We start from the raw sequence: 57,671 nt of genomic DNA, 5'->3' as shown, positions 1-57,671 counted from the left end.
TCATTTACAGAAAATTGTTTTAGTAGCGTGCGATTTTGAAAAATTTCTTTGAAAAAACTCAGTAGGTCTTTAAACATTTTTTTTCCTCTCATCTAACTCTTGATTTATTACTTTTCTAGTTGATTAACGTTATTATTCTACAGAAAGATAAATATAAAAGCAAGGTCATTCACAGACAGCAACAAGGTTTCATCACTCAATAAGAAAGAAGAAATAGCATTTCTTCTAATTAAAATTTTTTTCTTGATATACAATACTTAAAAAGTAGATAGTTCGTGAAATATTTTTAATCAAATAGACTTAATTTGGCAATTCTATATCAAAATTAATAGTTTAAATTAGGTAAAACAAAAAAGCTTAGATATTTTGATATGTCTAAGCTTTTTTTAAGTTTTTGTTTTATTGATGTCTTTGTGAACGAGTCATTGGATTTATTTCTTCATCCGACTCAAAAAATCCATCTATTTGTTCATCAGTCTCCACAGTAACCCAAATTTTATTTTTTTGCCAAGCCAAACCTAGTAAACAAAAAGTAATCGGAATCCAATAAGCAGCCATCAACGTATCTTCCATCGTTGATTGAAGCAGTACTCCAAAGAAAGCAATCAAAAAACTCCATTGGGTTGGTTGGGTATCTGATCTTAAAATTAAGAGCCAAACGTTATATAAGATAAACAAACTCATGAAAGTTAATCCAATTAATCCAAATGCACCAATCGTCGCATTGTAACTATTATGATTACCTAGAATTTGTGTTCCTCTATGAAACGTAAACGGTGGCATACCTACCCAAAATTGTTCTTTTACTTTAAATAGCGTTTGATAAAAATGTTTCCAAATATCTTCACGACCAGTAAATAAATCAATCTCACTTGAGTTAGCTAAAATAAGTGACAATGGAAAAATTCCGATCAAAAAAATACTATAGCCAATTCCATAGACCCATTTCATTTTCTCTTTTAAGAAATTAGGCCATAAATCAAAAAAGACAAAAAAGACAACAGCAATGAAAGCCGCTTGCGATTGTACGACCCAAGTACAAGCTAGAGCGATTAAATAGGTAGGGTATTTCAAATATTTTGCCCAGGTCCCTTCTAGAGATTGGAGTAATGTAATTGCAATAAAACTAGAACACATTATACTACTTCCAATTGTATTGGTATTAATCCATATCTCTTGAAGCTTATTACTTTTATCCCAGATACTAATTCCTTCAGTAGTCGGTATTTCTGTAAAAATACGATAAGCAGTGATCAGTAAAATCAGTAGCATCAAGCCAGCAAATAAGATTCTAATTTCTTTTGTAAATTCAACTAATTTAAAATCTATTACGATAAAAATAATCAATGCTAATGTAATATCCTGTAAAAAACCAGCTTCTCTCAAGGCATCAAATTGATGATAAAAAATAATAGAAGCGATTGCTAAAGCAATCCAAATGATATCACCCATTTTTAAACGATAAACGTTTAATAGTAATACTATTGTGGCACCTATTGGCATATAGCGGTTCATGTTCGCATATAAATTGAACATTCCTTGGGTACCAATTCCCTTTGTCCATAAGAAAAAGCATATTAAAGTCATTGCTATTAAAATAAAGGCACTAATTAAATTTAAAACTGCCGAGGTGTCTTTTCTTATTCGTTCCATTTTTTTCCTCCGGACTTTTAATAAATATATCCATAATCATCAGGTGATTGTTGAGGAATTTCTTGATATTCATCTGTCCCTCCAACAGGATCAACTGTTGTCTGATCCTGTGTCTCATCAGAAGTAAAACTTAATTTATAAATGGACCATTTATCTTTATCTGGGCCATAAACACGGTCAAATTGAGCATAATTTAAAGCATTGTAATCTTCTAAAGGACGTTTACTGATTACATAATCGATTCCTAATTTCTTGCAATCGGTAAAATTAATATTAACCGTAAAGTTATCCGGTCGATCTAAATGAAATTTTGTTTTATCAGCTGTAACAAACGCACGGACATGTGCATAACGATTATACACATCTTCATGCTTATGTTTAGGATCAATTTTTTTCCATAATTTCATATCTGGGTAAAAACGGACTGAATTCACAGTCTTCACACCTAATGCAGGGGTAAAATTATATAAATCCGCTTCTGATAACCACAAGGCTTTTGGATCCTCTTTTTTTATCTTTACGATTTCTTCAGCTAATGTTTTTTTCTCAATTGCGCCGATTCCTTTAACTACTGGATTAACGGTTATTCCGGAAACTAAAACAACTACAAGCATTAGCCATAAGAACATTTTCTTCCGTTTGAAAAGTAAACAAAACATGATTAATCCAAAGACAACTAAAGTCATAATAATTTCAAAATAATTAAAATACATTCCCATAATAGATGATACAACTGAATAAGTTGCTATTCCCATGATAATCACTAAGAAAATTAACTTGATCCAATAAGGCATATGCCCATATTCCCAAAGAAAATTGATCATCCATAATGACAATAATACTGAAGCAAACCCTAATGTCACTAATCCACGAGTACTTGTTACATAAGTTAACAATAATACTTTAGCAACTCCATGACTGTATCCAAAGAATGTCCAACCAAAAATGAGGCAACAAAATAACCCTAAGATAGCTCCGATATATTTCTCTTCTTTACCCTGTTTAGAAAAAACAATGAACGGAGAAAGTAAAATGGTTAATGGGAAGAAGTTAAAATAAGAAGCTACTTCACTATTATTAGTTCCATGGAAATTGAAATTCTTAAATGGAATTTTCCAATTTGTTAAAAACAAGAAATAATCCGATAGTGGACGTCCTCCACCGCTCGCCTCACGATGTCCAGGATAAATTGTGTTCATAGTGGCTTCTATGGCATCTTTAGACGTATGATAAAAATACAAAAGGATAAAAGTAATAATCCCTAATCCGCCTATAATAATCGGTAGATCCCAAATATCTAAAATAATCTTTTTTCGATGGTGGATCAGCGTTCCGAACAACCAAAATAAAATAAGATAAGTCAATGGTACTTGATGAGCAGGGTAAAGAACTAAAACAAAACCAATCCCACTAATAACAATCATAAGCATCATTAAAACGCGCAGCAGGACTTTCTCATGTCTAGCAATATAATAGTGGCTAGCTACCATGATTGCTAAAGTAAAGAACATCAAATCTCCCACATGCTGCATAAACCACCATTGGATCGAAGGCGAGAATGTAATCCAAAAAGAACCTAGTAAAGATAGATATTTATTTCTTTTAGTCAAAATCATAACTAACTCAAAACTAAGTAACAGCATTCCAATAATTTTGAACGCCCAATAAAAAGATAGTCCCCTTGATTTTCCTAGAAAGAAAAAGCCCCAATTAAAGGGTTTACCAATCACGGTTAAATCTTTTACTGGTGAATTATACGCAATAATCATATTTTGGCCTTCTTTGCCATATTGCTGATTCACTACTGGATAATCGTGTTCTGCTTGGGAAAAATAAAAAGGCGTTTGGACCATCCATTCATCCGATCGGACCTCACGATTTTCTCCTAAAATAATGTCCGATGTTTTGTTATCGGATCGCTCAGAAACAATTTTATCCCACGATCCAATCGAACTACCATTCAAATTTAAGGCTACTGCTAATATAAGAAAAAATAACCCAATTAGGTATCTAAAGCGGAGCATTTGGTCAAGAAACCTTAAAAATGGATTCCTTTTTTCAGATGAAATTTTTCTATAGCGGTTAGTTGACCTAGTTTCCATTATTTCCTCCCGTGATTAAAAAATTAAAAGTCAATCTCCCATAGTTTATTTTTCCTGTCAAAAATTGTTTACAACTACGTAAAAATAATTGCTTACGGTAAGTTGAGAACAAATTAGAAGCATACTTAAGATAATAATTGTATTCAGCTTGTAAAATAGACTGATAGCGGCTTACTTTCATTTGCTCCTCATAATGCAATACCGATAATTCATGTTGCAGAATAGTTTTTAAGTTGTATAGTTGCCGCTGTTCTGCAAAAATTTTCCAGCTTAACCAATGATCGAGATAGTCTAACGGAAATTCTTCATTGTAACCGTTGATTTGAAGTAAAAAATCGATGCGAATGGCTGTACCTGAATTGATGACCATGATATCACTAGAGAATATTTGATCACTTTGGGGCAATTCTTTATGTAATGGACGCAACGTATCACTGCGAACTGGAGAGATTTGTTGCTGCTGATCCATGATCACTGGAGCAATCGCAACGACTTTCTCAGGCAATGTCCTTGCTTTTATAAGCATTTCTTTCAAGTAAGCGTTGGTTAATTGAGTATCTTGATCTAATGTCAGCAACCACTCAGTCTTCTGCCCTCGTTGCTTGATCGCATAATTATAAGCTTTAGCTAAACCAACATTTTCTTGACTATGTTGATAAACAAAACGTGCTTCTAAGCCACTTGGCTGTGTCGCTTGATCGCTATTATCAAAAATCAATACTTTTTGGATCTCAGGAAAAAAATCGGAAGTGAGCAATTTATTCAAACTATTGATCGTTGGCGAATCTGAGTAAGTCATGTTATACAAAACGACGATTAATTCGAACATCTTTCTCTCACTTCCTTTTTCTTATTGTTTCGCTTCTAATTCTAAGAAACTAGCTAATGCTTCTTGCCATGTTGGAATTTCAAAGCCTAATGCTTTGGCTTTACTTAAGTCCATGATCGAATATTGTGGACGTGTTGCTTTTTGTGGGTATTCCGCTGAAGTTACAGGTGCAACTTCTACATCTGTCTCTTTTAAGATTTCTTTCGCAAATTCATACCATGAACAGCTATTTTCATTTGATAGATGATAGACACCAAATGGTGCTTTCTCTGCAATTACGAAGGTCATAAATTCAGCCAATGTCCGAGTCCATGTTGGACGGCCGAATTGGTCGTTCACAACTGTTAAACGATCATGCGTCTTAGCTAAATTTTGCATGGTATAAATGAAGTTGTGTCCATAGATACCAAAAACCCAAGAAGTACGAATAATATAGTAGTCTTCCATTGTTTCTTGGACAGCTTGTTCACCTAAAAGTTTTGTCCGTCCATATTCACTTAATGGATTTGTCGTATCATCGATTTGGTACATACCATCTTGTTTTTTTCCATCAAAAACATAGTCGGTACTGATGTAGACTAAGGTTGAGCCTGCAGCTTTCGCAGCTTCTGCTACATTACGGGTGCCTTCGACATTGATTTTTTCATCCAATTCTTTGCCTTCTTCTTCAGCTTTATCGACTGCAGTATACGCGGCACAATGATAAATCAATTCTGGTTTCATCTCAGTAATAAATTTATATGTACCTTCTTTGTCCGTGATATCTAATTGATCAGCATCCGTTGACACGTACTCGATTTTTCTTTCATCAAGTAAATGGCGTAGCTCTGTTCCTAATTGTCCTTGTCCACCTGTAATTAAGATCATTTATCTCTACTCCTTACTTTTTATCAATCTATTATCTCTCAAAAAAAGGCAGGATGCACCTGCCTCATTTAGTTAATATTATTGGCCGTTTTTCGCATAATTGCTTTCAACTGCTTCTTTTTCAGCCCGCCACCAGTTTTCGTTTTCAGTATACCATTTGATGGTATCTTTCATCCCAGCACGGAAATTCGTAAATTCAGGTTTCCAACCTAATTCTTCACGTAATTTGGTTGAATCAATCGCGTAACGTAAATCATGACCTGCACGGTCTTTTACGTGATCATATGCGTCTTTAGGTTGACCCATTTCTTCTAAGATAATTTCCATCACTGTTTTATTATCTTCTTCACCATCCGCACCGATCAAATACGTTTCGCCAATTCTGCCTTTAGTCAAAATTGCCCAAACAGCAGAAGAATGGTCGTTTGTGTGGATCCAGTCACGAACATTTTTTCCATCGCCGTAAAGTTTTGGACGAATACCGCTTAAGACATTCGTGATTTGGCGTGGAATAAATTTTTCAATGTGTTGGTAAGGCCCATAATTATTTGAACAGTTTGAGATCGTCGCTTGTAAACCAAATGAACGAACCCAAGCTTTCACTAGTAAATCTGACCCAGCTTTTGTTGATGAGTAAGGGCTTGAAGGGTTATACGGTGTTTCAGCAGTGAATTTTTCTCCTTCACCTTCACCATGCCCTGGTAAATCTTCTCTTAACGGAAGATCGCCATACACTTCATCTGTTGAAACATGATGATAGCGAACATTATTTTTACGACACGCTTCAATCAATGTATACGTTCCAATGATATTTGTTTGAACAAATGGGAATGGATCTTTCAATGAATTATCATTGTGGGATTCTGCAGCATAGTGAACGACTGCATCTGTTTTTTGTACTAGACGTTCTACTAATTCAGCATCAGCGATATCACCGACAACTAATTCTACGCGGTCTTCCGGTAATCCCGCTAAGTTTTCTTTATTTCCAGCATAAGTTAATTTATCCAAAACCGTTATGTGGACTTCTGGATGATTATTAACTACATAATGAACGAAGTTAGAGCCGATGAAGCCAGCTCCACCTGTTACGATAATATTTTTCATCTGTTTTTGCTCCTAGTTTGCTTAAATTTCACCATACACGAAAGGATTTTCAGCTTCAAATTCTTTCAATGTTGGTTGTTTGGCATCTTTTTCTGATGTGATAGCTTTTTCGATATCGATCGGCCAATCGATGGCAAGATCTGGGTCTGCAAATGAGATTCCGCCATCTGCTTCCGCATCATAGTAATTGTCACATTTATACATAAAGTTCACATTTGGTGTCAAGGTCACAAAACCATGAGCGAAACCGCGAGGAACTAATAATTGACGGTGGTTATGTTCTGAAAGGATATAGCCTTCCCATTTACCGTAGGTTGGGCTGCCTTTTCGGATATCCACGATCACATCAAGAACTGCACCAGAAACAACTCGGATTAATTTTGTTTGTGCTGATTTTCCTTTTTGGAAGTGTAATCCACGTAAAACACCTGGTTGAGTCGATAATGAATGATTGTCTTGAATAAAATGATGTTCGATACCGGCTGCTCTAAAATCTTCTTCTGAATAACTTTCAGTGAAGAAACCACGGTGGTCACCAAAAACAGCTGGTTCAATAATTTTTACATCTGTTAAATTTGTTTCTGTAACTTTGATTTTTCCCATGTCTATTCCTCTTCTGCTAAACGTAATAAGTATTGGCCATATTGGTTTTTCTTCAATGGTTGTGCCAATTCAACTAATTGTTCTTTTGTAATGTAGCCCATTCGATAAGAAATTTCTTCTAAACAAGCTACTTTTAAGTTTTGACGTTTTTCGATCGTTGAGATAAACGTTGACGCTTCTAATAATGATTCATGGGTTCCAGTATCTAACCAAGCAAATCCACGACTCATCACTTCAACTGATAATTTATTGCGTTTCAAATATTCTTTGTTGACATCAGTGATTTCTAACTCGCCACGTTCAGATGGTTGGATATTTTTGGCGATTTCAACAACTTCATTATCATAGAAATACAAGCCAGTAACCGCGTAATTTGATCTTGGTGCTTCTGGTTTTTCTTCGATCGATACGGCACGCATCTCTTCATCGAATTCAACCACACCAAAACGTTCAGGATCATTTACATGATAGCCGAAGACTGTTGCACCCTCTGTTTTCTTTGCAGCGCGTTGCAACATCCGAGATAAGCCATCTCCATAATAGATATTGTCTCCAAGTACTAGGCAGACACTATCATCGCCGATAAAGTCTTCTCCAATGATAAAGGCTTGAGCCAATCCATCGGGACTTTCTTGTACCGCATATTCGATATGGATTCCTAGTTCATGACCATCTCCAAAAAGATTTTCAAAACGTGGTGTATCCTGCGGTGTAGAAATAATCAAAATTTCATTGATCCCCGCTAACATCAAAGTAGACATTGGGTAATAAATCATCGGTTTGTCATAGACCGGCATTAATTGTTTCGACGTTGCTTTAGTCAGTGGATATAAACGTGTCCCACTGCCACCTGCTAAAATAATTCCTTTCATACTTACGCTCCTTATCCATTATAATGTGCTCCGATTCTGCTGGCAAAAATATCAAATGCGATTAGCATTTTGATCTTATTACTATTTGAATCGGTATTCTTTAAAAGCATACGAACTTATTATACCTGATGTTTGTTATTAGAAAAATGTTTTTGTTGTTTTTCTTTGATTTCTTTTACTCTTTTTCGAACTAATTGAAAAGCATTCCACCGCCATTTGAATTGTTGCATGCGCGAAGCCGTTGTTTTGATCTCTGAAGCATTCAAACCATGGCGACGGTAATAAACCAATGGTTCTGAAATAAACTTAACACCTTTATGATAATCCGCTAACAATCCGATCCACATGTCGTGCATCGGTACTTCTTTAGGAATCGGTAAAATAACGGCTTTTAGTTCTGATCGAAAAGCCATCCCTGCACCGATATAACTGCTCTTCAAAAGATTGGCCCAGAAACCTGGACGTGTATGGCGCATCGCTTGATATGAAGGTACCAATACCTCAAAATCATTATCTACAATGATCAAATCAGAGACGACGACTTGGATCTTCGGATCAGCAAAATAGCGAACAGTGGTTTCAACTTTATCTTTATGCCAAACATCGTCTTGATCACACAAAAAAATAAGTGCTTTTGTACTTTGTTTGATCGCATTTTCAAAATTTTTGATTAATCCTTGCTGGTCATTTTGAAATAATTTTATTCTTGGGTCTCTTTTTGCTAAAGCTAATAAAAATTCCCACGTCCCATCGGTTGAATGGTCGTCGGAAATAATCAACTCATCTTCAGCAGAAAGTTGTGGGAATATGCTGTTCAATTGTTCTTCAATAAAATGCCTACCATTGTACGTTGCCATACAAACAGAAACTTGCATGTTAGACTGTCTGTTCATTCCCTACCTCCAAAACTCAAAAAAGTTGCCAGCCCCATTTGGAAAAATATTTTCTCATAGACTGTAAAAAAATAATAAATAACTTACGACTTTTGACTGCCCCGCGTTCATATAAATGAACGACTGAAAATTGAGGGCTATACAACGCTTTGTAACCGGCTTGTTCCATTTTACGACAAAGATCGTTGTCTTCAAAATACATAAAGTATCTTGGATCAAAGCCTTTGATTTGATTAAATTTTTTCAAATCGACTACCATAAAGCTGCCAGAAATCATTCGAACATAACTATCTTGATCATCTGGCAAATCACGGCATTCAAATTTGGCCAAACGTTGCGCAAACATTTTCTTTACAAATTTAAATGGAATGAATCGCAGCATATAATCGAAAACATTCAAGTGATCACGGATCAAAAATTGAGTTGTCCCATCTTCATTCAAAATCTTGGGTGCTAATAATCCAGCTTCAGGATGTTGGGCTAAATGATCCACCATTGCGTTTAGTTGGTTCTCAGACAAAATAATATCTGGGTTAAAGATGATGCCATATCCTGTTTGATCCAATAGGTTGGCATTGTGACCAAAACCAAAGCCTTTATTTTCAGAATAAAAATTGATCTCCATGAAAGGATAGCTTAAATACGTTTTTAGCCGCTCACAGTATGCAGTGTCAGAAGCATTATCGAAAATTCTGATTTTGATCGTTTCCTGTTGCCCTAAACTTTGAATCAGTGAATCTAAACTCAAAAAAATCTTGTCACTATTATGGGTCACGATGCTGATCGTCACATCATTTTTTTGTTTATTCATAACGGAGATCAACACTCATTTCTTGAAATATTTATGCATTACTTGAGAACGATATTCTTTATTTCCAAATAAACGGAAGGTTTTAGTAATAAAACTGTATTTCTCACTGATCAAACCAATTAATTCTAGTAAGAATGTAAAGGCAAAGACCATTGCCACGATCAAGACGACCGTTCCTAACTGACTGGTATAATTGATCAATAAGGCTGTGAATGAAAACAATACTGCAATCGCATAGATCGTCAACACAGCACCTCGATGAGTGAAGCCTAAGTTAAGCAAACGATGATGCAAATGCTGTTTATCTGCGACTGAAATCGGCATTTTTTTAGCTTTTCTTCGCACCATCGCAAAAAAAGTATCCGTTACAGGAACACCTAAAATCAATAATGGCGTGATCAATGAGATAAACGTTACATTTTTCAATCCTTGCAAGGATAGAACCGCAATCATAAAGCCTAAAAACAGAGCCCCAGTATCTCCCAAATAGATTTTTGCTGGATGAAAATTATAAGGAAAGAATCCCATAATGCTTGCAACTAAACAAAAGATCGTCAATGAAATAAAAGCTGTTGCGGAGTGTAGAAAGAAATAGCCGATAACACCGATCGTTGTTAGGCCGATCATGGAAACTCCGGCAGCTAGGCCATCTAGTCCATCGATCAAATTTACCGCATTCGTGATACCAAAGATCCAAAAAATCGTCGCAGGTAAACTCAACCATGATAAATTGATTTTTCCTAATAATGGTGCGGTAAAGAAATTGAAACGAATATCAGCAACATAATAAATAACCAATGCTGCTAGTAAAATACCTAAACTTTTTTGCTTCGGTGACAATTCAAATTTATCATCTAATAGTCCCGTAATTACAATGATCAATCCGCCTAATAGAATCTTGCTAATATAATCAAATGGGAGCACTCCACGAAACAATACCAACGAAGAGATCGCAAATGTAATAAATATCGGCAGTCCGCCTGCACTAGGCATCGGAACTTGATTCATTCGACGAGCATTAGGATTATCGACTAAGCCAGTCTGAACCGAAATAATCTTAAAAATCGGGGTTAAAATCAAGGCAATCAAAAAGGTCAAAAAGTATTTAATGATCAGCCCGAAGGACACTAACATGTTGCCACCTACCTTTGTATAAAAAATCATATAACGGAGTTCTAGTTATTTACAAGTTTTTTTTATAAACTTACAAATTTTCTAGCAATCACTTCTTCTTTTTCTTCTTTATTACACGATTTTTGAGTTTGTTGAACCATTTATTTACCCGATTTGACCCTTCGGTTACCTCTTTTCCAGTTCGAAATTCTTCGATCGTTACATTTAAAACACCACCAACGATAATGATGGTCGCAGAAAAATTGAGCCAAAACATCAGAACGATAAAACTTCCGATGATTTGATAACCCGAAACCCGTTGCGCAAATGTCTGGGCATAGATACTAAAACCTTGAGCCAAAACGATCCAGCCGACAGTAGCAAAAACGGTCCCCGGTAATGCATACTTCACACGAACATGCGCGTTTGGGATCACGATATAGACCGCTCCCAAAATAATCAGCAATCCGATCACTGTTACTGGCCATCGCAATGCTAGAAAGGTCGAGATGATCTCAGGAGAAAAGCCAAACATTGGTTGTAACGCATCTAAAATAACTTGCCCCGCACTAAAGACCAAGGCCATCGCAATGATCGCCATCATGAGGATACCGACCATACCAACAGATACTACTCGACTGATCACAAAATTCCCGCGATCTTCTACCCCGTAGGCTCGATTTAGTGCTTTTTGTAATGAATTGATCCCGCGACTAGATGACCATAATGACGCTAGAACGGAGATCGATAGTGCACCACCAGAAGTATTTTCTAACAAGCCAATAATTGCAGGTTTCAAAAAACTATAAACATTTGGCGGAATCGCCTCGCTTAGATAGGGCAATACTGTTTCTGGAGTGATATTCAAAAAAGGAAGTAAATTACCGATCACAATCAGGATCGGAAAAAAAGAAAGCAACAAATAATAGGCGACTACCACGGAGCGGTCGCCTATTTCTGTCTCTGTAATGTGTTTGCGGATCGTTTGGATAAAATCCATTAATTTCTTATTCTCTTTAATTTTATCTATTGGTCCCATAAAGTTCCTCGTTTTAGTACGTTCCTTCTTCACCTTGTGAAGTCAAAATTTTTGGTCCTTCTTTTGTGATTGCTAAGGTGTGTTCGTATTGGGCACACCAGCCGCCATCTTGAGTATAGGCTGTCCAGCCATTCGGATCCATCTTCATTTTCCATGTACCGGTATTGATCATTGGTTCGATCGTAATGACCATGCCCTCTTTCAAACGCAAACCTTTTCCAGCCACACCGTAATGTGGGATCGCTGGTTCTTCATGAATGGTTGGTCCAATGCCATGACCGATAAAGTCACGGACAACAGAAAAACCTTCGCCTTCTGCATATGTTTGAATCGCATGACCAATATCACCGATACGGTTGCCTACTTGGGCTTGTTCGATTCCGATATACATCGCTTTTTTTGTAACGTCCATTAACCTTTGGATTTCAGGTGATACTTCACCAACAGCATAAGACCAGCAAGAGTCAGACATAGCTCCTTTGTATTCTACACACATATCAACTTTGATCAAATCACCATTTTTTAACGGTTTTTTTCTAGGAAAACCATGACAAATTTCATCATTGATACTGCAGCAAGTCGCATATTCATAGCCTTCAAAACCAATTTGTGCAGCTGTACCGCCATGGCTTTCGATAAAGTCTCTAACAAAGACTTCAATGTCCCAACTTGAAACACCTGGTTTGATAAAATCGCGTAAGTGGCGGTGCACATCCGCTAATAATTCTCCAGACTCATTCATCATTTCAATTTCTCGGTTTGATTTTAGTGTAATCATTCGTGTTCGTCTCCTTTTTCATCTTGTCTATTTTAACATAACCCTATAAAGCGAACAAATGGTTAGAAGTCTGGTTTTCCTTTTGTTTTTATTTTGGTATAATTGCCTTAAATTTGGCTTAAAGCTGAGGAGGAATTTTTTTGACATTAGCAAAAATCGTTTATGCAAGCATGACTGGAAATACCGAAGAAATCGCTGATATTGTGGCCGAAGCCTTCGAAAATTTAGATATCGAAGTTGAGATCGATGAGTGTACCCAAGTAGAAGCAGAAGATTTTGAAGATGCAGATATCTGTGTCGTTGCAACTTATACTTACGGTGAAGGTGACCTACCTGATGAAATCGTTGATTTTTATGAAGATTTACAAGAATTAGATTTGAGCGGAAAGATCTTCGGAGTCTGTGGATCCGGCGATACTTTCTATGATGAGTATTGTAAATCAGTCGATGATTTTGATGCTGCCTTTGTTAAAACCGGTGCGACTCGCGGTGCTGACATCGTGAAAATCGAAATGGCTGCTGAAGAAGAAGATATCGAAAACTTAGAAGCTTTCGCAAAAAAAATTGTCGCTGCTGCGTCATAAAAAGAAAAAAAGAGTACCTGGAAAACAGGTACTCTTTTTTTGAACATATTTTCTTTGGAGAATTTCAAAGAAATGCTAAGATGGTACTAATGAAACGGAGGGATTTGAATGGTTCTATCAAACTTTGATACACTTTTAAAAAAATACGCTCACCTGATCGCAAAAGTTGGGGTCAATGTTCAAAAAGAAGACACAGTTGTTGTTTATGCCAGTGTTGAACAAGCACCACTCGCTCGCTTAGTAACAAAAGAAGCCTATAAATTAGGGGCTGCTGAAGTTATTGTTCAATGGAATGACGACGATATCCAACGGGCATTTTTAAGTCACGCGGCTGAAGATCGAATCAATGAGGTCCCGGCTTATAAAGTAGACGAAGCCAATACTTTTGCTGAAAAAAGAGTGACTCGAATCAGCATCGTCTCACAAAATCCAGATGCACTTTTAGGTGTCGATACCAATCGAGTCGCTGCTTTCCAATCAGCACGTGGAAAAGCATTGCAAGCGGTGATGGAAGCGACACAATCAAATAAATTACGTTGGACTGTAGTAGCGGCCTCAAGTCCTGCCTGGGCAGCAAAGGTTTTTCCTGAGCTTGTCTCAAGTGAGGAACAAGTTGACCGTCTATGGGATGAGATTTTCAAAACGACTCGCATTTACTCAGAAGATCCAGTCAAAGCTTGGGAAGAACATGACGCTGTGATGCGTGAACAAGCGGAACGATTGAATAAAGAACAATTTTCTGCTTTGCACTACACCGCTCCTGGTACTGACATCATGATTGGATTACCTGACAATCACGTTTGGGAAGGCGCTGGAAGTTTCGCCGCCGATGGCAATGAGTTTATGGCCAACATGCCGACTGAAGAAGTCTTCACGGCTCCAGATCGTAATCGAATTGATGGCTACATCACTAGTACAAAACCATTAAGCTATGCCGGAACAACCTTGAATGAAATGAAATTTACATTCAAGGACGGTAAAGTCGTTGAATTTTCAGCTAAAGAAGGCGCTGACGTCCTTTCTTCTTTATTATCGATCGATGAAGGAGCTAAACATTTAGGTGAAGTCGCGCTCGTTCCAGATCCCTCACCCATCTCACAATCGGGTATCACTTTCTTCAATACTTTATTTGATGAAAATGCTTCGAATCATTTAGCGCTTGGTGCGGCGTATCCTTTCAGTGTTGAAGGTGGAACCGAAATGACCAAAGAAGAATTGGCTCAAGCTGGTTTGAACAGCAGTCAAACCCATGTTGATTTCATGGTTGGATCTGATCAAATGGACATCGATGGCATCCGTAAAGATGGATCGACTACACCAATCTTTAGAAATGGTGATTGGGCATAAAAGAAAAACCACCGATTAAAATTTTTTAATCGGTGGTTTCTTTTTTGATAGGATGTTCCCGACTGGAATCGAACCAGCGACCTATCGCTTAGGAGGCGATCGCTCTATCCTACTGAGCTACGAGAACGTGCTCTCTCATTGTAGCCATTTTAAATTAATTTCGCAAGATAACTAATGAAGTTTTAACAGATTTCGCGGATACCTTATTTTATTCTCTTGAAATTGTTAATTTGGAGCAAAAAAGGAAAAGACTTATTTACGTCTTTTCCCTTTGCTCTTTTTATTCTTTTTCTTTTTAGGATCTGCTTGTCTGACAGGCTCTTCGGTTAATAATTCACCGCCAAATAGATAAATCGGTGCAACAGGTAATTCAAGTTTTTTCGCAATTTTTAATAGATCCGCTTTGTCTGCTGGTGTAACAAACGTAATAACGACTCCGGTCTCACCCATCCGTCCTACGCGACCGGCACGATGAAGATAACTCTCTTCACTCAATGGCACATCCGCATTGACCACAAATGGCAATGATTCAATATCTAATCCACGACTAGCTAAATCGGTAGTTAATAATCCGAGAACTTGATGCTTTTTAAACTGTTCAATCGCATTTTTACGTAAAATTTTTGATTGATCTGATGCCAAACTAGCCACCGGTAATTGATGAAAAAGTAATTTTTCTTCTGCACTTCCCATGTCACTCAGCTGGTTGAAGAAAATCATCCCCCAAAAAGCAGGCATATTCAACAGACGACGCATTTGATCAACTTTTTTACGATCGTTGGTTTCAATATAAAAATGTTGTACGTCCCCTTGACTATCGTCTTCTTTGGTTACATCGATTACTAGTAAATCTGATTCGATCGTATTCAATTCTTCTAATACTACATCTGCAGTAGCTGAGAAATACAATCTTTGGGCTTCATTATCCGTCGTTTTCAAGATTTTTTGAATCAATTGGAAACTTTGCCCTTGAACCAATTGATCGACTTCGTCAAACACTAAGGTTTTGATCGCTGGGGCTTTGATTTTTTTACCGCTGATCAATTCTAATACACGTCCAGGAGTTCCGACCAACAACTCTGGTTTTTTCTTTAAAGCTTCATGTTGACGTTTGACATTTGCTCCGCCGATCAACGCTTGTACTTTCATGCCAGAACCCGCTAACCATTTCCGCGCAACTTCAACGACTTGCATCGCAAGTTCCTGTGATGACGTCAAAATCAATACTTGGCTTGGCTTGCCAGCTTCTAATTGATTAAGTAATGGCAACAAATAGGCTAAGGTTTTTCCGCTACCAGTCGGTGCGATCCCGACCAAATGTTTTCCTTCTGTGATTGGATCGAAGACTCTTTCTTGGATCAACGCTGGTTTTTGAAACCCGGCTGTTTCCCAATTCGCTTGTAAAAATGGTACAAATTCTTGATTATTCATAGTTTCCCCTATTTCTTGTCGGCATCAAAAATAATGCCTGCACTTTTTCGCATATCATAAATCACTTGGTTAACATTTCGGGCAAGCTCTACCCATTCTTCATAAAACGTTCCTAACTCACGATCTGTTGGATTCATTATTACTTTTGCAAAATCATTGGCTTCTTCCACCATGGGATTTTCTAATTGATGAACGTTTAGTTTCTCTCTTCGTGCATGTTCGCGATCATGGAATATTGCTTCATCAATCGAGTTGACTGCATTTAGCACTAACGTCCCATTAGTTAAGTAAATCTCCGAAGCTTGGAAGCTATCTGTGATTTTTCCCGTACGGATCGTCACATCGAAATCATCATAACGTAAGATTCCCGTTCCCAAACCGTCTACACCAGTACGAATTTTTTTAGCAAAATATAGACTCTCATTTGGCATGCCAAACCAGGCTAAAGCTGCATAGATAGGATAGACCCCTAAATCAGCGAGTGCACCACCTGAAAAATGCGGCGAGAAAATATTTGGTTCTTCACCGTCTAAGACTTGATCATAACGAGACGAATACTTCATAAAGCTAAAGTCAGCCCCTAAAATATGGTCTTTCAAGGGTAAGAAATCAGCCACTGTTTTAAAGGCTTGCTCATGGATATTTCGAGCTGCTTCAAAGAAGAAAACTTGTTTTTGATTGGCTAATTCAATAATCTCATCCATTTCAGCTGGCGTTGAGAATGCTGGTTTTTCAACAATTACATTTTTTCCAGCTAAAATTGCTTGTTTCGCTTGTTCAAAGTGCAAACTGTTGGGTGAGGCAATGTAGATCGTATTTATATGTTCGATCGCAAAAAAAGTCGCTAGATCTGTAGCGTATTCTACATCACCATATTTTTCGCCAAATTTTTGGGCCGTTGCCAAGTTTCTTGAATAGACAGCTGAAAGTTGATAGTTTCCTGTTTCATGTGCAGCTTGGACAAACTGATCTGTGATCCAATTAGTCCCAATAATACCTAGATTAATCATGCTTTTTCCACCTTTCCTTGATTTGGATCAATAAATGGTTGGTTCAGGTCAAACGAAACCGCCTCTTTAAGGGCGATCGTTTCCTGATCTACCTCACAATTATACGCTAAAATCTGTACGCCGTCTGCTTTTGCCTGTTTTATTGCTTCAGAAAGAGCTGGCTGCATCTCGGAATGAATCGTCGCCACCCGTATTTGAGAAAATTGAACGATGAACAGAACAAAGCAGCGGTAGCCTAATTGTTGAGCATGCTGAAGTTCTCTCACATGTTTTAGACCTCTAAGCGTTGGCGCATCCGGGAACGCACCGACTCCTTGATTTTCCAAAGTCATTCCTTTGACTTCTACAAAGCCTTTTTCTTGTTGATCAGTTTCGAAATAAAGATCAAATTTTGAATGCCCATAAGTTACTTCTCTTTTTACTAAAGAAAGCGTGCCAGTTATACCTGGTAAGGAAATTGTGCCCGTAGTGAGACCTTCTGAAGCCAATGCGTTTGGAATCTGTGAATCGATATTGATCCACATCAGACCTTTCTTGACCGCAATCAAATCATAAGCCGTTTTTCGTTTTGCTGAAGGTTGATGATTGACAGCAACGATCACACCTGGAATAAGTAACTCTTTGCACCGGCCAGTATTTTTGACATGGACAATAATTTCTTCTTCGGTGTCGATTAAACGACATCGAGCAATAAATCGATTGCTTCTTTCTAAGAAAATGGCCAAATAAATTGTAGAATACTTCATTTTTATCAAAATCCTTCTAAAAAAAGTTAAATAGTCCTTAAGTTGGATGGAAAGATGACGGACTTTATTATATAGTATAACAAAGCTAGTGTGAAAGGAGTTTTTTGATGAGATTGAAATGGCCGGTCTTTTTAAGTGCGACCTCTTTGGGTATCGCTGCCGTGACCTCCAGACTTGTTCGTAAGCATGAAAACAAAGATTTAAATCAGCTCTATGTTGGTTCCTGGGAGTTCATTCATCCAAGAGGCCAAGCAAAGCACTCTATTACTATCTATCCAGATCTTTCGATTATTTTAGATGGTACAGCAATCATCTATCAGCTGATCGAATTAAGTGAACAAAAATTAGCGATTCAAGACCAATATGGATACCATTTATTGATCAAAACAAAAAACGGCATTCCAGACACATTGTATGATGAACTAGAGGACTTATCTTTGCCTCTCATATCAAAGAATTAACCAGCAATTATTCTGCCCCGTAACATTAGACTTAAAATCTGATGTTACGGGGTATTTTTATATTTCCAGTTAGTTTAAAAGTGAATTCGTCGCTTTTTACGACAAAGTTCGTCATCTTTTTTGTCTTGATTATGGTCTACTGATTATAACGGATGTACTCAATTCAGAAAGGAATCAGCTAAATGGAAGAATTAAACAATAAAAATGCGGCGTTGCTTTTGCGTTATGGCAGGATCATGTTAAAAAGCAACTATGCAACCAATGATGTCAAAAACAATTTGATAAAAATGTCCCACTTTATCAAATCGGCTGAATATTCTTTTTTTGTGACCGAGACAGCTTTGGTTGTGATCAATTCGATCGATAATGAAGTTCGGATGGTTACCGTTAAAGACAATGCCTACAATTTTGAAAAAACAACCTTAGTAGAAAAAGAAGTCGCTTTATTTTATAACCACCAGATTTCAGCAGATACTCTATATAAAAAATTAGCTGCGATCGATCATATGACTGTTGGCTTTCCTCTATACATCCAACTCCTGTGTGCTGGAACGATTTCTGGTGCAGCATATTGTATGTTCAATCAAACATCAGCTATTGCCTTGTTAGCTTTTTTCGTTACGATCATTGCTTACTTTGTCTATTTGCTGGTACAGAAATTCTTACAAGTAAAAATGTTATCGGCGTTAGTTTATTCTTTATGTGTCTCGATTATTTCAATTTTGCTTTATAAAAAAGCGCTCATCCCTGATTCCTTTTCATTGATTTTAAGTGGTTTGATGCCCTTGCTTCCAGGATCAGTTATTGTAAATTCCATCAAAGCCAGTATCAATGGTGATTATATTTCTGGTTTGACTCAAGGGATTTATGCGATCAATACCCTTTTGATGTTAGTTTTTCCAGTTGTGTTTGTATTGACTAATACGTGATCGGAGGAAAAAAATGATTTATCTATTCAGTTTTTTAGTCAGCGCGTGTGTTTCCGTACTAAATAATATCCAACGAAAATACTTTGTATTATGTGGCTTAGCAGGTGCTTTTACTTATATGGCTTATCTATTTTTTTACAAAGTATACAAACGAGTCCGTCGCTTCATTATTAGCCTGTATCATCCTAGCGGTCATTAGTCAGTTATTTGCTAAATTGACCAAAGCTCCTAGTACGATTTTTACGATTCCTGGTATCATGCCGATCGTTCCTGGAAGCTTACTTTTCAAGGCTTTTAATTTTTTAGTCGAAGATCAATACAGCCAAGCACTCTCGCTTGGCTTACAGGCGATGCTTGTTGGTTTTTCGATTGCGATTGGTCTGATTTTGAATGAATCGATCACTTATATCTTGAAAAAGAAAAATTATTTCAGCTTCAACAAATAGAAAACCGAAGTGAATCATTCACTTCGGTTTTCTATTTGCTTATTGATATACCATTGAGCGTAATAATTGATCGACTTCTTCAGCAGCTTTACGGCCTTCACGAATTCCCCAAATAACTAAGCTTGGTCCACGACGAGCATCGCCGGCTACGTAAACTTTTTCGTTATCTGTGGCATAATTTTCATAAATTTCTTTAACTGAAAAAGCATCTAATAACGCTTTTTCAGCACCGGTAAATCCCATTGCTAACAAGACAAGATCGGCTTTCAATCTTTTTTCAGTCCCTTGAATCGGTTGAAATTGACTATCGACTTGAACCGTTTCAATCGCAGAAACTTTCCCAGCTTCTGTTCCGATAAATGCTTTCGTTGAAGTACTGTAAACCGTCAGCTCAGGATTCTCAATAAGACCCTCAGCTTGACCATAGCCTAAACGATCAATCATCGAATATTCAGGCCAAGGATTATTTTTTGTCCGAGTTCCCGGTAATTGCGGTGTGATTTCTAATTGTTTCACTGAGGCCGCACCTTGACGGATCGCAGAACCAATACAATCATTTCCTGTATCTCCGCCCCCGATGACCACAACATGTTTTCCAGCTAATGGTTTTTCAATAACCTTTTTCCCTTGTTTCATGACTTGCTTAGTACATTCAGTTAAATAATCAACTGCTAAATGAATACCCGCTAGCTCACGACCAGGAATTTTTAAATCTCTCGCCACACTAGCTCCTGAAGCAATGATCACACGATCGTACTCTGATTGTAATTCTTCGGCTGAAATATCGCTGCCGATTTCCGTATTCAATACAAAACGAATGCCAACTTCTTCCATTACATCGATCCGTCGTTGGACGATTTCTTTATCTAATTTCATATTCGGAATACCATACATCAATAAACCGCCAGCCCGATCACTACGTTCATAAACGGTCACTTGGTGCCCTAATTGGTTCAACCGCCATGCCGCTGACAATCCCGCCGGACCAGAGCCTACGATCGCGACTTTGAATTCTGTCCGTTCAACGGGCAGACCATCTGCTTTGACCCAGTCATTTTCAAATGCTTGATCAATAATGAAACGCTCATTGTCATGGATCGCTACACCAGAACCGTTCAATCCTTCGGTACATGACTTTTCACAAGGAGCTGGACAAACTCGTCCCGTCATTTCTGGTAACGGATTGGTTTTGACTAAACGATCAAAGGCATTTTTGAAATCCCCTCGATAAACGAAATCGTTCCATTCAGGAATCAAATTGTCATTTGGGCAACCTGAGACTGCTCGTTTTCCACCATAAAAAATTCCAGTATGACAAAATGGGATACCGCAGTTCATACAACGAGCGGCTTGTTCTTGTCTTTCGGCCATGCTAAGCGGTATTTGTAGTTCTTCCCAGTCTTGTACACGTTCTGCAACTGGACGATAAGGGTTGTCCTTACGCGGATATTTTAAAAAGCCAAATGGATCTGCCATTCTAGCCACGCTCCTTTCCAGCCGGTACCGTTTGCTCACCGATTACGGTCACAAACGCTTTTTCGATTAATTCTTCTCCTGTTAAGCCGGTAGCTGCTAATTCTTCGGTCACACGAACCATTTCATGGTATTCTCGCGGATAGACTTTGACAAAATGTTTTTGAGCCACTTCCCAATTATTCAATAGTTCTGCCGCTTTCAATGAATCCGTATAAGCTAGATGTTTTTCGATCATTTCTTTCAAGATCGCATCTTCTCCCGTTTCACCGACTTTGAAAAGATCCACCATTTCACGATTGCACTTCGCTGCAAAACTATCAGTTGGATCATAGACATAGGCGACACCACCTGACATACCGGCAGCAAAATTTCGGCCAGTTGATCCTAAGATCACTGCCACACCACCTGTCATATATTCACAACCATGGTCTCCGACACCTTCAACAACAACATTGGCGCCACTGTTGCGAACACAAAAACGTTCGCCCGCTTTTCCACGGAAATAGCCTTCTCCACGGTTCGCTCCAAAACAAACAACATTTCCGACGATCGGAGAATTTTCTACGTCATAGGCCGCATCCGCTGGTGGGACGATAATCACGCGCCCCCCGCTTAGCCCTTTAGCTACATAATCATTGCCTTCACCAATCAACTTAAGTTCCATCCCTTGAGTGATGAATGAACCGAAGCTTTGGCCAGCAATTCCATGATACGTATACTTGATTTGACCTGGAGTCAACGCATAATTCCCGAAACGCTCTGCAATCCAACCACCCATCCGGGCTCCAACTGTTCGATTCACATTATTGATCGAGTCGGTCACAGCGACAGGAGTCCCATTTTTAATCGCTGCTGTTGCAAATTGATCTAATTCCGGCCAGTCACGAGCGGCTTTAAACGGATCATCCATTTTACGTTCGATACCGATACTCGTTGAAAGAATCCGTGAAAAATCTAATGTTTTTGCTTTACCTTTTGCAATAAAACGAGGTTGTAATACTTCCGTGTGACCGATCATTTCATCGATACTTCTGAAACCTAATTCAGCCATGATCTCTCTCAAATCTTCCGCAATGAAATACATCATATTGATCAAATGTTCCGGTTTTCCAACAAAGAATTTTCGCAACTCTGGATTTTGCGTAGCAACACCTACTGGACAAGTATTCAAACTACAGACGCGCATCATAACACAACCGATCGCGACCAATGCCAATGATGCAAAACTATATTCTTCAGCTCCTAATAAGATCGCCATCGCAACATCACGGCCAGTCATTAATTTCCCGTCTGTTTCTAACGTCATCCGTTGACGTAAATTGTTCATAGCTAACGTTTGGTGCGCTTCGGCGACGCCCATTTCCCATGGTAATCCGGCATCTCGAATCGAATTTCGTGGTGATGCGCCGGTTCCGCCGTCATAGCCTGAAATCACGACAACATCTGCTCCAGCTTTCACAACACCGGTTGCGATCGTACCAACACCGGTACTGGAAACTAATTTTACATTGATCTTCGCATAAGGATTGATGGCTTTTAAATCATATATCAATTGTGCTAGATCCTCGATTGAATAAATATCATGATGCGGCGGCGGTGATATCAAACGTACTCCTGGTGTCGATCCTCGTATCTCGGCAACCCATGGAAAGACTTTATTACCGGGTAATTGCCCACCTTCTCCTGGTTTTGCACCTTGCGCCATTTTAATTTGTAATTCTTCGGCACTCATCAAATATTCAGCATTGACGCCAAAACGGCCAGAAGCCACTTGTTTGATTTTACTATTGTAATTTTTACCGTCAGCTTGTACTTTGAATCGTTTACGATTTTCGCCACCTTCACCGCTGTTTGATTTTGCTCCGATCGCATTCATTGCTTCGGCGATACATTGATGGGCTTCTTCGCTCAAAGAACCATAAGACATTGCACCGACTTTGAACCGTTTGACGATTTTACTTGCTGGCTCGACTTCAGAAAGTTTGACCGCTGAACGATCTTTTTTAAATTCCCACAACGCTCGTAGATTAGTCGACTCATCCAGTGCCTCTTGGTTCATCGCTTCGACATAGTGTTTGAATTGTTGGTAATCACCTGAACGAACAGCTTGTTGAAAATTATAGATCGTCTGCGGATTGAATAAATGATGTTCCCCATCGGCCTTGTACTGGAAGCTGCCGCCAGAAGCCAGCAAATCATTTTGCCGCGGACCATAGGCTAAATAATGTCTAGCTAAATATTCTTCTTCGATTTGTTCTAACGCCAAACCACCGATCCGGCTTGCTGTTCCAGTAAAATATTTTTCGGTCACAGCTTGGCTGATTCCTACGACTTCGAATAATTGTGCCCCATGATAACCAGCGATCGTCGAGATCCCCATCCGTGACATGACTTTAACAATGCCTTTTTCGGCGGCTTTCCGATAATTTTCTAAGCCATTTTCTAGATTGAAATCTCTTAATGTTGCATACGCACCATATGGATGGATCCCGCTTGCTCCATAGCCGATCAACGTCGCAAAATGGTGGACTTCACAGACTTCTGCAGAATCGACAACGATACTTGCCTGAGCCGCTTTCCCTTTACGAACTAAATGATTATGCAAACCAGAAACAGCTAATAAAATCGGCATTGCCATTTGGCTTTTTTGCGAATTTCGATCCGATAAAACCAATAAAGTTGCCCCATTATCAACGGCAGATTCTGCCGTTTTAAACATCTGTTCTAAACCATCTTCTAATGCATTTGAACGATTGATCGTATAAAGAGTTGAAATCGTCACGGCCTTTTGGTGATTTGTTTCCAAGTTTACAAGTTTTTGGAATTCTGCCGTACTTAATACGGGACTAGCGATTTTTACTTTTTGACAATTTTGAGCATCGTCTTGTCGGATATCGCCATCTCGGCCTAAAAACATTTCTGTTCCAATAACTAATTGTTCTCGAATCGCATCGATCGGTGGATTCGTAACTTGAGCGAATTGTTGCTTGAAATAGGTGAAGAGCGATTGCGGTTTATTGCTCAAAACAGCTAATGGTGAATCGTACCCCATCGAAAGAACAGGTTCTTCACCCTTTTCAGCCATTGGCAATAATGCACCCCGAATAATTTCATCATTATAACCATTCAGTTTCCACATTTTTTGCAGTTCTTTTGGTGACCAGTCACTTTCTGAAACATCCGCTTTTGGAAGCTCTGCTAATTCAAGGCGATTGTCTGCCAACCATTCGCTGTAATTATGAGCTTTAGCATAATGTTCTTTAATCTCTTGATTGCGATAAAATTTACCGGCAACAGTATCCACTAAAATCATATTAGCAGGACCTAAGACTCCTTTTTCGATCACATTCGAAGGCGCAAAATCAACGACACCAGATTCTGAAGCGACTTGAACAAAGCCGTCTTTCGTGATCGAATAACGTGACGGACGTAAACCATTACGATCCAACGTTGCCCCCACCATGTCACCATCTGTAAAACATAAAGCCGCAGGTCCATCCCAAGGAGCCATAAAACTAGCATTGTATTCGTGGAAAGCAGTCAATTCTTCGCCTAAACCGGCTTCTTTTGACCATGCCTCTGGCACCATCATCATTAATGCATGCGGAATGTCACGGCCATTTCGATAAAGATATTCCATACAATTTTCTAATTTAGCAGAATCAGAATCTTCTTCATTGTACACTTCGATGCCATGACTCTTCATCCAATTTTCTGACCCGCGCAACGTATTGATTTCACCATTGTGAGCTAAAAAACGAAACGGTTGCGCACGATTCCAACTAGGAAAGGTATTGGTTGAAAAACGCGAATGTACCACTGCAATGCTCGCTTCAAAAGCCTCATCTTGTAAATCATCATAAAAAATACCGACTTGATACGCATGCAGCATTCCTTTATAAACGATCGTCTTAGCAGATAGACTACAGATCGATAATTCTTGAGCCTGATAATTTTTTTCTAATTTACGTCTTAAGCGATACAAACGATCTTCAAAATCACGATCTGATGAAACATCTAGTGGACGTTTAATGAATAATTGCACAAAGCTAGGCATCACTTTTTGAGCGCCGGGCCCGCAATTCTCATATTGAAACGGTACGTCGCGTTGCCATAAAACTTGGTATCCAGCAGCTTCGATTTCAGTTACTAAGGCTTGCTGTAACCCTCTTTTTTGCTCTGGATCACCAGGCAAGAAAAACATTCCGACAGCATACTGACCTTTAGCTGGCAAAACAGTCGCGGATTTTTTAGCTTCTCTTTGGAAAAATTGGTCTGGAATCGTTATCAAAATCCCAGCGCCATCACCCGTTTCCGGTTCTGCACCGGTTCCGCCCCGGTGATTCATTCGTTCTAACATCGTTAACGCATAGCTGACTAACTGATGCGATGTATTCCCTTGCATTTGGGCAATGAAGCCCATACCACAAGCATCTTTCTCGAAAGAAGGATCATACATGGTTGGTGCTTCGTAAGTTTTTTGTGTCGTCATTACCATCATCCTTTAAATAATTTGACAACTCTCATTTATTTTTAATATACTACCTTTTTTTAAAAAGATAGGCAAGCCTTCTTAGAAATTTTTTTTAATTACCTCCGTTATCTACTGTTCTTTTTAGTAAAGAAAAATCCAATCAAATGGAAATAATCTGAATTTTTTGGTAGAATTAATCTGATATGCTTCGTTATGAAAGGATGAACATCAATGACGCCGAATCGCGAAGATTACTTAAAATTAATATTAGAATTAGGTGGCGACCAAAAAAAAGTAAGCAACAAAAAGATCGTTGCTGGTTTATCTATTTCTGGAGCTTCTGTCAGTGAAATGATCAATAAGCTAGTCAAAGAAGGCTTAGTTGAACACTCTCCTTATCAAGGTGTCCAACTGACAGCTGCAGGACTAGAAAAAGCAAGTACCTTAGTACGGAAACATCGATTATGGGAAGTTTTCTTAGTCGATCACCTTGGTTATTCTTGGAATGAAGTCCACGATGAAGCCGAAGTTTTAGAACATGTGACTTCTTCACAAATGGAACAACGGTTGGATGATTATCTGAGCCATCCGACATTTTGTCCCCATGGCGGCATGATTCCCCAAGAAGGACAAACCGTCCACGAAAAAAGCCGTGAGACATTGGTCAATTACCCTGAAGGTTCGACTATCCGAATCGCTCGAGTGTTAGACGAAAAGGAACTACTGGATTATTTGATGGATCTAACGATCGATATCCACGATGTCTATACGATTAAAGAGATCGCCGCTTATGAAGGACCGATTACTTTACAAAATGACCAAAAAGAAGTTTCAATTAGTTACAAAGCAGCTTCAACAATTTTTGTTGATCTTTTATAAACTTATTTTTAGTGACAAGCAGACACTTAGAGTTGTATGCTTGAAAAATTCCTCCCACTATTTTAATGAAACAGCGGGATCTGATCCAATTATCTTTAAATGAATTAGGAGTGAACGTATATGGAACAAGCAGCATTATTCACCATCTTCGGTGGCACTGGCGATTTAGCGAAGCGTAAACTTTATCCTTCATTATTTCGTCTTTATAAAAAAGGCAGTTTAGCAAAACATTTTGCTGTGATCGGTACCGCTCGTCGGCCGTGGAGTGACGATCACTACCGAGAAATCGTACGAGATACGATCAAAGACTTGAATCCAACGAAAGAAGAAGCAGAAGAATTTTCTAGTCACTTCTATTATCTTTCTCACAACGTGAATGACACAGAACATTACGATCAGTTGAAGGATTTATCTGATCGTTTAGACGGGGACTATCAATTAGAAGGCAATCGCTTATTTTATTTAGCCATGGCGCCACAATTTTTTGGTACGATCGTTAATCATTTGAAATCTCAAGGGATTCTAACTGAAAAAGGCTATAACCGTCTAGTGATCGAAAAACCATTTGGCTTCGACTATGATTCTGCCGATGAATTGAACGAACAGATCCGCAACGTCTTCCCTGAAGAAGCCATTTTCCGAATCGATCATTATCTAGGGAAAGAAATGATCCAAAATATTTCAGTGATCCGTTTTGCCAACAATATTTTTGAATCACTTTGGAACAATCGTTACATTGAAAATATCCAGATCACTTTCTCAGAAGCCTTAGGTGTCGAAGATCGTGGCGGTTATTATGAAAATAGCGGTGCGTTAAAAGATATGGTCCAAAATCATATCCTACAAGTTGTTTCTTTATTGGCAATGGAAGTCCCAACTTCTTTCTCAAATAAATCACTGCGGGAAGAAAAGGTTAAAGTTTTACAAGCCATTCGTCGTTATGATGAAGAAGAAGTGGCAAAAAACTTTGTCCGCGGTCAATACGCTGCTGGTGAATTAGACGGCAAAGGCTTTGCTGCTTATCGCGACGAACCGAACGTAGCTGAAGACTCAGCGATGGAAACTTTTGTTGCTGGTAAATTCATGATCGACAACTTCCGTTGGGCGGGTGTTCCCTTCTATATCCGAACTGGTAAACGAATGACAGAAAAAGGCACTCGTATCAATATCGTCTTTAAGCAAGTACCTGTCAATGTCTTCAATTTTGAACAAGAAGAAACAGGCGGCAAAGACTTACCGCAAAATATTTTAACGATCTATATCCAACCAACTGAAGGCTTTTCTTTATCATTGAATGGCAAACAAATTGGACAAGGTTTCAATCCTGAACCAGTAAAACTAGATTTCCGTCAAAGCGAAGAAGTCACCGGCAATAGTCCTGAAGCCTATGAAAAATTATTGCTTGATGCCTTGAATGGTGATGGCACTAACTTCTCTCACTGGTATGAAGTGGCAAATTCATGGGAAATCGTTGACCGTATCCGTCAAGCTTGGGATCAAACAACCCCTGAGTTTCCAAACTATGCGGCAGGAACCATGGGCCCTGATTGTGCCTTTGAACTTTTAGCTAAAAACAACCACGAATGGGCATGGCAGCCAGATCATTGGTACCGTGAACGTGGAAAATTAGATTAAGCAAAAAGCTGAGACAAAAGTATTTTTTACTTTCGTCCCAGCTTTTTTTAATAAAAAAAGGCTGCCCCATTATTGGGACAGCTCTTTTTCTTATTCTAAACCTTCAGCAGCTGCTTCAGGATAGTGTTCTTCAACGATATGGGCACATGAGGCACATAGTGTTGGTAATTTTTCGTCTGATCCGACTGTTGTTCGGACTTGGCGACAACGATCACAGACTTCGCCATCAGCTTTTTCAACTAAGATCGCTACATCTTCAAATTTTACTGCTTCTGCTGGTGCAGCTTCATTAGAGATGCTGAATGAGTCAGGTGATACGATCAATAATTGAGCCAAATCGGCATCTAATGCAGCTAACATTGTGTTTACTTGTTCGCTTGGATAGATGGTTACTTTGGCTTCTAATGATTTACCAATTACTTTTTCGTTCCGGGCATTTTCTAAAGCTTTTAAGACCTTATCACGGAAATCCATGAAGGCTTTCCAAGTATCTAATAGTTCCGCTTGGTTGGCATATTCTTCATAGCTTGGTAATTCAGCTAATTGGACATATTCCTCTTCTTCTTTCAAATACGTCCAGATTTCTTCTGTCGTATGTGGAATGATTGGAGTCAATAATTTTGTTACAGCAACAGCTACTTGATAGAAGACTGTTTGCATACAACGACGTTCGTAGCTGTCCTCTGCTTGGATATAAACAACATCTTTAGCAAAGTCTAAATAGAATGAAGATAAATCAACCGTCAAGAAATTGATGACTGTTTTATAAATTTGTGTGAAGTCGTATTTTTCATAACCATCTTCACGGATTGTTTTGATCACTTGGTTCAAACGTACCAACATATATTTATCGACTGAACGTAATTCATCGTAAGCAACCGCGTGTTCTGTAGGTTCAAAATCAGTTGTATTGGCTAATAAGAAACGCATCGTGTTACGGATTTTACGATAAACTTCGGATACTTGATTCAAAATATCCATTGATACACGAACGTCTGATTCATAATCAACACTGCTGACCCATAAGCGTAAGATATCCGCACCCATTTGTTTGATTACTTTATCAGGTACGATCGTATTTCCAAGTGATTTACTCATCTTACGACCTTCACCGTCTAATGTGAATCCTTGAGAAAGAACCGCTTTATAAGGCGCTACACCATTGATCGCTACACTAGTAGTGATACTTGAATTGAACCAGCCACGGTATTGGTCAGAACCTTCAAGATACATATCTGCTGGGAAAGTTAAGTAGTCGCGTTGACGCAAGACTGCTTCATGAGAAGAACCAGAATCAAACCAAACATCCATGATATCTGTTTCTTTCGTAAATTCGCCATTTGGTGAGCTTGGATGAGTGAAACCTTCAGGTAATAAATCTTTGGCTTCACGTTCAAACCAGATACTTGAGCCATGTTCAGCAAATAATTCTGCGACATGTTCTGTTGTTTCTGGGGTGATGATTGCTTCGCCGTCTTCACCGTAAAAAATAGGTAATGGGACGCCCCATGCACGTTGACGAGAGATGACCCAATCGCCACGGTCACGGATCATGTTATACAAACGTGTCTTACCCCAAGGGATGATCCAATCTACTTTTTCGATTTCGTCTAAGATATCTTGACGGAATTTATCGATTGAAGCGAACCATTGTGGTGTTGCACGATAGATAACGGGTTTTTTCGTCCGCCAGTCATGCGGATAACTATGTGTAAAGAAGTCTAATTTCAATAGCGCATTTTTTTCTTTTAATAGATCAGTGACCATTGGATTGACTTTATCGTAGTAAACTCCTTCAAATCCAGGAGCATCAGCGGTCATCATACCACGGTCATCGACTGGTGAAATGATATCATTACGATATTTTTTCCATGCAAAATAGTCATCTTCCCCATGTCCAGGAGCTGTATGGACTAAACCAGTACCCGCATCTAAAGTAACGTGGTCACCTAAGATCACTAATGATTCACGATCATAAAATGGGTGTTGCGCAGTCATGTTTTCAAGCTCTTGCCCAGCAATTTCTTTCAAGACTTGTGGCTCTGTCCATTCTAATTCAGTTGCAACAGTGTCTAATAAATCTTTTGCTACTACAAATTTTCTGCCATTTGCTTCTACCACTACATAAGTGTAAGCAGGATTAACAGAGATCCCTTGGTTTGCTGGCAATGTCCAAGGTGTCGTTGTCCAAATGATAAATGATGTATCTGTATCTAATAGACCCTTGCCATCTTTTACTTGGAAAGCGACATAGATCGATGGTGATTTCACATCTTTATATTCGATTTCAGCTTCAGCTAATGAAGATTCACTTGATGGTGACCAATAAATTGGTTTTAATCCTTTATAGATGTAGCCTTTTTCTGCCATTTTTCCGAAAACACGGATTTCAGCTGCTTCATAATCAGGAGTCAATGTCACGTATGGATTATTCCATTCGCCAGCGATCCCTAAACGTTTGAAGTCTTCTCGTTGTTTATCGACTTGTGACAATGCATATTCTTCACACTTTTTACGGTATTCAGACATGGTCATTTCTTTACGTTTGATTCCTTTATTCGCTAATACTTGTTCGATCGGTAGTCCGTGTGTATCCCAACCAGGAACGTAGGGTGCACGGAAACCTGACATTGATTTTGAACGAACAATGATATCTTTACTGATTTTATTCAAAGCATGACCTAAATGGATGTTCCCATTTGCATATGGAGGGCCATCATGTAAAACGAAAGTTGGTTTGCCTTCGTTTAATTTTTGGCGTTTTTCATAAATTTTATTTTCTTCCCACTCTTTTTCCCATTGACCTTCGCGATTAGGTAAGTTACCGCGCATCGGGAAACCAGTTTTCCCTAATTGAAGGGTTTCTTTTGTTTTCATTACCGATCGTCTCCTTTATTTCTTTTTCATTACTGCTTTAGACTGTTTTGATCATTCTTAAAAAGAGTTACGCTATTTTTATCAGGTAGTTTTGCAAAAAAACGACAAAAAAACAAGCGCATCCGCAAAGGGACGAGCTTGTCGTGGTACCACCCAAAATTTGAAACATGAAAGTTTCCTCTAATCATCTTTAACGCAATGATGCGTCAACTGCTACTAAATGTTCGCAATTGATCGATACTAGAGGATCTTTCTAATTAGAGGGTCTTGCCGAACTTTCACTCTCATCGGCTCGCTTAAAAGAATCTAATCAGCTTTTCTGTTCTAGCTGTTTACTCTTCGTCTGATTTAATCAATTCAGGAATATCAATCGTCAAACCCATATCTTCTTGTGGTTCGTCGATAATGATTGGTTCACTTGAGTCTACTGCATTCACAGTATCATTGTCAAGTTCGTTCGCTAAAACTTCTTGCAAGACTTCGTGGCTATCACCAATGTATGTAGACATCGGTTTTAGGACTTCATCCCAATCCCCACTGCGTGCTTGATCTAATTGTGTTTCTAACAATAATAATAATTGTTGATGGAAAACACGAGTTGATTTCTTCAAATCATTTGTTTCTGTTGCTAATTGACGAGCTTTTTCAGTAGCGTCGGTCAAGATTTCTTTCGCTTTGTCTTCAGCTGTTGTTGTTAAAAGATGGGCTTTTTGCATCGCATTAGAAATCAATTCATCCGCACGGTTTTGAGCAGAAGTAACGATCACTTCTGATTCTTTGCTGGCAGAAGATTTTACTTTGTCGGCGGTATCTTGTGCAACAACGATTGATTGATTCAAAGCTTCTTTTAATTCGTTGAAATATTCTAGTTTTTCTTCTGAATGTTTCAATGCTTTTTCTAATTCACGATTTTTTGCGATACTGTCTTCATAATCGCGTACGATCATATCTAAGAAATCATCGACTTCATCTTGATTATATCCACGCATTTTAGTGGAGAAACTCTTATTTTGGATATCTAATGGAGTTAATGCCATTTTTTGTTCACCTCATAAATTTATTTTCGTAATACGCCTAAACGTAAACGAAATTTCTCTTTTTTTGTTTTTCCTTCTAATCCTTGGATCTGGATTCGACCAAAACCACGGACTGAAACGACATCTAATAAATCAAGGACATAATCAGGCCGCTCATTGACTGCCCAATTAACTTTGACTTTACTTGCTTCAACTAATTGTTTGGAGCGCTGACGTGAGATATTATAGACTGTCGAAATGATCGCATCTAAACGTAGCGATGTCGCAGTCATACTTTCTTCTTGCCAACTATCCTTTGGTACGATGATCTCTGTGTATGGCCGTTCTTCTAGATGAACCGTTACCCGACCGATTTTGGTGACTTGATTGATGATATAACTAGCAGAATCTTTGGCTAAAAAGATTTGCCAGCGGTCACCATCTGAGATGATATCTCCAAAGTAATCCCGTTTGATTCCGGCACTCATCAATGTACCTAAAATTTTCCCATGAGAAAGCTCCACGAATTTTTGTGGATACTTGACTTCGATCATGACTAATTCATAATCTTCGATCGTGGGCTCGTAATACTCTGGATAAATCATGCAGCGGCAACGTTCAGCATGTTCATAGCCGCCATAAAAAGAAAACTTCAGATCACTATTTTCTTGAACTAAGGTTTCTAAAATATAGGCTTGTCGAGGATCTAAAAAATTCGTCAAATAAGGTGCGTACTGGCTCTCGACTTGTTCTAGCCAATCACCAACACTATCAACAAATGGATGCTCTTCTGGCCTAAAATGTTGATAGACATTTGCGTTCATGTGGCACCTCCTTAATAAATAAGACTAATCAGAATTTTTTGCAGAACCTCCAACGCAATATTTAAGGCTATGATCGCTGCCATGACAGAAAAATCGATACCGCCAAATTGGAGCGGTAAACGTCGAAATAAATCTAAAAATGGTTCACAGATCTTACCTAACAACTGACCAAGTTTTGATTGATACGCCCCAGGAAACCAAGACATCAATGCATAAACGACCAAAAGGATCGTATAGAAATAAACTAGTCGGCTCAATACATTAAATAGTGTAATTAGTAAACTCAATAAATTTCTCCTTTACATTCCTAACCCATAGATATCTTCATCAACCATCGTGCTCAATGAAGAATTGTTGATTTCATAATTTGTTGGTGTGCACAAAAACATTTCATTGCCAACACGTTTGATATCTCCGTCGATCATGAATACGACACCGGTCAAAAAATCGACCATCCGACGCGCTTTCATTTCATCTAAGGATTCAAAGTTGATCAACACAACTTCCCCTTGTCCAACCCGTTTTGCAATCGAGGTAGCTTCAGAGTATGACTTGGGTTCAATAACAGAAATACGATCTTTGTTTTTTGTTTCTGTCTTCGGTGTAAACCGTTGTGAACGATTATTGTTAGGCATTGCCACAACTTTTTCATTCTTAGTAACAGGTGTTGTTTCAACTTTTTGTTTGATCACATCAGACCGACGATTTGTCAGCTGAGGCTCAACAACGGATTGTGCTTGTCTTTGTGGCATCACTGGTTGTTGCTTTTGTGGCGCAACTTGTTTTTGATATGTAGGACGTACTTTCATCCGTTCTTTTTTAGCTGGCGCACTCTGTTTCGGGCGGCTGACCTGCTTCTTTTTTTGTGCAGGGGCTGCTGATGCGGCAACTTCATGGTGGTACATATCATCATCATCAGCTAAACCAAAAAAATCAGTGATTTTCGCTAAATTAATTCCCATTAACTTTACCTACCCTTTCTTGAATAGTGCTGTTCCAACCCGAACAAAAGTAGCACCTTCTTCAATTGCTAAACTGAAATCTTGGCTCATTCCCATGCTTAACTCCGTACATGGCGCGTATGGCAAGTTTAGTTCTTTCATTTGTACTTGAAGCTGTTTCAAATTTGCAAAAATAGCTCGGATATCCGCTTGTGTTGCTTCATAAGGCGCCATCGTCATCAAGCCTACGATGTTAAGCTTATCTAGCTCTGCTAATTCTTCGATAAACGTTTGTAGCTCAGCAGGGGCGATCCCTTGTTTGGATTCTTCACCTGAAACATTGACTTCAATAAAACAATTTATCTTGTGTTCTGCACGCTTTTGGATCTCTTGTGCTAAACGTAAACTGTCTAACGCATGAAAGTAATCAATTTCATTTATAATCAATTTTACCTTGCGACGCTGCAAATTGCCAATAAGATGCCATCTTACTTGTGGATAATCCGTCAGAGCTTGCTTCTTTTCTAGTAATTTATCTACTCGATTTTCTGCGATATCTCTGACACCCAATTTAATAAGCTCTTCTGCTGCATTGGAATCGACACTCTTGGTTACCGCAACCAACGTTACTTCCTCTGGTTTACGAGAAACAAGAGCACACGACTCCTGAATCTCTTGCTCGATTCTATGCAAGTTTTCAGCGATCATGTGCTCTCCCCCTTTTATTTTCTACGGCGAAAGAATGGTGGTGTATCTAATTCCTCATCTTTGTCAGTTTTAACTTCTTCACGATTAAAGGTTTCAAATTCTTTCTTTTCGATATTATCAAATTGTGTTTCTTCTACGCGAGGACGCACATTTTCTTCTTTACGAATATCCCATTCACCAAAAGCAGATTGGCTTTCAGTATTACGTGCAGGTTCGATATCTAAATTTTGTTTTTGTGGAACGGATTGGACTTGACTAGCTCGTTGTGTATTGCGAGTAGTCTTACGCTCCTTTTTTGTTGGGTCAATCCCTGTCGCGATAACTGTCACACGGATTTCGTCGCCCAATTCTTCATTGATTGATGTACCTAAGATGATGTTTACATCACCTGTTGCAGCATTTGCAACGATATCAGACGCATCTTGTGCTTCGAACAATGTCATGTCTAAGCCACCAGTGATGTTTAACAATACTTGTTCAGCACCATCGATAGAAGTTTCTAGCAGTGGAGAAGAAATAGCTTTCTTCGTTGCTTCAACAACACGTTCTTCACCGCTGGCAACACCGATACCCATCAAGGCTGTTCCTTGATTAGCCATTACTGTTTTCACATCAGCGAAGTCCAAGTTTACGTAACCAGGAGCAGTGATCAAGTCAGAGATACCTTGAACACCTTGACGTAAAACATTATCTGCTTCACGGAATGCTTCAAGCATTGGCGTCTTCTTATCAACAACTTCTAATAAACGGTTGTTTGAGATGATCAATAATGTATCAACGTTTTCTTTTAATAAAGCAATACCTTCTGCCGCGAAACGACCACGTTTTGGTCCTTCAAAGCTGAATGGACGTGTAACAACGCCGACTGTCAAAGCGCCTAAGTCTTTAGCGATTTTCGCTACGACTGGAGCAGCACCAGTACCAGTTCCGCCGCCCATGCCGGCAGTGATGAAGACCATATCTGCACCTTCTAATGCATCACTGATGAATTGTTCGCTTTCTTCTGCTGATTTTTGACCAACTTCTGGTTGAGAACCAGCACCTAGACCGCGCGTATATTTAGGGCCTAATTGGATAACTGTTTCTGCTTTTGAATTTTTTAATGCTTGCACATCAGTATTGGCAGCGATGAATTCCACGCCTTTAACGTTTTCTTCGATCATACGGTTGATGGCATTTCCGCCTCCGCCACCTACACCGATAACTTTAATAACTGCACCTTCGTTAATATTGTTATCTATTGAGAATTCCATATTTTGTATTCCTCCTACGAATTAGTCAAAAATATTAGAGAAGAAGTCTTTGATCTTCCCAGTAACTTTTTCTTCATTTTTTGGTTTTGGTTCTTCTTCATATTCAGTTGTTGCTTCATAATCATCGTATACCGGTGTTTTTGAAACAGAAGTTACTTGTTGTGGTGAAGAAGATAACGTAACTTTTTCGCCAGTTACTGCTGATTTGGCTAAGTGGTAAACATCACTTAGATCAGCAGAGTAGTTCACGATGCTGATCACGTTTGTGAAGACTGGATTTCTTAGACCCATTTGATTTGGTACGTGTAATTTCACTGTCGTACCAAAAATTTCTTCTGCTAAATCAACAACGCCTGGTAAACTAGCTGCTCCACCAGTTAAAACGATTCCGCCTGGTAAGTCAAGCGCTTCGATATCATCTAGCGCATCTTTCGCTTTACGGAAGATTTGTTCTAAACGAGCTTCGATGATTTCTGATAAATAGCGTTCATCCACTTTGACTGGTTCTGACTTGCCGATCACATCGACTGGGAACTCTTCTTCTGCAGATGTACGACTAGGATACGCATCGCCATAATTGATTTTCAATGCTTCGGCATTATTGAATGATGTATTCAACACGATCGAGATGTCTTTTGTGACAAACTCGCCGCCTTCTTGATCTACATGTGTATATTTCAATTGTTGATCGTGCATCACAGCAGTGGTCGTTTGACCGCCACCCATGTCGATCACGATCGTACCAAAATCTTTTTCGCCATCAGACAATGTTGATTCTGTTAGAGCTAATGAAGTGATCACTGTTTCTGCAACAGTCAGACCCGCTTTTTCAACACATTTTGTGATGTTGTGGATGATCGTCTTAGGCCCAGTGAATACCAAACCGAACATTTCTAGACGAACACCGATCATTCCGCGAGGATCTTTGATGCCTTCAAAGCCATCAACCGTAAATTCCTGCGGCAATAAAGCAACGATTTGTCTTTCAGGAGGAACTGAACGAACCATCGCGGCTGAAGCGACATTACGAACGTCATCATCCATGATCTCTTTTGAATCATTGTTGACAGCGATCATTCCTTGACAAGGCTCAACTTCTAATAAATTAGCAGGTAGTCCTACGCTGACACTTTTGATTTGAATCCCAGCTTTTTCCTCAGCTTGTCTTACTGCTCGTTGAATCGCGTTGACTGTTTTATCGATATCGACGATAATCCCACGATTGATTCCTTCTGATTTTGCGTTTCCAACACCAATGATATTCATTTGGCTGTCGATGTATTCGGCAACAACAACTTTGATCGATGTTGTCCCGATATCAAGACCTACATACATTCCTGCTTTTGCCATGAATGGGATTCCCTCCTATTTTCAGATAAATGCTTTTTTTCAAGATTTCACGTTCTTCTTGATATCAAGCATGAAATATTATTTTTTGCAAGTAATTCACTGCCTCCAATTTTAACACATATTCCCTAGAATGAAAAAGAAGAATCAACACTTTCTTGCAATAAATTTAATCATTGTGCTTCAGTTGTTTCTGATTGATTTGTTGTACTTTGAGTCGTATCTGCTTCTGAAGAATTGTCCTCATAAGGATAGCTGTAAATTCCAGCTTCCATATCTACGACACCTTTTATTTCTTTTTCATTCATTTGTTCAACGACTTGTGGATAATAATTCATTTTTTTACCTAGATCATCGATGCTGACTAGTACCTTGTTCCCATCGTTCATCAGGATTTCTAATAGCTCTTTGTTCTCACTAGTCGGTGCGTATTTGATTTGAGAGATTCCTTGCTTGACCTCTTCTGACAGTTTTTTGTACTGATCCAATACATGTAAGATCCGTTTGGAGTTGGTAAAACTTTCTAGAATTGGCAAACTGCCATCGCTTTTTTCAACCTCGATCGGGATCACTTTACCACTTGAAATGACCGGCGAATATTTACCATTGCTTTCTAAGTAAGCAACTTCCGCATATTCTTTGATCGTCACTGCAAAGTGATTAAAGCCGTCGATCCGCACAGTTGCGTCTTCAATCTGCAATTCTTGTTTCTTTAACTGCTTCACATTATCGTTGCGGCCAAAGAATTGACTCCATAGATTGCCGCCGATATTGAAATCAAGTTCTTGTTTGATCGTTTCAGTTGCGACATGTTCATTTCCCTTGATCGTGACCGCCCCTAAATCAGCTAACGGTGAAATATAATACAGTAAAAACAGTGCAGGGATCGCAAACAAACCAATCAAGATCGATGAGCGGCGAACCAACAAACGGTTGCGCTCATGACGGATATTAGGCAAACGATCCAAAAATGATCCGTTTCTAGGACCACTTGGCAGCTTAACTTCTTCTGATGGTATTTCTTCCGGTTCTGGATCTTCAGAAGCCGTATTTTTTTCTTTTATAGCGGCTACATTCTCTGATTCTTTTTCAGGTTCTGTCGGAAGATCATCAGCAGCTGCTTCATCCTTTTCAGATTCTGAAAGTGACTCTTCCGGTTGCGCTTCTTTGTTCTCAAGTGCTTTTTGTTTCATATACTCCATATTAGCTAATTGCCAAGGCGTAAGTATTTCAGGTTCTGCCGGCTTTTGGCTTTCATTTGGTTCTTCTGGAAATTCTTTGCGACTAATGATCTTCACCCCCAAAAGTTATTTAACAATATCATTAACTAATGACCACAGACGTTCAGCTGCATCAGGAATGCCTTCTTGGCGTGATGCTTTAGCCATCGCTTCACGTTTTTCTGCATCATTCATGATCGCATCGACGGCAGCTACTAAGCTTTCACCTGTGAGCTCTGCGTCAGCTATCATTTCTACTGCTCCAGCGTTGACTAGACTTTGAGCATTTTTTGTTTGATGATCGTTCGTCACATAGGGACTCGGGATCAAAATTGCTGGTAGTCCTAAAGCTGTAAACTCCGCGATCGAAGTAGCACCAGCACGCCCAATCAATAGATTAACATTCGCCATAACGTCCGTCATGTTTTTTATGTACGGTTGCAGGGACAAATTAGGACTTATTTTATCGATATCAAATTTTTCTGTGATTTCATTGAAATAACGATCACCAGAAGCGTATAAGACTTGATAGTCTTTTTGCGCAAATTTAGGTAACGCTTGAATCACTGCTTGATTGATTTTGAGCGCACCTTGGCTTCCGCCGAAGATCAAGACAGTCGGAATTTCTGATTTCAGTCCATATTCTGCCAGAACATCAGATTTGCCACTGGCAACAACTTCTTGAGCACGAGGGTTCCCGACTAAAACCGTTTTCTCAGCAGCAAAGTACTGTGCAGCATCGGGAAAACAAATCGCTACTCGATCAGCAAAACGGCTCAAGAATTTATTTGTGATTCCAGGGACACTATTTTGTTCATGTACGATCGTCGGGATCTTCATTCTCGTCGCCGCATAAACCACCGATCCAGAAACATAACCGCCTGTTCCGATCACGACATCGGGTTTGAATTCTCGTAAAATTTCTTTTGAGCGTTTGATACTTTCAATGAATAACTTGACTGTCTTCACATTGTCTAAAGAAAGACTGCGTTTGAAGCCTTGGATTTTAATTGTTTTAAACGAAATGCCTGTTTCAGGCACGATCTTATTTTCCAAACCGCGATGTGTCCCAACATATAGGAACTCAGAGTCCGGTTGGATTTTTTGTACGTAGCGGATAAATGCTAAGGCTGGATAGATGTGTCCGCCCGTGCCGCCGCCTGTAACGAGTATTCTCATTTTATTATTTTCCCTACTTTTCTAATTGCTTGACTACTTGCATGAATTTATCTCCACGGATCTCAAAGTTCGGGTATTGATCCCAACTTGCATTGGCGGGAGAAAGTAAAATACTATCGCCTGCTTCACTTTGTTCATAGGCTAATGGTACTGCTGTTTCAACATTTGACGTTAAAATGATCGTTTCAATACCGGCACGTTCAGCAGTCTCAGCCAGCTTATCTTTGGTTTCGCCGAAAAGAATGATTGCTTTAATTCCTTCTAATGAAGGGATCAATTCATCAAAGCCATTGCCGCGATCCAAACCGCCCGCTAATAAGATCAATTTGTCATTGTCAAAACCACTCAACGCCATTTCAGTTGCTAAACTGTTTGTCGCTTTAGAGTCATTATAAAACTTGCGGCCTTCGATCGTATCGACATATTGTGTCCGATGAGGCACGCCATGGAATGTACTCAATGCTTGGCGGATCGCTTCGGTTGAAACACCTTTTAATTTTGCTACGACGATCGCAGCTAAAGCATTTTCAACATTATGTGCACCTGGCACACCTAATTCATCAGCAGCCATGATTTTTTCTTCTTTATAATAAAGGTTGCCGTCTAACAAGTACGCCCCGTCAGCAACTTTTTCTTTTGTCGAAAAAGGAACGACTTGTGCGCGCGTGTTTTTGCTCATGGCTTGTAATTCTTCGGAATTCCAATTTAAAACTAAATAATTTTCTTCTGTCATATTTTCTTGGATCGCCCATTTGGCAGCCACATAATTTTTACGGGTCTTATGATAATCCAAATGTGCTTCGTAGATATTCGTGATCACTGCGATCTGAGGTTTGAAAGCTTCGACGCCCATCAATTGGAAACTCGATAATTCCATCACGATATCATCTTCTGCTTGCGCTTTTGAAGCAACGGCACTCGCAGGAAAACCGATGTTTCCGGCAAGATGCGCTTTGCCTGCTTGACGTTCTTGATTCAATAATAGACCGATCATGGTCGTTGTTGTCGTCTTGCCATTCGTTCCAGTAATACCAACGATTGGACATTCAGCGACTTGGTAAGCCAACTCCACTTCGGTCAAAATTGGGATATGTAATTCTGCTGCTTTAGCCACCAAAGGATTGTCATACGGAATCCCAGGATTTTTGACCATCAAAGAAAAATCTTCATCGAGTAATTCGATTGGATGGCTACCGGTGATCACACGGATCCCTTGTTCCAATAAGCCTTGTGCTTCAGGATTTTCTTCAAAAGGTTTTCCGTCGTTTACCGTAACAAGTGCGCCTAAGTCATTTAATAACTCAGCCGCACTATATCCGCTTTTCGCTAATCCTAATACTAATACTTTTTCATTTTCATATATTTTGATATGTTTCATCTTCTAGTCATCTCCTACAATACGATCAATAAAACAATAATAGAGGCGATTAAGCCAACTAACCAAAAAACGGTGTCTACTTTCCATTCAGACCAACCAGACATCTCAAAATGATGATGCAATGGCGACATCTTAAAAACACGTTTACCTGTCATTTTAAATGAAGTTACTTGAATAATCACACTTGCTGTTTCAAAAATATAGACCAAGCCGACTAATAGCAATGTCCATTCTTGATGAAGGACGATCGATACAGCCGCTAACAACCCGCCTAATGCTAAAGAACCGACATCACCCATAAAGATTTTAGCTGGTTTTTTATTGTAAGGGAAAAAGCCGACAAGTCCGCCCATAACTGCTAGACAGACGATCAACACTTCATATTGTTGTTGCTTCCATGCAATGATCGCATAGGTTGCAAAAGAGATTGTTCCCAGTCCGGAAACTAAACCATCGATACCATCAGTCAAATTGACTGCGTTAGAGAAACCGACCAACCAAAAGATCACAAATAAGCCATAGAAGATGCTCAAAGGCAATTCCATTCCAAAGAAATTCAATGTGTTTGGATAACCTTCCATGTGATATACGACATAAAAGATGATCGCAACAACGACTTGAGCAATGAATTTTTGACGCGAAGTCAAGCCTTCATTTTGTTTTTTCGCTAGCTTGATGAAATCATCTAAGAAACCGATGATTCCATATAGCAACAAGACGAAAACTAAAATCAATAACGACGTTGACATTTGGTGTGTCCAAACACTATACCAAAGTGATGTGATCACCGCAGCTGCTAAAAAGCTCAAGCCACCCATTGTTGGTGTCCCTGCTTTTGAATTGTGCCACTTCGGTCCTTCATCACGAATCTCTTGTCCTTGTTTCTTCATTCTAAAATAGCCAATGACAAATGGCATACTTACAACAGTAATTGCAAAACTACTGGCAAAAGCGATAAATAATTGTGCCGGTTCCATTTTTTTCTCTCCAGTCCTAACCTAAGGTGATTTTCAATTTTTTCTTCCCTATTTCTGCATAAGGAGCAATACTTTGTTTCGTACAATAGCCGTCACCCTTGAACGTGACATCGATGTCCAATAGATTGGTCAATTTTAAGATATCGGCTTTTGACCACCCGCGAACATCCGGCATTTCTTTCGTACCGTCAGTCATCAAGATCAAATGTTCGTTAGCCATGACTTTCTCGCCTGGTTTCGCAGATTGTTTGACGACTTTGTCGCCATCACCGACTACGACAGCAGTCAAGCCACGTTTATTCGCATCGGCAGCTGCTTTGGCCGGCGAAAGATTGCGATAATCTTCGACGGTTACTTTAGTGTTGCTCTCAGTATCAGTCGAATCCGTTTCAGTACTTGTGCTGTCACTTTGGAAATCCATCGCCCGAGTCAATAATGGGTTGGCGATTTCACCTAAGATCCCTGCTGAGTAATGTTGCGGTTGTTTCATTGTTAAATACAAAATATATTCAGGATCCTCAGAAGGAACCATCAACGCGATCGAATAAATATAATTCGTGTCCCCAGTCAAATACGCCCCATTTTCAGCGATTTGGGCGGTCCCGGTTTTGGCCGAAATATGATAGCCCGGTACACTGTACTGGTCATAAGCCGAACCATAATTTTCACTTTCAATCGTATCACGCATATACTCCCGCACTTTTTGCGCCGTTTCAGCTGTGATCGGCTCACCGACGACTTCTGGTTCCGTGACGATTTCTTTATTCGTGTTAGGGTTGGATACTTTAGAAATATAATGCGGCTGCAACATTTTTCCGTCATTCGCTACAGCTGTAAAGCCGCGCATCATTTGGAAATTAGTTACCCCGATCGCTTGACCATAAGAACTCATCGCTTGATCGACGATATTGGAGGTTGGTAATGATCCAGAAGCTTCTCCGGGCAATCCAGAGTAGGTACTCTTACCAAAACCGAAGCGATTGACATATTCAGGCCATTTATCTCCCAGTTTTTCTTCTAATTTCACCATACCGACGTTACTAGACCATGATAAAGCTTGACGCATCGTTAAGACACCTTTTTTACCAAAGTCCCAGTCATTGATCGTCGCATCTCCGACTTGGATTTTACCAGAGACATAACTTTCATTTTCATTAAAAACGCCCTCATTGACTGCGGCTGACGTCGTGAAGACTTTCATTGTTGAACCTGGTTCGTACGTATCTTCAACTAAGAAGTTTCGCCAAGCATCCGATTCGCCCAAGCCTTCTTTTGTTTCAGGATTAAAGGTTGGCCGTTGAGACATCGCCAAGATATCCCCGGTTTTGGCTTGCATCAATGTTGCCGTCAATTCAGCTGGTTCAGCTTCAGAATTGACTTTGTCCATTAAGGTTTCAAGATAACTTTGCAACCCTGAATCTAAGGTCGTATAAATATCTTCCCCATCAACGGCTTTTTTCTCTTCAGCAACACTTCCTGGGATCGGACGTTGATTTTTGTCTTTTTGGTAAACGACTTTCCCGTCTGTTCCTTTCAAGACATCATCATAAGCTGCTTCGACACCCATCATTCCGACAAGCTCTTCGTTTTTATCTGATTGCGTATAACCAATAAAATGCGAAGCGAAATTGCCATTTGGATACATACGAGAAGTATGTTCGGTGAAATACAGTCCTTTGATTTTGGCTTTTTTCATCGCTTCATCGATATTTTGTTTCGTATCTTCAGAAATGTTTTTGCCTTTGCTGCCAAACTCTACTTGATAATATTTACTTGTACCATCACTGTTGAGCCCACCTTTTAGGGTTTTCAGTGCCGTTTTCTTTTTGATACCTAAATATTGATTTAAAATAGAAGCTAATTGATTAAAATGTTTTTCTTGCGCATATAGTTTCGTATCACCAGAAACATAACTTTCTGATAGCACCGCATAGATAGAGTATGAGGTCGAATCTTCAGCGATCACTTCGCCGTTACGATCATAGATCGTACCGCGTTTGGCTTGGACGACTTCTTCACCTTTATACAATTCTTGCGTTTTTTCCTTTAACGAAGTACCTGCTACATGTCCGCCAGCCACGACATAGATCATTCGGACGGCAAACAAAAAGAACAACCCAATACTCGTAGCAAACAAAATAACGCCTACTTTTTTGCGATTGTTCATCGGAGTCAAATTCATTTTACGGATTTTTCTTTTTAGCTTTTTAAAGCTCATTTACTTCACTTTCCTTAAATTAGCGTCATTGATCGAAAGCCCCGCTTTTTCAGCAACTTCCTTCAAACGATCAGAACGAGACAACTCGCTTTTTTCTTGTTGCAGTTGAGTGGCTGTTTTTCCTTTTGCATCAATGTCCGTTTGGATACTCGTAATTTCATTTTGCGTTTTGCTGATGGCATTACGGTAATTGACCATCGTAATCGACAGTACCAGCACCATTACCAAAAAGGCAGCAACTGCCAATTTTTCGACTTTCGAAATACGTTTTAGTCGATCTCCTGGAGAAACGAAGACTTCAAAGGAATCCGGTATTTGTTGGATTTCTTCTAATTTAGGATCAAACTTAGGATCAAATTGATAATTTTGCTCGTTCTTTAGTTCTGCCATTAATCTGATCCTTTCTTCACTTTCTCGGCGATCCGTAATTTCGCGCTGCGAGCACGATTATTTGCTTCTAACTCTTCTTCGGAAGCTGTGATTGGCTTACGATTGACTAATTTCAAAATGGGCTGGAATTCTTCAGGTACGATCGGTAAGCCTGGCGGCATATCCTTCGGTGTACTGAATTCCTTGAACATTGTTTTGACGATCCGATCTTCCAATGAATGGAACGTGATCACACTGACTCTGCCGCCGACTGAAATCAGCTCGATGGCTTGTTCTAATGAACTTTCGATCGCGCCTAATTCATCGTTGACAGCGATTCGGATCGCTTGGAAAACACGTTTTGCCGGATGACCACCTTTGCGACGGGCCGGAGCCGGGATCGCTTCTTTGATGATTTCTACTAATTCACCAGTTGTTTCAATTGGCTTGTCTGCTCGATGACGTTCGATCAAACGAGCGATTTGTTTAGAGAATTTTTCTTCCCCATAACGGAAGAAGATCTTTACTAGGTCATGATAAGAATAATCATTGACGACTTGGTACGCACTTAAAGGTGCTGATTGATCCATCCGCATATCCAGCGGTGCATCTTGATGATAACTAAACCCGCGCTCAGCTTCATCGAGTTGGGGTGATGAAACACCCAAATCATATAAAATCCCATCGACCTCAGTCACACCTAATTGATTCAAGGCATGCTTAAGTTCTCTAAAATTTGCTTTAACAAATGTTACTTGCCCTTTGGCAACATAATCTGCTAAACGAATCTTTGCATTATCGATTGCTTTTTGATCTTGATCAAAAGCATATAAGTGTCCTTCTGTCTCCAACTGGCTCAACAAGTATTCACTGTGTCCAGCGCCGCCTAATGTACAATCAACATAAATTCCGTTTGGTTTGATTGCTAGACCATCAACTGTCTCGTGGAGCAAAACGGTTGTATGTTGAAAGTCTGTCATGATTAATCCTCTTCTCTAAAATCCAAAATCGATCATTGTCTCTGCAATGTCATCAAAGCTTGCTTCTGTTTCTTTCGTAAAGTCATTCCAGCGGACTTGGTCCCAGATCTCGATCCGGTTGGCCACACCGATAATGACACATTCTTTTTCTAAAGATGCGTGGGTGCGTAACGATGCAGGGATATTGATCCGTCCTTGCTTATCGATCTCACACTCAGTAGCAGCGGAATAAAAGAAACGAACAAAGGCACGCGCATCCTTCTTAGAAAGCGGCATCTCATTCAACTTGGTTTCTAATTGATTCCATTCAGTTAAAGGGTATCCAAACAAGCAGCCATCCATACCGCGGGTAACCACAAACTTTTCACCTAGTTGTTCACGTAATTTTGATGGCACGATCAAACGCCCTTTTGCGTCGATATTGTGCTGGAACTCGCCCATGAACATCTAGACTACACCCCTTCCCCACTACATGAGTTTAGTCTACCACAATCACCCACAATCTACCACACTTTGTAAAAAACAAAAATAACACTTTATTGACCTTTACTAACCATATTGTAATTTCAGTCACTATAAAAGTAATTCGCAGTTTTTAAAAAGTTTTTATTGTTTAAAAAAAGCTTAAAATACTAACGATTATCAACAGAAAATACATCAAGATCGACAATAAGAATGTCATACGCCAGAACATCTTGAAAAAGCGTCCGTACATGATTTCACGATAACGATATGCTTGAAAAACAACAACACCGATACCTAATAATAAAATCGTTAACAAAAAATAAGGTAAAATAGAAAACGTGCTGAAACTTTTTGAGATCTCGTGCATCCCAACGATCAAAAACGGCACGGTGATATCGGGGGTTTTTATGTTGAAGCGTTGTTTCAATTTAAATAAATTGACGATATAATCAGATGCAAAAAAAACGATGACTGGAAAAATGTACCATAAAATTAAAATAGGTGAAAAAGTTGCCAAAAGAAACAGTCCTTCCTCTTCAAATTACTACTGTTCACTATACTGTATTCGCATTACATTCGTGTTGCATTTCATTTAAAAATATATAGGATTTAGCAAGTTTTAACAATTGAAATTTGCAGATTAGCCAAAAAAAATTGTTTAGTATTTTTTAAAAGTTTTTCGCTCTAATTTGCGGAGTGCAGAAAAATAGAGTATGATAAACTTGAAATTTTTTGAGGATGGTGACACCATGAGTGAGAAAAAATCCACGAGTACTTTTTCTAAAGTAACGAAGATCGTTATTTGGACGATGTTGATATTGACCATCGGTTCATTGATCTTAAGCAGCATCATCAGTATTATGTAATCAACAAGGTTGAAATCCGGTCTATGCGTTCTTAGCAAGCGCAGCTGACTTTTCAGCACCTTTTTTCGTAAAAAAAGAATCTGAGACAAAAGTATCAGCTACTTTTGTTCCAGATTCTATTTTTTTGCTAATTGTAAGAGTTCTTTAGCGTGTTGGACCGTCAGTTCGGTGATCTCTGTCCCTGCCAACATCCGTGCGATTTCTTTTGTACGTTCACCTTCAGACAATTCTTCGACCTTGGTGGTCGTCCGACCATCGCTCACTTCTTTACGGATAAAGAGTTGATGATCTGCTTTGGCTGCTACTTGCGGTAGATGGGTGATACATAGGGCTTGTGAATTTTCACCGATTTGATAGATCTTATCTGCGATTGCTTGGGCTACTCGACCGCTGACACCTGTATCGACCTCATCAAAAACGATACTAGTCAAATCTTGCGTTTTTGAAAAAATCGTCTTCAAGGCCAGCATCACTCGAGAGATCTCCCCGCCCGAAGCTACTTTTACCAAAGGTTTCAAAGGCTCCCCAGGATTCGTAGTGATATAGAATTCGACTTCATCGATTCCGTCGGCCGAAAAACGAATCGGTTTGAACGTGACCTCAAAACGGGCGTTTTCCATATAGAGATCTTTTAATTCATGTTGGATCGCTGTCTCTAGTTTTTTAGCCATTGCCATTCTGGCTGCTTGCAGCTTTTCAGCTAGCTGTTGCAAAACGGCTGCTTTTTCCGCTAATTCTTTTTCTAACTTTTCTAATTTATCGCCTGAAAAATCAGAATCTAACAATTCTTGGCTGATCTGATCGTAATACCGCAAGATTCTTTCGATTGAATCACCGTACTTGCGTTTCAATTGATGGATCAATTCTAGCCGTTCATTGACTTGATCCAAACGTTCTTCATCCAATTCAAGCAAATCTAATTGCCGGCCGATTTCACTGACTGCATCTTGCAATAAATAATAAGCGCTATGAACATTATCTGAAATCGTCTCAAAATCTTTATCTAAAGAAGCGATCGTCTGAAGTTCTTGGCTAGCAGAACCAATCGCATCTAAGGCACTCGTCTCTTCATTAGTCATCGCTTGATAACTGTAAGAAAAACTATCAACGATTTTTTGATAATTCGTTAATTTGTCCCGTTCCTCGATCAAACGATCTTCTTCGCCGAGCATAAGTTCAGCATTACCGATTTCCTCTTGTTGAAATTTCAGCATATCGACACGTTGGACAAATGTTTGTTCATTTTGTTTGAACTTTTTCACTTGGTTCGCCAATGTTTGATAGGCTTGGTAAGCTAGCTTATAAGTATTTTTGACCGTTTGAAATTTTGCATCGCCAAAGCTATCCAATAACCGTAGATGTGATTCCGGATGCATCAATTCTTGATGGTCGTTTTGTCCTTGGATATCGACCAAGTATTGACCGATTCGACGTAAATTCGCTAACGTGACGATTCGTCCATTGACCCGCGAAACGCTTTTTCCAGATAGATTCAAATCTCTTTGGACGATCAAGCCAGCTTCATCGACTTCGATCCCTAACTCTTCTAATAATACTTTGAATTCAGCTTGTTCTGGTTGATCGAACAAACCTTCCACGAGACATTTTTCACTGCCTTGACGGATGTATTCCATGGAAGAACGTGCGCCTGCAAGGAGACTGACCGCATCGATAATGATCGATTTGCCGGCACCTGTTTCTCCCGTCAAAGCAGTCATTCCATCAGTAAAACCTAAATGCAAGGAAGAAATGATCGCAAAATTTTTGATGGTCAGTTCTTGTAACATGTTTCGTTCCCCTTATCTTACTAATGTATTTGCTGACTGAAATGCCGGATAATACTGTTATTCCAGCAAGCTAATTATTTTGACTTTTCGCCAAGATCTCATGATGGATCCAGACCGCATCCTCTTGGGTTCGTGCGATCATCAATACGCCGTCGTCATCATTCATAGTGGTGAACAAGACTTTAAAAAATTGTTTTTCTAATAGATTTGCACACGCTGAAGCGTTCCCCGGCAGTGTCTTTACAGAGATGAACTTCTCCATTTGATCAACCGAGATCACGGCATCTTTTAATAAATCGCCTAATTTTTCATTCACATCTTCTGGTTCTTTACGCGGCATACTGTAACGATAGCCGCCGTTTTGTGCCGGTACTTTGATTAACTTCATCTCTTTGATATCGCGCGAGATCGTTGCTTGTGTGACGATCACACCTTGTTGCGCCAAAATCTCAACAAAATCTTCTTGTTTTTTTACATCGAACTCCCTCAGTAATTGTGTGATCAGTTGATGCCGGTCTTTTTTTCTCATCCCTTGTCCTCCTTTACTCGCTACTTATCTAAACGTTGATGAGCTTGCGCGACTACATCTTCTAAATCGATCGTTGGATTCAATTGACCTGTTTCAGGCACCTTTTTAAGATGAGCAAGAAACTCGATATTTCCTTCGCCGCCGGTTATCGGTGAGAATGTCAATTCTTGGACGTCAAATCCATGAGCAGTCGCAAAATCAGTGATTTCTTTTAAAACCATCAAATGGGTCTTCGGATCTTTGATGATCCCTTTTTTCCCAACGTACTCTTTACCTGCTTCGAACTGCGGTTTGATCAATGCGACAACATCGCCATCATCCGTCAAGATCTCATGTAATGGCGGTAAAATCAATTTCAAGGAAATAAATGACACATCGATCGTCGCAAAGTTTGGTTGGCCATGTTCAAAGTCTGCTAATTTTGAATAGCGGAAATTTGTCCGTTCCATTACGATGACCCGTTCGTCTTGTCGTAATTTCCAAGCCAATTGATTGTAGCCAACATCTAGGGCATAACTTAGTGTTGCACCATTTTGTAAAGCGACATCGGTAAAACCGCCGGTGGAAGATCCAATATCTAATAAGATTTTTTGATCGATCGAAACATCAAAATCTTTCAACGCTTTTTCTAACTTCAAACCGCCGCGAGATACATAAGCCAAACTTTGACCTTTGATTTGTAAAACCGTTTCGATCGAGATTTTTTCACCTGGTTTGTCTAAACGTTCATTCTTGGCATCGTAAACTAGCCCAGCCATCACAGCTCGTTTGGCTTTTTCTCGTGTTTCGAATAATCCTTGATTAAACGCTAAAACATCGACACGTTCTTTTTTCATCGTCTTCTCCTAATCGATAGATTCAATTCTATCTGACTCTTTTTCTTCCAGCATCATGAATGATCATAACGTAAATAATGCTAATAATTCTTGAAATACTTGCGGTTGGAATTCAGCTGCTTCAGTCAATTGTTCGACCGTTGCTTCGGCTTGCGCCAATTCTTTCTCCAACGCTTCTTTGGCGCCATCCAGGCTCAGTAAAGCTGGATACGTACTTTTTTCTGATTTTTCGTCTTGACCAACTTGTTTGCCTAAGTCTTCAGTCGTTCCGACAACGTCTAATAAATCATCGCGAATTTGAAAAGCCAAGCCAATATGTCCGCCTAACTTTTCCAATAAGTTAAGGACATATTCTGGTTGTTGCGCTAAAATGCCTCCAGCCACAAACGCATAGGTCAATAAAGCCCCTGTCTTGCCTCGGTGGATAGCTTTTAATTCTTCCAACGATACTTGCTGATGTTCAGCAGCCATATCACCGGCTTGTCCTGCGACCATTCCGCCGATCCCAGCTGCTTTAGCCAATAGTTGAATCAATAAAACATTTTCCGTTGGCTCCAAAGTCGTTTCACTGATCAATTGAAAAGCCCCAGTCAACAAGCCATCGCCAGCTAAAATCGCTAACGCTTCGCCAAAAATTTTGTGATTTGTTGGCTTGCCGCGTCGTAGATCGTCATCATCCATCGCCGGCAGATCGTCATGGATCAGTGAATATGTATGGATCATCTCCAAGGCCCCCGCCGTTTGATAAACAGGTGCGTTCAATGCTTTTTGAAAGGCTCTGACTGTCGCTAACACGATCAACGGACGAATCCGCTTGCCGCCAGCTTCGATTGAATACAGCATACTCTTTTGCAAGTCTTCATGTGTAGTATATTGTATGATAAAATCGATCATCTCTTGTTCGACTTTTGGCAATTCTTGAGCTGAAAGCTGCTGCAACATCTAGGCTTCCTCCTCACCAGCGAACGGGACTTCTTCGTCTTCACTCATCATCTTCGTCAAGGTCTTTTCAGCTTTAGTCAACGTATCTTGGCACTGTTTGCTCAAGACCATGCCCTTTTGAAAAGCATCCAAAGCTTCTTCTAACGGGACATCGCCACGTTCTAATTGGGTCACGATCGCTTCTAATTGAGCAATCGATTCTTCAAAAGTCGTCTTATTTTCCATTATTCTTTCACCTCGTCAATTTCTAAAATGGCTGCTTTCACGGTCCCATCCACAAAATGGATCGTTACATCCGCTTCTTTCAAATCCTTGACCGTCCGGATCACTTGATCCTCTTGGGTCGTATAAGTAAAGCCGCGTCCCATCGTTTTCAGTGGACTCAATAGATCCAAAGAAGTGATGGCTTGTTGGACTCTGCGCTGTTGCATCTCTAGATAGGCTTGCATTTGTTGTTGCAAACGTTCTTGCAGATACGTTTGTTGCTGTTGTGCTTGTTTGACCCGGCTGACAGGATTCGCTTGGGCCAATCGGGTATGATACTGCACCAATTCACGCTCCCGTTGATTGACTAAAACAGTCATATTTTGCTGCAAGCGTTGCGTCAAACGATCTAATTGCACACTTTGTGCTTCATACAAGCGATTCGGCTGCCTAAAAATATAGGATTTTTGCAAGCGTTCAAAACGTTCTTTTTTACGTTGCAATTGATGCAAGAAAGCCTGTTCCAATCGTGCTTGTTTTTCTTTGATCCGTAAAATTTCTTCTGATAAGACCGGAACGGCCAATTCAGCCGCCGCCGTTGGTGTAGCTGCTCGCATATCCGCAACTAAGTCGGCGATCGTCGTGTCTGTCTCATGGCCGACAGATGAAATGATCGGAAGCGGTGATGCTGCGATCGCTCGTGCAACCACTTCTTCGTTGAAAGGCCACAGATCCTCGATCGAACCGCCACCTCGGCCAATGATCATCGTGTCAAAGTCCATCGTTTCAGCTTTTTTGATATTTTTAACGATATCAGCGGCTGCTTTATCCCCTTGAACTAAGGTCGGAAACAACACCAATTGTGCAATCGGGTAACGACGTTTGACCGTCGTAATGATATCTCGGATCACGGCACCGCTGGGACTTGTGATCACCGCAATTCGTTTTGGATAGCGAGGCAAAGCTTTTTTCGGTTGCGAGAACAGGCCTTCTTTTTCCAGCTTTTCACGCAACTCAGCTAATGCTTGATACAAAGCGCCGACGCCATCAGGTTCCATGTGATCGATATAGATTTGATACATCCCACTAGCTTCGTATAACGCCACGCGGCCAACGACCAACACTTTCATCCCTTCTTTAGGGGTGAATTTTAATTTTTGAAATGCTCCTTTGAACATGATCGCATTGATTTTAGAACGTTCATCTTTCAAACTAAAATATTGATGATTGTTGGGACGCATCCGAAAGTTGGAGATTTCTCCGGTCAAATAGACCCGCTCCAAATACGGGTCTACATCGAATTTTCGTTTGATATATTTATTCAATGCACTGACTGTTAAGTACTCTTGTGTCATCTGAACACCTCTTTGCTATTCGTGATCCAGTACTTGTCGTTCACAACATTCGACCGTTTGCTGCATCAGCATCGTGATCGTCATTGGACCGACACCGCCAGGAACTGGCGTGATATAACTTGCGAGCGGTTCAACCTCGTCGAATTTCACATCGCCGATCAATTTTCCTTCATCATTGCGATTCATTCCGACATCGATCACGACTGCACCTGATTTGACAAATTCTTTCGTTACAAAATGCCCTCTGCCAATCGCCACGACTAAAATATCCGCTTCCCTTGCCACAGCTGGCAGGTCAACTGTTTTTGAATGGGTCATCGTAACGGTTGCATCTGCCGCTAAAAGCAACATTCCCATTGGTTTGCCAACGATATTGCTTCGACCGATCACTACGGCTTTTTTACCCGCTAGCGGAATATCATAGGCTTCAAACATTTTCATGATGCCATACGGGGTACACGGAATCGTTTGCGGCATACCGGCGAAAAGACGACCGATATTCATTGGATGGAAACCATCGACATCTTTGGCTGGATCGATTGCTAATAAGATATTGTCTTCATTGATATGATCTGGTAATGGTAATTGGACTAAAATACCGTGAAATTCTGTTGATTGATTAAAAAATTCGATTTCTTTGATCAATTCGGCTTCTGTGATCGTTGCTGGATAGCGTTTGACTTCAGAATGGATACCGATTTTTTTAGCCACACGTTCTTTATTGCGAACATAGATTTGGCTGGCGGGGTTCTCACCGACTAATAACACGACTAATCCTGGATGGATGCCTCGTTTTGCTAGTTCTTCAATTCGAGTAGCCGTTTTTTGCTGCAATTTTTCTGCTAATTCTTTACCATTAATAAGTTGTGCCACGTTCAAGCCCCGCTTCTTTTTTATATAGTTGAAAATAAAGCTGGGAAAAATAGCTAAAATTAGCTATTTGCCCCAGCTTCATCGATCTCTTTCATTACATTCGATAAGATCCCATTGACGAACTTTCTTGATTGGTCATCACTAAAAGTTTTCGCTAATTCGATTGCTTCATTCAAAACAACGCGATTGGGTACTTGTTGATTGTATAACATTTCGTAGATACCTAAACGCAATAAGATCAAATCCATTTTTGCGATCCGTTTGATCGACCAGTTCGAACGCAAATGGTTTTGGATGATTTCATCTAATTCCGCTTGATGTTCGACAACGCCGCCGACTAATTCATCTAGATAGACTGGAACAAACGCTTCTTCGTCTTCACTGACAAACTCTTGTTGATCAATGCTCAACGCATGGTTGATCGCATCTTTTTTTGTTAATTCTTGGTTGAAATCTAACGGGAATAAAGCTTGTAATGCTTTTTCGCGGATTTCATGACGTGATAATTCTTTACTCATTATTTTCCTCTTCATCATTAAATAGTTCTTGTAGGGTCGGTTGCTCTAATTTTTCAGCGACTACACCAACAACATGGATATTTACTTCGCTCAATGCGACGTCTGTCATGAATAAAACTTGTTGTTTGACACGTTCTTGCATTGCCATGGCTACTTTCGGCACCGAAATACCATAGTCAAAGTAAGAATAGATATCGACTTTCAAGCCGTCTTCATCATTTTTAAGATATACACCTTTACCGTGAGCAGCTTTTCCTAGCAATTTGCTAACGTTACTTGCTAACGTTCCGCGCATGCCATAAACACCGTCAACTTTTGAAGCTGCGATCCCGATAATAACTTCGATCACTTCTGGTGCAATGATAATCTCGCCAAGTTCAGGAGTTGCACCTAAAACCAAATTATTTTCATCTGCCATCTTATTCTCTCCTTATTCCTTCAAGTGTAATTATTTTTTCTTACTGAAAAAATAAGTCTGATAGTCATGCCGTATATCATCCAACTATACTTCACCAGCTATAACGTACTTGCTTCAATTGATTCTGGTGCTTGCTCATTATACCTTGTAAAAAGTTGGACTGACATCCTTATTCCTTCAAGTGTAATTATTTTTTCTTACTGAAAAAATAAGTCTGATAGTCATGCCGTATATCATCCAACTATACTTCACCAGCTACAACATACTTGCTTCAATTGATTCTGGTGCTTTCTCATTATACCCTGTAAAAAGTTGGACTGACATCCTTATTCCTTCAAGTGTAATTATTTTTTCTTACTGAAAAAATAAGTCTGATAGTCATGCCGTATATCATCCAACTATACTTCACCAGCTATAACGTACTTGCTTCAATTGATTCTGTTCTTTCTCATTATACCCTGTAAAAAGTTGGACTGACATCCTTATTCCTTCAAGTGTAATTATTTTTTCTTACCGAAAAAATAAGTCTGATATCCTTAACGCATTATGTTGGATTGACACAACACATATTGTAACATGAACCGAGGTTCTTTATGCGCGTGAAACGTAACTTCCGTCTTGAGTACTTACGATCAATTTATCGCCTTGGTTAACGAAAAACGGTACGTTGACGGTGATCCCGGTTTCCATCACTGCTGGTTTAGAACCGCCAGAAGAAGTATCACCTTTGATATTCGGATCGGTTTCAGCTACTTCTAAAACCACTGTGTTTGGCAGATCGACGCCTAATACTTCTGAACCATACATGATCACGGTCAATTCTGTATTTTCTAACACATAACGCATCTCATCTGCCACTTGTTCTTTCGGCATTTCGATTTGTTCGTAGCTGTTCATGTCCATATAGACGTAGTTGTCGCCTTCATCATACAGATATTGCATTTTTTTATTGTCGATTTGCGCTTTCGCCACTTTTTCACCAGCGCGGAACGTTTTTTCTTGAACCGCTCCAGTACGCAAATTTTTCAGTTTTGAACGTACGAAGGCTGCACCTTTTCCTGGTTTTACATGTTGGAACTCAACGACACGCCAGATGCCGCCATCAAATTCAATTGTCAAACCAGTTTTAAAATCGTTTACTGAAATCATGATACTTCCTCCTCTATTACTTTAAAAGGATCTATTCAAAATAGATGCTGCCGCCATAATTTTTCCACTTATTCTTCATATAAAACAAGTCAGACTTATGCCAATCTTTACAGATTTGGTTCTAGTTTATCATTTCTTCTTTACTTACGCTACCACTACTCTGCGTGAACTATAAAATGATGAGTTCCTTTGGCGATTGGGTTAAAATTCGATTGCCTTCTGCTAAAATCAGCAGATCATCTTCGATTCGAACACCGCCAAGTCCAGCGATGTAGATTCCGGGTTCATCCGTGATCACATTTCCGATCATCAGCTCATCCTCATTGCTGCGGCTGATATTCGGACCTTCATGGATTTCCATTCCGATACCATGGCCAGTCGAATGACCAAAGGCTTCTCCGTAACCGGCTTGTGTAATAAAATCGCGGGCGATCGCATCAAGTTGAGCGCCCGTCACGCCGGCTTTCGCTGCATCAATCACTTTTTGCTGTGCTCCTAAGACGATTTGATAAATATCCTTCAATTCTTGTCCTGGATCACCAATCGCAAAGGTCCGCGTGATGTCAGAAACATACCCTTGATAAACACAACCAAAGTCTAATGTCACCATATCCCCTTGTTCGATCACTTTTTCGCTAGCCACACCATGCGGCAGCGCTGAACGAGCACCACTAGCAACGATCGTTTCAAACGAAGTCCCTGAAGCACCTAACGAACGCATAAAGAAATCCAATTGGTTCGCTACTTCGATTTCGGTCATCCCAGGTCGAATCATTTTTAATACATGCTGGAACCCTTCGTCTGCGATCGCGCAAGCTTTTTCAATGATGGCGATCTCGGCATCATCCTTTTGTTCCCGTAGTGATTCGATCAATCCGCTGGCAGGTGCCAACTCGGCATCGATCACTTCTTCAAATACAGAATACTCAGCCACGGTTAAAAACGCATCCTCAAAACCAAATACACTGATCTGCTGTGATTCGACTAAGCGAATGATTTCACCAACGATATCTCCCTGATGCTGTAAGATAGTCAGACCTTGTGTTTGGTTATTAGCTTGTTCCATGTAACGGAAATCCGTAATAAAATATGCCTGTTCTTGTGTAATGAACGCTACTCCGGCTGTTCCAGTAAAATTCGTCAAGTAACGTAAATTCGCTGGACTAGTCACCAAGTAGCCGTCGATCATATCTTCTGTCATTAATGCACGTAATTTTTCAATTCGTCTTATCATTCTTATCACCCACTGTTTATTATAGCAAAGACTTGGAAAAAGCAGAACGAACAAGACTAGAAAATTCCTATTCACAGCAAAAAAATAGAAGCCGAATCCTCGACTTCTTAAAAAACAAACTACTTTCAAATGCTACTAACAAATGTCAAGCTAGATAAAACAGTTTCATCAAAAAGTTTCGCAATTGTGAAACGTAGATAAACCTTGATATAACAACGTTTATCTAATTGAAAGCGGGTAAATTATTTTTTAAAACCGTTTTCTTAGGTGTCCCTGTTAATAACTTTCTTACTTTTGTAGATCTGAACGTAATTTTATTTCATTTTTAGACCAGTCAACGCTTACTAAATGATACGGCACACTCTCGCTTACTGTGAACGTCTGATTGGCAGGCACATTGATTTTATTCATTCGTGCATTTCCTTTAGTCAGATAACCAGTCCCCATCTTCAACATATCTTTCAAATTCAAGTTGCTGCCTGCATATTCTTTGACTGTGCCAAAATTATTTGTAATAGAAGATAAGCGCGGTTTGACTGTTTTTCGTTTCATCAAACGGATGATATCTTCTTGCCGCTCAAAGACATCCAGTTGCCCATCTTCATCGATCTGATAGCTGATGTAGGCATCCACCTCAGCTAGCGACAGACGCTGCTCGCCTTTGGTAAAATGCTGCTTATTTTTTTGGGCAACGAAATCTTTATAGATCGTAACAGCAAACATACCATCTGCTTCTAACCCCGCCTCTTTGATTGCCAATAAACTATCGGCTTTTTTCAACACTAGATATTTTTTTACTTCTATAGAAAAAGCAACAGAAAAATAAGCCAAAAATTTTTCGATCGGCACTTGCGTATAAAGTTCTCCTAGCATCACATTTTTGATCTTTATTTCAGGAGAAACCCGCAGTAAAGTATTTACACCACTGGTCAAGTCGTAAACAAAAAAGCTAGAGTTTTTTTGATCATCAAATACGAATAGTACTTTCATCCTCATCTTCTCCTCTCCTTCCTATCATAACGTATCATTAAGACAGAAACATCCGGCAAAAGACTGAGCCGATAAATAGTTCTCCCAAAATAAAAACAGTGATACAATAGGTGGGCAGATATTTAGAAAACAT

The 57,671-nt window shown here is 39.5% G+C and carries 55 protein-coding genes, 1 tRNA gene and 1 pseudogene (1 of these 57 only partly in view); 9 read left to right on the top strand and 48 right to left on the bottom strand.

Annotated elements, in window-relative coordinates; genetic code table 11:
- The 13 genes from ACKTSC_RS01645 to map all read right to left on the bottom strand — a co-directional run.
- On the bottom strand, nucleotides 1-77 hold the beginning of the coding sequence (locus ACKTSC_RS01645; protein ID WP_332580546.1) for an ABC transporter permease. The gene continues 736 nt to the left of window position 1, outside the view; 77 of the gene's 813 nt are visible here — the first part of the coding sequence; its start codon is at nucleotides 75-77; its stop codon lies beyond the left edge, outside the window.
- A gap of 322 nt (nucleotides 78-399) precedes the next feature.
- Entirely contained in the window at nucleotides 400-1,653 is a 1,254-nt protein-coding gene (locus tag ACKTSC_RS01640; RefSeq protein ID WP_332580547.1) for an EpaQ family protein, read from the bottom strand.
- A 17-nt stretch (nucleotides 1,654-1,670) separates the two neighbouring features.
- On the bottom strand, nucleotides 1,671-3,755 hold the full coding sequence (locus ACKTSC_RS01635) for a DUF7657 domain-containing protein (RefSeq protein WP_407856653.1): 2,085 nt from the start codon (nucleotides 3,753-3,755) through the stop codon (nucleotides 1,671-1,673).
- On the bottom strand, nucleotides 3,745-4,584 hold the full coding sequence (locus ACKTSC_RS01630; RefSeq protein ID WP_407856652.1) for a glycosyltransferase: 840 nt from the start codon (nucleotides 4,582-4,584) through the stop codon (nucleotides 3,745-3,747). The genes ACKTSC_RS01635 and ACKTSC_RS01630 overlap by 11 nt, the downstream gene beginning before the upstream one ends.
- A gap of 21 nt (nucleotides 4,585-4,605) precedes the next feature.
- Nucleotides 4,606-5,451 carry a dTDP-4-dehydrorhamnose reductase gene (gene rfbD / locus ACKTSC_RS01625; protein ID WP_332580550.1) on the bottom strand — a complete coding sequence of 282 codons (846 nt, stop codon included), beginning with the start codon at nucleotides 5,449-5,451 and terminating at the stop codon, nucleotides 4,606-4,608.
- 78 nt (nucleotides 5,452-5,529) lie between these two features.
- Complete coding sequence (gene rfbB / locus ACKTSC_RS01620; protein ID WP_407856651.1) at nucleotides 5,530-6,558, bottom strand: dTDP-glucose 4,6-dehydratase; 1,029 nt, start codon at nucleotides 6,556-6,558, stop codon at nucleotides 5,530-5,532.
- 21 nt (nucleotides 6,559-6,579) lie between these two features.
- Nucleotides 6,580-7,152 (bottom strand): dTDP-4-dehydrorhamnose 3,5-epimerase, encoded by a 573-nt coding sequence (gene rfbC / locus ACKTSC_RS01615; protein WP_407856684.1) that lies wholly within the window; start codon nucleotides 7,150-7,152, stop codon nucleotides 6,580-6,582.
- 11 nt (nucleotides 7,153-7,163) lie between these two features.
- Nucleotides 7,164-8,033, bottom strand: coding sequence for a glucose-1-phosphate thymidylyltransferase RfbA (gene rfbA, locus ACKTSC_RS01610; protein WP_407855908.1), 870 nt, complete (start codon nucleotides 8,031-8,033; stop codon nucleotides 7,164-7,166).
- Between the two features lie 119 nt (nucleotides 8,034-8,152).
- Entirely contained in the window at nucleotides 8,153-8,926 is a 774-nt protein-coding gene (locus ACKTSC_RS01605; protein WP_407856650.1) for a glycosyltransferase family 2 protein, read from the bottom strand.
- 16 nt (nucleotides 8,927-8,942) lie between these two features.
- Nucleotides 8,943-9,737 carry a glycosyltransferase family protein gene (locus tag ACKTSC_RS01600; protein WP_407856649.1) on the bottom strand — a complete coding sequence of 265 codons (795 nt, stop codon included), beginning with the start codon at nucleotides 9,735-9,737 and terminating at the stop codon, nucleotides 8,943-8,945.
- Nucleotides 9,738-9,752: 15 nt separating this feature from the next.
- On the bottom strand, nucleotides 9,753-10,871 hold the full coding sequence (locus tag ACKTSC_RS01595) for an MraY family glycosyltransferase (protein WP_407855905.1): 1,119 nt from the start codon (nucleotides 10,869-10,871) through the stop codon (nucleotides 9,753-9,755).
- 88 nt (nucleotides 10,872-10,959) lie between these two features.
- Nucleotides 10,960-11,889: a YihY/virulence factor BrkB family protein gene (locus ACKTSC_RS01590; RefSeq protein ID WP_407855904.1), complete on the bottom strand. Its 930-nt coding sequence runs from the start codon at nucleotides 11,887-11,889 to the stop codon at nucleotides 10,960-10,962.
- A gap of 13 nt (nucleotides 11,890-11,902) precedes the next feature.
- A complete protein-coding gene (gene map, locus ACKTSC_RS01585) occupies nucleotides 11,903-12,667 on the bottom strand; it encodes a type I methionyl aminopeptidase (protein ID WP_332580557.1) in 765 nt (254 codons plus the stop codon).
- Nucleotides 12,668-12,807: 140 nt separating this feature from the next.
- Here map and ACKTSC_RS01580 point away from each other — a divergent pair, with 140 nt between their 5' ends.
- Together ACKTSC_RS01580 and ACKTSC_RS01575 are read left to right on the top strand one after the other, a co-directional pair.
- Nucleotides 12,808-13,251, top strand: coding sequence for a flavodoxin (locus tag ACKTSC_RS01580; protein WP_332580558.1), 444 nt, complete (start codon nucleotides 12,808-12,810; stop codon nucleotides 13,249-13,251).
- Between the two features lie 108 nt (nucleotides 13,252-13,359).
- Nucleotides 13,360-14,598 (top strand): aminopeptidase, encoded by a 1,239-nt coding sequence (locus ACKTSC_RS01575; RefSeq protein WP_332580559.1) that lies wholly within the window; start codon nucleotides 13,360-13,362, stop codon nucleotides 14,596-14,598.
- Between the two features lie 53 nt (nucleotides 14,599-14,651).
- Here ACKTSC_RS01575 and ACKTSC_RS01570 read toward each other — a convergent pair.
- From ACKTSC_RS01570 to sfsA, 4 genes are all read right to left on the bottom strand, one after another.
- A tRNA-Arg gene (locus tag ACKTSC_RS01570) sits at nucleotides 14,652-14,725 on the bottom strand.
- A gap of 125 nt (nucleotides 14,726-14,850) precedes the next feature.
- Complete coding sequence (locus ACKTSC_RS01565) at nucleotides 14,851-16,029, bottom strand: DEAD/DEAH box helicase (protein WP_407856648.1); 1,179 nt, start codon at nucleotides 16,027-16,029, stop codon at nucleotides 14,851-14,853.
- An 8-nt stretch (nucleotides 16,030-16,037) separates the two neighbouring features.
- Nucleotides 16,038-17,039 (bottom strand): Gfo/Idh/MocA family protein, encoded by a 1,002-nt coding sequence (locus ACKTSC_RS01560; RefSeq protein WP_407856647.1) that lies wholly within the window; start codon nucleotides 17,037-17,039, stop codon nucleotides 16,038-16,040.
- Nucleotides 17,036-17,785 carry a DNA/RNA nuclease SfsA gene (sfsA, locus tag ACKTSC_RS01555; protein ID WP_407856646.1) on the bottom strand — a complete coding sequence of 250 codons (750 nt, stop codon included), beginning with the start codon at nucleotides 17,783-17,785 and terminating at the stop codon, nucleotides 17,036-17,038. The genes ACKTSC_RS01560 and sfsA overlap by 4 nt, the downstream gene beginning before the upstream one ends.
- A gap of 107 nt (nucleotides 17,786-17,892) precedes the next feature.
- Here sfsA and ACKTSC_RS01550 point away from each other — a divergent pair, with 107 nt between their 5' ends.
- The 4 genes and pseudogenes from ACKTSC_RS01550 to ACKTSC_RS01535 all read left to right on the top strand — a co-directional run bounded on the left by ACKTSC_RS01550 (nucleotide 17,893) and on the right by ACKTSC_RS01535 (nucleotide 19,621).
- Nucleotides 17,893-18,246 (top strand): DUF4828 domain-containing protein, encoded by a 354-nt coding sequence (locus ACKTSC_RS01550; protein ID WP_407856645.1) that lies wholly within the window; start codon nucleotides 17,893-17,895, stop codon nucleotides 18,244-18,246.
- Between the two features lie 182 nt (nucleotides 18,247-18,428).
- Nucleotides 18,429-19,175, top strand: a complete 747-nt coding sequence (locus ACKTSC_RS01545; protein ID WP_407856644.1) for a threonine/serine exporter family protein — start codon at nucleotides 18,429-18,431, stop codon at nucleotides 19,173-19,175.
- 13 nt (nucleotides 19,176-19,188) lie between these two features.
- Nucleotides 19,189-19,263 (top strand): annotated as a pseudogene (locus tag ACKTSC_RS01540) (hypothetical protein); the annotation flags it as partial.
- Between the two features lie 16 nt (nucleotides 19,264-19,279).
- On the top strand, nucleotides 19,280-19,621 hold the full coding sequence (locus tag ACKTSC_RS01535; RefSeq protein WP_407856643.1) for a threonine/serine exporter family protein: 342 nt from the start codon (nucleotides 19,280-19,282) through the stop codon (nucleotides 19,619-19,621).
- A gap of 39 nt (nucleotides 19,622-19,660) precedes the next feature.
- On the opposite strand, the gene ACKTSC_RS01530 is transcribed toward ACKTSC_RS01535, so the two are convergent.
- Both ACKTSC_RS01530 and gltB read right to left on the bottom strand, forming a co-directional pair.
- Nucleotides 19,661-21,097, bottom strand: a complete 1,437-nt coding sequence (locus ACKTSC_RS01530; protein ID WP_407856642.1) for a glutamate synthase subunit beta — start codon at nucleotides 21,095-21,097, stop codon at nucleotides 19,661-19,663.
- Between the two features lies 1 nt (nucleotide 21,098).
- Nucleotides 21,099-25,589, bottom strand: a complete 4,491-nt coding sequence (gene gltB / locus ACKTSC_RS01525) for a glutamate synthase large subunit (protein WP_407856641.1) — start codon at nucleotides 25,587-25,589, stop codon at nucleotides 21,099-21,101.
- Nucleotides 25,590-25,802: 213 nt separating this feature from the next.
- On the opposite strand from gltB, the gene efaR reads away from it, so the two are divergent.
- A complete protein-coding gene (gene efaR, locus ACKTSC_RS01520) occupies nucleotides 25,803-26,450 on the top strand; it encodes a transcriptional regulator EfaR (RefSeq protein WP_332580569.1) in 648 nt (215 codons plus the stop codon).
- A gap of 120 nt (nucleotides 26,451-26,570) precedes the next feature.
- On the top strand, nucleotides 26,571-28,085 hold the full coding sequence (gene zwf, locus ACKTSC_RS01515; protein WP_407856640.1) for a glucose-6-phosphate dehydrogenase: 1,515 nt from the start codon (nucleotides 26,571-26,573) through the stop codon (nucleotides 28,083-28,085).
- Nucleotides 28,086-28,175: 90 nt separating this feature from the next.
- Here the strand turns inward: zwf and ileS are convergent, their stop codons facing one another.
- The 17 genes from ileS to ACKTSC_RS01430 all read right to left on the bottom strand — a co-directional run bounded on the left by ileS (nucleotide 28,176) and on the right by ACKTSC_RS01430 (nucleotide 46,354).
- Nucleotides 28,176-30,962 carry an isoleucine--tRNA ligase gene (gene ileS, locus ACKTSC_RS01510; RefSeq protein ID WP_407856639.1) on the bottom strand — a complete coding sequence of 929 codons (2,787 nt, stop codon included), beginning with the start codon at nucleotides 30,960-30,962 and terminating at the stop codon, nucleotides 28,176-28,178.
- A 332-nt stretch (nucleotides 30,963-31,294) separates the two neighbouring features.
- Nucleotides 31,295-31,999: a DivIVA domain-containing protein gene (locus ACKTSC_RS01505; protein WP_332580572.1), complete on the bottom strand. Its 705-nt coding sequence runs from the start codon at nucleotides 31,997-31,999 to the stop codon at nucleotides 31,295-31,297.
- Between the two features lie 20 nt (nucleotides 32,000-32,019).
- Nucleotides 32,020-32,802, bottom strand: a complete 783-nt coding sequence (locus ACKTSC_RS01500; protein ID WP_332580573.1) for a YlmH family RNA-binding protein — start codon at nucleotides 32,800-32,802, stop codon at nucleotides 32,020-32,022.
- 11 nt (nucleotides 32,803-32,813) lie between these two features.
- A complete protein-coding gene (locus tag ACKTSC_RS01495) occupies nucleotides 32,814-33,089 on the bottom strand; it encodes a YggT family protein (protein WP_407854774.1) in 276 nt (91 codons plus the stop codon).
- A gap of 12 nt (nucleotides 33,090-33,101) precedes the next feature.
- A complete protein-coding gene (locus tag ACKTSC_RS01490) occupies nucleotides 33,102-33,764 on the bottom strand; it encodes a cell division protein SepF (RefSeq protein WP_332580575.1) in 663 nt (220 codons plus the stop codon).
- 9 nt (nucleotides 33,765-33,773) lie between these two features.
- Entirely contained in the window at nucleotides 33,774-34,451 is a 678-nt protein-coding gene (locus tag ACKTSC_RS01485) for a YggS family pyridoxal phosphate-dependent enzyme (protein WP_332580576.1), read from the bottom strand.
- A 14-nt stretch (nucleotides 34,452-34,465) separates the two neighbouring features.
- On the bottom strand, nucleotides 34,466-35,704 hold the full coding sequence (ftsZ, locus tag ACKTSC_RS01480; RefSeq protein WP_332580577.1) for a cell division protein FtsZ: 1,239 nt from the start codon (nucleotides 35,702-35,704) through the stop codon (nucleotides 34,466-34,468).
- A gap of 21 nt (nucleotides 35,705-35,725) precedes the next feature.
- Entirely contained in the window at nucleotides 35,726-37,054 is a 1,329-nt protein-coding gene (gene ftsA, locus ACKTSC_RS01475) for a cell division protein FtsA (protein ID WP_332580578.1), read from the bottom strand.
- Nucleotides 37,055-37,224: 170 nt separating this feature from the next.
- Nucleotides 37,225-38,355, bottom strand: a complete 1,131-nt coding sequence (locus ACKTSC_RS01470) for a cell division protein FtsQ/DivIB (RefSeq protein WP_407856638.1) — start codon at nucleotides 38,353-38,355, stop codon at nucleotides 37,225-37,227.
- A gap of 3 nt (nucleotides 38,356-38,358) precedes the next feature.
- Nucleotides 38,359-39,450, bottom strand: a complete 1,092-nt coding sequence (gene murG, locus ACKTSC_RS01465; protein ID WP_407856637.1) for an undecaprenyldiphospho-muramoylpentapeptide beta-N-acetylglucosaminyltransferase — start codon at nucleotides 39,448-39,450, stop codon at nucleotides 38,359-38,361.
- A gap of 13 nt (nucleotides 39,451-39,463) precedes the next feature.
- Nucleotides 39,464-40,828: a UDP-N-acetylmuramoyl-L-alanine--D-glutamate ligase gene (murD, locus tag ACKTSC_RS01460; RefSeq protein ID WP_407856636.1), complete on the bottom strand. Its 1,365-nt coding sequence runs from the start codon at nucleotides 40,826-40,828 to the stop codon at nucleotides 39,464-39,466.
- Between the two features lie 14 nt (nucleotides 40,829-40,842).
- Nucleotides 40,843-41,805: a phospho-N-acetylmuramoyl-pentapeptide-transferase gene (mraY, locus tag ACKTSC_RS01455; RefSeq protein WP_407856635.1), complete on the bottom strand. Its 963-nt coding sequence runs from the start codon at nucleotides 41,803-41,805 to the stop codon at nucleotides 40,843-40,845.
- 16 nt (nucleotides 41,806-41,821) lie between these two features.
- Complete coding sequence (locus tag ACKTSC_RS01450; protein WP_407856634.1) at nucleotides 41,822-44,023, bottom strand: penicillin-binding transpeptidase domain-containing protein; 2,202 nt, start codon at nucleotides 44,021-44,023, stop codon at nucleotides 41,822-41,824.
- Nucleotides 44,024-44,413, bottom strand: a complete 390-nt coding sequence (gene ftsL, locus ACKTSC_RS01445; RefSeq protein ID WP_407856633.1) for a cell division protein FtsL — start codon at nucleotides 44,411-44,413, stop codon at nucleotides 44,024-44,026.
- The gene (rsmH, locus tag ACKTSC_RS01440; RefSeq protein WP_407856632.1) at nucleotides 44,413-45,372 is read right to left on the bottom strand and encodes a 16S rRNA (cytosine(1402)-N(4))-methyltransferase RsmH; all 960 of its coding nucleotides are present in this window, start codon (nucleotides 45,370-45,372) and stop codon (nucleotides 44,413-44,415) included. Before rsmH ends, ftsL begins: the two co-directional genes overlap by 1 nt.
- Nucleotides 45,373-45,387: 15 nt before the next feature.
- Nucleotides 45,388-45,819 (bottom strand): division/cell wall cluster transcriptional repressor MraZ, encoded by a 432-nt coding sequence (gene mraZ, locus ACKTSC_RS01435; protein ID WP_332580586.1) that lies wholly within the window; start codon nucleotides 45,817-45,819, stop codon nucleotides 45,388-45,390.
- A gap of 166 nt (nucleotides 45,820-45,985) precedes the next feature.
- Nucleotides 45,986-46,354, bottom strand: coding sequence for a DUF3397 domain-containing protein (locus ACKTSC_RS01430; protein WP_332580587.1), 369 nt, complete (start codon nucleotides 46,352-46,354; stop codon nucleotides 45,986-45,988).
- Between the two features lie 232 nt (nucleotides 46,355-46,586).
- Between ACKTSC_RS01430 and ACKTSC_RS01425 the strand changes: the two genes are divergently transcribed.
- Nucleotides 46,587-46,703, top strand: a complete 117-nt coding sequence (locus ACKTSC_RS01425; RefSeq protein ID WP_332580588.1) for a DUF4044 domain-containing protein — start codon at nucleotides 46,587-46,589, stop codon at nucleotides 46,701-46,703.
- 116 nt (nucleotides 46,704-46,819) lie between these two features.
- On the opposite strand, the gene recN is transcribed toward ACKTSC_RS01425, so the two are convergent.
- From recN to ACKTSC_RS01365, 12 genes are all read right to left on the bottom strand, one after another.
- Complete coding sequence (gene recN, locus ACKTSC_RS01420; protein WP_407856631.1) at nucleotides 46,820-48,490, bottom strand: DNA repair protein RecN; 1,671 nt, start codon at nucleotides 48,488-48,490, stop codon at nucleotides 46,820-46,822.
- 70 nt (nucleotides 48,491-48,560) lie between these two features.
- Nucleotides 48,561-49,019, bottom strand: coding sequence for an arginine repressor (locus ACKTSC_RS01415; RefSeq protein WP_407856630.1), 459 nt, complete (start codon nucleotides 49,017-49,019; stop codon nucleotides 48,561-48,563).
- Between the two features lie 20 nt (nucleotides 49,020-49,039).
- Nucleotides 49,040-49,855, bottom strand: a complete 816-nt coding sequence (locus ACKTSC_RS01410) for a TlyA family RNA methyltransferase (protein WP_332580591.1) — start codon at nucleotides 49,853-49,855, stop codon at nucleotides 49,040-49,042.
- Between the two features lie 63 nt (nucleotides 49,856-49,918).
- A complete protein-coding gene (locus ACKTSC_RS01405) occupies nucleotides 49,919-50,797 on the bottom strand; it encodes a polyprenyl synthetase family protein (RefSeq protein WP_407856629.1) in 879 nt (292 codons plus the stop codon).
- Nucleotides 50,798-51,022 (bottom strand): exodeoxyribonuclease VII small subunit, encoded by a 225-nt coding sequence (locus tag ACKTSC_RS01400; protein ID WP_332580593.1) that lies wholly within the window; start codon nucleotides 51,020-51,022, stop codon nucleotides 50,798-50,800. It lies immediately after the preceding gene.
- Nucleotides 51,022-52,356, bottom strand: a complete 1,335-nt coding sequence (gene xseA, locus ACKTSC_RS01395; protein WP_407856628.1) for an exodeoxyribonuclease VII large subunit — start codon at nucleotides 52,354-52,356, stop codon at nucleotides 51,022-51,024. Before xseA ends, ACKTSC_RS01400 begins: the two co-directional genes overlap by 1 nt.
- A 15-nt stretch (nucleotides 52,357-52,371) precedes the next feature.
- Entirely contained in the window at nucleotides 52,372-53,229 is an 858-nt protein-coding gene (locus tag ACKTSC_RS01390; RefSeq protein ID WP_407856627.1) for a bifunctional methylenetetrahydrofolate dehydrogenase/methenyltetrahydrofolate cyclohydrolase, read from the bottom strand.
- 59 nt (nucleotides 53,230-53,288) lie between these two features.
- The gene (nusB, locus tag ACKTSC_RS01385; protein WP_332580596.1) at nucleotides 53,289-53,747 is read right to left on the bottom strand and encodes a transcription antitermination factor NusB; all 459 of its coding nucleotides are present in this window, start codon (nucleotides 53,745-53,747) and stop codon (nucleotides 53,289-53,291) included.
- A complete protein-coding gene (locus tag ACKTSC_RS01380) occupies nucleotides 53,740-54,165 on the bottom strand; it encodes an Asp23/Gls24 family envelope stress response protein (RefSeq protein WP_332580597.1) in 426 nt (141 codons plus the stop codon). Before ACKTSC_RS01380 ends, nusB begins: the two co-directional genes overlap by 8 nt.
- A 591-nt stretch (nucleotides 54,166-54,756) precedes the next feature.
- Nucleotides 54,757-55,314, bottom strand: coding sequence for an elongation factor P (gene efp / locus ACKTSC_RS01375; protein ID WP_332580598.1), 558 nt, complete (start codon nucleotides 55,312-55,314; stop codon nucleotides 54,757-54,759).
- Nucleotides 55,315-55,483: 169 nt separating this feature from the next.
- Nucleotides 55,484-56,548 (bottom strand): M24 family metallopeptidase, encoded by a 1,065-nt coding sequence (locus tag ACKTSC_RS01370; protein ID WP_332580599.1) that lies wholly within the window; start codon nucleotides 56,546-56,548, stop codon nucleotides 55,484-55,486.
- Between the two features lie 288 nt (nucleotides 56,549-56,836).
- Nucleotides 56,837-57,538: a hypothetical protein gene (locus tag ACKTSC_RS01365; RefSeq protein ID WP_407856626.1), complete on the bottom strand. Its 702-nt coding sequence runs from the start codon at nucleotides 57,536-57,538 to the stop codon at nucleotides 56,837-56,839.
- Nucleotides 57,539-57,671: the final 133 nt, after the last annotated feature.

The sequence above is a fragment of the Enterococcus hailinensis genome, assembly GCF_045862035.1.
GTDB classification, from domain to species: Bacteria; Bacillota; Bacilli; order Lactobacillales; family Enterococcaceae; genus Enterococcus_A; species Enterococcus_A hailinensis.
Note: the sequence above shows the minus strand (reverse complement) of the source record. Positions and strands in the feature narration are given on the sequence as shown.

Excerpts from the sequence above, each read along its gene's own strand:
- ACKTSC_RS01640 (WP_332580547.1), bottom strand. The coding sequence starts at position 1,653 with ATGGAACGAATAAGAAAAGACACCTCGGCAGTTTTAAATTTAATTAGT.
- ACKTSC_RS01635 (WP_407856653.1), bottom strand. The coding sequence starts at position 3,755 with ATGGAAACTAGGTCAACTAACCGCTATAGAAAAATTTCATCTGAAAAA.
- ACKTSC_RS01630 (WP_407856652.1), bottom strand. The coding sequence starts at position 4,584 with ATGTTCGAATTAATCGTCGTTTTGTATAACATGACTTACTCAGATTCG.
- rfbD (WP_332580550.1), bottom strand. The coding sequence starts at position 5,451 with ATGATCTTAATTACAGGTGGACAAGGACAATTAGGAACAGAGCTACGC.
- rfbB (WP_407856651.1), bottom strand. The coding sequence starts at position 6,558 with ATGAAAAATATTATCGTAACAGGTGGAGCTGGCTTCATCGGCTCTAAC.
- rfbA (WP_407855908.1), bottom strand. The coding sequence starts at position 8,033 with ATGAAAGGAATTATTTTAGCAGGTGGCAGTGGGACACGTTTATATCCA.
- ACKTSC_RS01605 (WP_407856650.1), bottom strand. The coding sequence starts at position 8,926 with ATGAACAGACAGTCTAACATGCAAGTTTCTGTTTGTATGGCAACGTAC.
- ACKTSC_RS01600 (WP_407856649.1), bottom strand. The coding sequence starts at position 9,737 with ATGAATAAACAAAAAAATGATGTGACGATCAGCATCGTGACCCATAAT.
- ACKTSC_RS01595 (WP_407855905.1), bottom strand. The coding sequence starts at position 10,871 with ATGTTAGTGTCCTTCGGGCTGATCATTAAATACTTTTTGACCTTTTTG.
- ACKTSC_RS01590 (WP_407855904.1), bottom strand. The coding sequence starts at position 11,889 with ATGGGACCAATAGATAAAATTAAAGAGAATAAGAAATTAATGGATTTT.
- map (WP_332580557.1), bottom strand. The coding sequence starts at position 12,667 with ATGATTACACTAAAATCAAACCGAGAAATTGAAATGATGAATGAGTCT.
- ACKTSC_RS01575 (WP_332580559.1), top strand. The coding sequence starts at position 13,360 with ATGGTTCTATCAAACTTTGATACACTTTTAAAAAAATACGCTCACCTG.
- ACKTSC_RS01565 (WP_407856648.1), bottom strand. The coding sequence starts at position 16,029 with ATGAATAATCAAGAATTTGTACCATTTTTACAAGCGAATTGGGAAACA.
- ACKTSC_RS01560 (WP_407856647.1), bottom strand. The coding sequence starts at position 17,039 with ATGATTAATCTAGGTATTATTGGGACTAATTGGATCACAGATCAGTTT.
- sfsA (WP_407856646.1), bottom strand. The coding sequence starts at position 17,785 with ATGAAGTATTCTACAATTTATTTGGCCATTTTCTTAGAAAGAAGCAAT.
- ACKTSC_RS01550 (WP_407856645.1), top strand. The coding sequence starts at position 17,893 with ATGAGATTGAAATGGCCGGTCTTTTTAAGTGCGACCTCTTTGGGTATC.
- ACKTSC_RS01545 (WP_407856644.1), top strand. The coding sequence starts at position 18,429 with ATGGAAGAATTAAACAATAAAAATGCGGCGTTGCTTTTGCGTTATGGC.
- ACKTSC_RS01530 (WP_407856642.1), bottom strand. The coding sequence starts at position 21,097 with ATGGCAGATCCATTTGGCTTTTTAAAATATCCGCGTAAGGACAACCCT.
- gltB (WP_407856641.1), bottom strand. The coding sequence starts at position 25,589 with ATGACGACACAAAAAACTTACGAAGCACCAACCATGTATGATCCTTCT.
- efaR (WP_332580569.1), top strand. The coding sequence starts at position 25,803 with ATGACGCCGAATCGCGAAGATTACTTAAAATTAATATTAGAATTAGGT.
- zwf (WP_407856640.1), top strand. The coding sequence starts at position 26,571 with ATGGAACAAGCAGCATTATTCACCATCTTCGGTGGCACTGGCGATTTA.
- ileS (WP_407856639.1), bottom strand. The coding sequence starts at position 30,962 with ATGAAAACAAAAGAAACCCTTCAATTAGGGAAAACTGGTTTCCCGATG.
- ACKTSC_RS01505 (WP_332580572.1), bottom strand. The coding sequence starts at position 31,999 with ATGGCATTAACTCCATTAGATATCCAAAATAAGAGTTTCTCCACTAAA.
- ACKTSC_RS01500 (WP_332580573.1), bottom strand. The coding sequence starts at position 32,802 with ATGAACGCAAATGTCTATCAACATTTTAGGCCAGAAGAGCATCCATTT.
- ACKTSC_RS01490 (WP_332580575.1), bottom strand. The coding sequence starts at position 33,764 with ATGGGAATTAATTTAGCGAAAATCACTGATTTTTTTGGTTTAGCTGAT.
- ACKTSC_RS01485 (WP_332580576.1), bottom strand. The coding sequence starts at position 34,451 with ATGATCGCTGAAAACTTGCATAGAATCGAGCAAGAGATTCAGGAGTCG.
- ftsZ (WP_332580577.1), bottom strand. The coding sequence starts at position 35,704 with ATGGAATTCTCAATAGATAACAATATTAACGAAGGTGCAGTTATTAAA.
- ftsA (WP_332580578.1), bottom strand. The coding sequence starts at position 37,054 with ATGGCAAAAGCAGGAATGTATGTAGGTCTTGATATCGGGACAACATCG.
- murG (WP_407856637.1), bottom strand. The coding sequence starts at position 39,450 with ATGAGAATACTCGTTACAGGCGGCGGCACGGGCGGACACATCTATCCA.
- murD (WP_407856636.1), bottom strand. The coding sequence starts at position 40,828 with ATGAAACATATCAAAATATATGAAAATGAAAAAGTATTAGTATTAGGA.
- mraY (WP_407856635.1), bottom strand. The coding sequence starts at position 41,805 with ATGGAACCGGCACAATTATTTATCGCTTTTGCCAGTAGTTTTGCAATT.
- ACKTSC_RS01450 (WP_407856634.1), bottom strand. The coding sequence starts at position 44,023 with ATGAGCTTTAAAAAGCTAAAAAGAAAAATCCGTAAAATGAATTTGACT.
- ftsL (WP_407856633.1), bottom strand. The coding sequence starts at position 44,413 with ATGGCAGAACTAAAGAACGAGCAAAATTATCAATTTGATCCTAAGTTT.
- rsmH (WP_407856632.1), bottom strand. The coding sequence starts at position 45,372 with ATGACAGACTTTCAACATACAACCGTTTTGCTCCACGAGACAGTTGAT.
- mraZ (WP_332580586.1), bottom strand. The coding sequence starts at position 45,819 with ATGTTCATGGGCGAGTTCCAGCACAATATCGACGCAAAAGGGCGTTTG.
- ACKTSC_RS01425 (WP_332580588.1), top strand. The coding sequence starts at position 46,587 with ATGAGTGAGAAAAAATCCACGAGTACTTTTTCTAAAGTAACGAAGATC.
- recN (WP_407856631.1), bottom strand. The coding sequence starts at position 48,490 with ATGTTACAAGAACTGACCATCAAAAATTTTGCGATCATTTCTTCCTTG.
- ACKTSC_RS01415 (WP_407856630.1), bottom strand. The coding sequence starts at position 49,019 with ATGAGAAAAAAAGACCGGCATCAACTGATCACACAATTACTGAGGGAG.
- ACKTSC_RS01410 (WP_332580591.1), bottom strand. The coding sequence starts at position 49,855 with ATGAAAAAAGAACGTGTCGATGTTTTAGCGTTTAATCAAGGATTATTC.
- ACKTSC_RS01405 (WP_407856629.1), bottom strand. The coding sequence starts at position 50,797 with ATGTTGCAGCAGCTTTCAGCTCAAGAATTGCCAAAAGTCGAACAAGAG.
- ACKTSC_RS01400 (WP_332580593.1), bottom strand. The coding sequence starts at position 51,022 with ATGGAAAATAAGACGACTTTTGAAGAATCGATTGCTCAATTAGAAGCG.
- xseA (WP_407856628.1), bottom strand. The coding sequence starts at position 52,356 with ATGACACAAGAGTACTTAACAGTCAGTGCATTGAATAAATATATCAAA.
- nusB (WP_332580596.1), bottom strand. The coding sequence starts at position 53,747 with ATGAGTAAAGAATTATCACGTCATGAAATCCGCGAAAAAGCATTACAA.
- ACKTSC_RS01380 (WP_332580597.1), bottom strand. The coding sequence starts at position 54,165 with ATGGCAGATGAAAATAATTTGGTTTTAGGTGCAACTCCTGAACTTGGC.
- efp (WP_332580598.1), bottom strand. The coding sequence starts at position 55,314 with ATGATTTCAGTAAACGATTTTAAAACTGGTTTGACAATTGAATTTGAT.
- ACKTSC_RS01370 (WP_332580599.1), bottom strand. The coding sequence starts at position 56,548 with ATGATAAGACGAATTGAAAAATTACGTGCATTAATGACAGAAGATATG.
- ACKTSC_RS01365 (WP_407856626.1), bottom strand. The coding sequence starts at position 57,538 with ATGAAAGTACTATTCGTATTTGATGATCAAAAAAACTCTAGCTTTTTT.